52 protein-coding genes and 1 tRNA gene (1 of these 53 running past the window's edge) are annotated in these 57,671 nt (G+C 54.0%); 25 read left to right on the forward strand and 28 right to left on the reverse strand.

Features of this window, described 5'->3' with window-relative positions; genetic code table 11:
• Positions 1-95 precede the first annotated feature (95 nt).
• Both SIB58_RS10355 and SIB58_RS10360 read left to right on the forward strand, forming a co-directional pair.
• Positions 96-335, forward strand: a complete 240-nt coding sequence (locus tag SIB58_RS10355) for a hypothetical protein (protein ID WP_066907124.1) — start codon at positions 96-98, stop codon at positions 333-335.
• A 310-nt stretch (positions 336-645) separates the two neighbouring features.
• Positions 646-1,554, forward strand: coding sequence for a hypothetical protein (locus SIB58_RS10360; protein WP_066907121.1), 909 nt, complete (start codon positions 646-648; stop codon positions 1,552-1,554).
• A 29-nt stretch (positions 1,555-1,583) separates the two neighbouring features.
• Here SIB58_RS10360 and SIB58_RS10365 read toward each other — a convergent pair whose 3' ends face one another.
• The 11 genes from SIB58_RS10365 to SIB58_RS10415 all read right to left on the reverse strand — a co-directional run bounded on the left by SIB58_RS10365 (position 1,584) and on the right by SIB58_RS10415 (position 7,677).
• The gene (locus SIB58_RS10365) at positions 1,584-2,078 is read right to left on the reverse strand and encodes a hypothetical protein (protein WP_156486596.1); all 495 of its coding nucleotides are present in this window, start codon (positions 2,076-2,078) and stop codon (positions 1,584-1,586) included.
• A 38-nt stretch (positions 2,079-2,116) separates the two neighbouring features.
• Entirely contained in the window at positions 2,117-2,731 is a 615-nt protein-coding gene (locus SIB58_RS10370; protein ID WP_066907115.1) for a SprT-like domain-containing protein, read from the reverse strand.
• Positions 2,728-2,994: a hypothetical protein gene (locus SIB58_RS10375; RefSeq protein ID WP_066907112.1), complete on the reverse strand. Its 267-nt coding sequence runs from the start codon at positions 2,992-2,994 to the stop codon at positions 2,728-2,730. The genes SIB58_RS10370 and SIB58_RS10375 overlap by 4 nt, the downstream gene beginning before the upstream one ends.
• Before the next feature lie 57 nt (positions 2,995-3,051).
• The gene (locus tag SIB58_RS10380; RefSeq protein WP_066907109.1) at positions 3,052-3,501 is read right to left on the reverse strand and encodes a hypothetical protein; all 450 of its coding nucleotides are present in this window, start codon (positions 3,499-3,501) and stop codon (positions 3,052-3,054) included.
• A gap of 191 nt (positions 3,502-3,692) precedes the next feature.
• Positions 3,693-5,000 carry a hypothetical protein gene (locus SIB58_RS10385; RefSeq protein ID WP_066907106.1) on the reverse strand — a complete coding sequence of 436 codons (1,308 nt, stop codon included), beginning with the start codon at positions 4,998-5,000 and terminating at the stop codon, positions 3,693-3,695.
• Between the two features lie 150 nt (positions 5,001-5,150).
• Positions 5,151-5,223: transfer RNA gene (locus SIB58_RS10390), tRNA-Ala, on the reverse strand.
• Positions 5,224-5,300: 77 nt separating this feature from the next.
• The gene (gene lexA, locus SIB58_RS10395) at positions 5,301-5,924 is read right to left on the reverse strand and encodes a transcriptional repressor LexA (protein WP_066907103.1); all 624 of its coding nucleotides are present in this window, start codon (positions 5,922-5,924) and stop codon (positions 5,301-5,303) included.
• Positions 5,925-5,977: 53 nt separating this feature from the next.
• Complete coding sequence (locus SIB58_RS10400) at positions 5,978-6,412, reverse strand: hypothetical protein (RefSeq protein ID WP_231857051.1); 435 nt, start codon at positions 6,410-6,412, stop codon at positions 5,978-5,980.
• A gap of 14 nt (positions 6,413-6,426) precedes the next feature.
• Complete coding sequence (locus SIB58_RS10405; RefSeq protein ID WP_067325911.1) at positions 6,427-6,684, reverse strand: hypothetical protein; 258 nt, start codon at positions 6,682-6,684, stop codon at positions 6,427-6,429.
• Positions 6,681-6,827, reverse strand: a complete 147-nt coding sequence (locus SIB58_RS10410; RefSeq protein ID WP_197461110.1) for a hypothetical protein — start codon at positions 6,825-6,827, stop codon at positions 6,681-6,683. Before SIB58_RS10410 ends, SIB58_RS10405 begins: the two co-directional genes overlap by 4 nt.
• Before the next feature lie 25 nt (positions 6,828-6,852).
• Positions 6,853-7,677, reverse strand: coding sequence for an alpha/beta hydrolase (locus SIB58_RS10415; protein ID WP_231857050.1), 825 nt, complete (start codon positions 7,675-7,677; stop codon positions 6,853-6,855).
• A 58-nt stretch (positions 7,678-7,735) separates the two neighbouring features.
• Here SIB58_RS10415 and SIB58_RS10420 point away from each other — a divergent pair, with 58 nt between their 5' ends.
• Together SIB58_RS10420 and SIB58_RS10425 are read left to right on the forward strand one after the other, a co-directional pair.
• Positions 7,736-8,266 carry a septal ring lytic transglycosylase RlpA family protein gene (locus tag SIB58_RS10420; protein WP_082823325.1) on the forward strand — a complete coding sequence of 177 codons (531 nt, stop codon included), beginning with the start codon at positions 7,736-7,738 and terminating at the stop codon, positions 8,264-8,266.
• Positions 8,267-8,408: 142 nt separating this feature from the next.
• Positions 8,409-8,672, forward strand: coding sequence for a hypothetical protein (locus tag SIB58_RS10425; RefSeq protein ID WP_066907097.1), 264 nt, complete (start codon positions 8,409-8,411; stop codon positions 8,670-8,672).
• Between the two features lie 64 nt (positions 8,673-8,736).
• On the opposite strand, the gene SIB58_RS10430 is transcribed toward SIB58_RS10425, so the two are convergent.
• On the reverse strand, positions 8,737-8,967 hold the full coding sequence (locus SIB58_RS10430; RefSeq protein ID WP_066907094.1) for a DUF1651 domain-containing protein: 231 nt from the start codon (positions 8,965-8,967) through the stop codon (positions 8,737-8,739).
• Between the two features lie 1,347 nt (positions 8,968-10,314).
• Here SIB58_RS10430 and SIB58_RS10435 point away from each other — a divergent pair.
• From SIB58_RS10435 to SIB58_RS10445, 3 genes are all read left to right on the forward strand, one after another.
• On the forward strand, positions 10,315-10,941 hold the full coding sequence (locus SIB58_RS10435; protein WP_066907091.1) for a cyclic nucleotide-binding domain-containing protein: 627 nt from the start codon (positions 10,315-10,317) through the stop codon (positions 10,939-10,941).
• Positions 10,942-10,991: 50 nt separating this feature from the next.
• Complete coding sequence (locus tag SIB58_RS10440) at positions 10,992-11,201, forward strand: hypothetical protein (RefSeq protein WP_156486597.1); 210 nt, start codon at positions 10,992-10,994, stop codon at positions 11,199-11,201.
• A gap of 134 nt (positions 11,202-11,335) precedes the next feature.
• Positions 11,336-11,551: a hypothetical protein gene (locus tag SIB58_RS10445; RefSeq protein WP_066907085.1), complete on the forward strand. Its 216-nt coding sequence runs from the start codon at positions 11,336-11,338 to the stop codon at positions 11,549-11,551.
• Between the two features lie 27 nt (positions 11,552-11,578).
• Here the strand turns inward: SIB58_RS10445 and SIB58_RS10450 are convergent, their stop codons facing one another.
• Positions 11,579-11,713 carry a hypothetical protein gene (locus SIB58_RS10450; RefSeq protein ID WP_255355637.1) on the reverse strand — a complete coding sequence of 45 codons (135 nt, stop codon included), beginning with the start codon at positions 11,711-11,713 and terminating at the stop codon, positions 11,579-11,581.
• Positions 11,714-12,101: 388 nt separating this feature from the next.
• Here SIB58_RS10450 and SIB58_RS10455 point away from each other — a divergent pair, with 388 nt between their 5' ends.
• From SIB58_RS10455 to SIB58_RS10465, 3 genes are all read left to right on the forward strand, one after another.
• Positions 12,102-12,302: a hypothetical protein gene (locus tag SIB58_RS10455; protein ID WP_067325914.1), complete on the forward strand. Its 201-nt coding sequence runs from the start codon at positions 12,102-12,104 to the stop codon at positions 12,300-12,302.
• Positions 12,303-12,554: 252 nt separating this feature from the next.
• Complete coding sequence (locus SIB58_RS10460) at positions 12,555-12,830, forward strand: DUF3764 family protein (RefSeq protein ID WP_067325917.1); 276 nt, start codon at positions 12,555-12,557, stop codon at positions 12,828-12,830.
• An 879-nt stretch (positions 12,831-13,709) separates the two neighbouring features.
• Positions 13,710-13,862, forward strand: a complete 153-nt coding sequence (locus SIB58_RS10465; protein ID WP_156486600.1) for a hypothetical protein — start codon at positions 13,710-13,712, stop codon at positions 13,860-13,862.
• A gap of 516 nt (positions 13,863-14,378) precedes the next feature.
• On the opposite strand, the gene argF is transcribed toward SIB58_RS10465, so the two are convergent.
• Positions 14,379-15,335 (reverse strand): ornithine carbamoyltransferase, encoded by a 957-nt coding sequence (gene argF / locus SIB58_RS10470; protein WP_066907073.1) that lies wholly within the window; start codon positions 15,333-15,335, stop codon positions 14,379-14,381.
• Between the two features lie 52 nt (positions 15,336-15,387).
• A complete protein-coding gene (gene ftsH, locus SIB58_RS10475; protein WP_067325920.1) occupies positions 15,388-17,265 on the reverse strand; it encodes an ATP-dependent zinc metalloprotease FtsH in 1,878 nt (625 codons plus the stop codon).
• Between the two features lie 149 nt (positions 17,266-17,414).
• On the opposite strand from ftsH, the gene SIB58_RS10480 reads away from it, so the two are divergent.
• Positions 17,415-18,125, forward strand: a complete 711-nt coding sequence (locus tag SIB58_RS10480; protein ID WP_066907067.1) for a potassium channel family protein — start codon at positions 17,415-17,417, stop codon at positions 18,123-18,125.
• On the opposite strand, the gene ribD is transcribed toward SIB58_RS10480, so the two are convergent.
• The 5 genes from ribD to SIB58_RS10505 form a co-directional block, all read right to left on the reverse strand.
• Positions 18,100-19,236 carry a bifunctional diaminohydroxyphosphoribosylaminopyrimidine deaminase/5-amino-6-(5-phosphoribosylamino)uracil reductase RibD gene (gene ribD / locus SIB58_RS10485; RefSeq protein ID WP_067325923.1) on the reverse strand — a complete coding sequence of 379 codons (1,137 nt, stop codon included), beginning with the start codon at positions 19,234-19,236 and terminating at the stop codon, positions 18,100-18,102. The two genes, SIB58_RS10480 and ribD, sit on opposite strands and share 26 nt — an antisense overlap.
• Entirely contained in the window at positions 19,236-19,733 is a 498-nt protein-coding gene (locus SIB58_RS10490; protein WP_197461113.1) for a DUF3122 domain-containing protein, read from the reverse strand. Before SIB58_RS10490 ends, ribD begins: the two co-directional genes overlap by 1 nt.
• A gap of 39 nt (positions 19,734-19,772) precedes the next feature.
• Positions 19,773-19,934, reverse strand: a complete 162-nt coding sequence (locus tag SIB58_RS10495) for a hypothetical protein (protein WP_197461111.1) — start codon at positions 19,932-19,934, stop codon at positions 19,773-19,775.
• Between the two features lie 359 nt (positions 19,935-20,293).
• The gene (locus tag SIB58_RS10500) at positions 20,294-20,437 is read right to left on the reverse strand and encodes a hypothetical protein (RefSeq protein ID WP_197461112.1); all 144 of its coding nucleotides are present in this window, start codon (positions 20,435-20,437) and stop codon (positions 20,294-20,296) included.
• Positions 20,438-20,703: 266 nt separating this feature from the next.
• The gene (locus tag SIB58_RS10505) at positions 20,704-30,027 is read right to left on the reverse strand and encodes a YadA-like family protein (RefSeq protein ID WP_074159301.1); all 9,324 of its coding nucleotides are present in this window, start codon (positions 30,025-30,027) and stop codon (positions 20,704-20,706) included.
• 378 nt (positions 30,028-30,405) lie between these two features.
• Here SIB58_RS10505 and SIB58_RS10510 point away from each other — a divergent pair, with 378 nt between their 5' ends.
• The 4 genes from SIB58_RS10510 (at position 30,406) to SIB58_RS10525 (ending at position 36,592) form a co-directional block, all read left to right on the forward strand.
• Positions 30,406-33,690, forward strand: a complete 3,285-nt coding sequence (locus SIB58_RS10510; protein ID WP_082823326.1) for a tetratricopeptide repeat protein — start codon at positions 30,406-30,408, stop codon at positions 33,688-33,690.
• The gene (locus SIB58_RS10515; RefSeq protein WP_066907049.1) at positions 33,687-34,565 is read left to right on the forward strand and encodes a sulfotransferase family 2 domain-containing protein; all 879 of its coding nucleotides are present in this window, start codon (positions 33,687-33,689) and stop codon (positions 34,563-34,565) included. The genes SIB58_RS10510 and SIB58_RS10515 overlap by 4 nt, the downstream gene beginning before the upstream one ends.
• 101 nt (positions 34,566-34,666) lie before the next feature.
• Positions 34,667-35,467, forward strand: coding sequence for a hypothetical protein (locus tag SIB58_RS10520; RefSeq protein WP_231857047.1), 801 nt, complete (start codon positions 34,667-34,669; stop codon positions 35,465-35,467).
• Positions 35,468-36,592, forward strand: a complete 1,125-nt coding sequence (locus tag SIB58_RS10525; protein WP_066907046.1) for an FAD-dependent oxidoreductase — start codon at positions 35,468-35,470, stop codon at positions 36,590-36,592. It abuts the gene before it with no gap.
• Between the two features lie 77 nt (positions 36,593-36,669).
• On the opposite strand, the gene SIB58_RS10530 is transcribed toward SIB58_RS10525, so the two are convergent.
• The 3 genes from SIB58_RS10530 to SIB58_RS10540 all read right to left on the reverse strand — a co-directional run bounded on the left by SIB58_RS10530 (position 36,670) and on the right by SIB58_RS10540 (position 39,875).
• Entirely contained in the window at positions 36,670-39,168 is a 2,499-nt protein-coding gene (locus SIB58_RS10530) for a GH116 family glycosyl hydrolase (RefSeq protein ID WP_066907043.1), read from the reverse strand.
• A 175-nt stretch (positions 39,169-39,343) separates the two neighbouring features.
• A complete protein-coding gene (locus tag SIB58_RS10535) occupies positions 39,344-39,637 on the reverse strand; it encodes a hypothetical protein (RefSeq protein ID WP_066907041.1) in 294 nt (97 codons plus the stop codon).
• Entirely contained in the window at positions 39,603-39,875 is a 273-nt protein-coding gene (locus SIB58_RS10540; protein ID WP_197461527.1) for a hypothetical protein, read from the reverse strand. Before SIB58_RS10540 ends, SIB58_RS10535 begins: the two co-directional genes overlap by 35 nt.
• Positions 39,876-39,980: 105 nt before the next feature.
• Here SIB58_RS10540 and SIB58_RS10545 point away from each other — a divergent pair, with 105 nt between their 5' ends.
• Entirely contained in the window at positions 39,981-40,514 is a 534-nt protein-coding gene (locus tag SIB58_RS10545; RefSeq protein ID WP_414494652.1) for a hypothetical protein, read from the forward strand.
• Positions 40,511-41,563: a hypothetical protein gene (locus SIB58_RS10550; RefSeq protein ID WP_066907032.1), complete on the forward strand. Its 1,053-nt coding sequence runs from the start codon at positions 40,511-40,513 to the stop codon at positions 41,561-41,563. Before SIB58_RS10545 ends, SIB58_RS10550 begins: the two co-directional genes overlap by 4 nt.
• A 3-nt stretch (positions 41,564-41,566) precedes the next feature.
• Here SIB58_RS10550 and SIB58_RS10555 read toward each other — a convergent pair whose 3' ends face one another.
• Positions 41,567-42,649, reverse strand: a complete 1,083-nt coding sequence (locus tag SIB58_RS10555; protein WP_066907029.1) for a sulfotransferase family protein — start codon at positions 42,647-42,649, stop codon at positions 41,567-41,569.
• Between the two features lie 146 nt (positions 42,650-42,795).
• Between SIB58_RS10555 and SIB58_RS10560 the strand changes: the two genes are divergently transcribed.
• Entirely contained in the window at positions 42,796-43,746 is a 951-nt protein-coding gene (locus tag SIB58_RS10560; RefSeq protein ID WP_066907026.1) for a helix-turn-helix domain-containing protein, read from the forward strand.
• A gap of 109 nt (positions 43,747-43,855) precedes the next feature.
• Positions 43,856-46,174, forward strand: coding sequence for a sulfatase-like hydrolase/transferase (locus tag SIB58_RS10565; RefSeq protein ID WP_066907023.1), 2,319 nt, complete (start codon positions 43,856-43,858; stop codon positions 46,172-46,174).
• A 54-nt stretch (positions 46,175-46,228) separates the two neighbouring features.
• On the opposite strand, the gene SIB58_RS10570 is transcribed toward SIB58_RS10565, so the two are convergent.
• Positions 46,229-46,588: a DUF1622 domain-containing protein gene (locus SIB58_RS10570; protein WP_066907215.1), complete on the reverse strand. Its 360-nt coding sequence runs from the start codon at positions 46,586-46,588 to the stop codon at positions 46,229-46,231.
• Positions 46,589-46,751: 163 nt separating this feature from the next.
• Between SIB58_RS10570 and SIB58_RS10575 the strand changes: the two genes are divergently transcribed.
• The 4 genes from SIB58_RS10575 (at position 46,752) to SIB58_RS10590 (ending at position 51,247) form a co-directional block, all read left to right on the forward strand.
• Positions 46,752-47,132 (forward strand): YidH family protein, encoded by a 381-nt coding sequence (locus SIB58_RS10575; RefSeq protein ID WP_066907021.1) that lies wholly within the window; start codon positions 46,752-46,754, stop codon positions 47,130-47,132.
• 45 nt (positions 47,133-47,177) lie between these two features.
• Positions 47,178-48,050, forward strand: coding sequence for a bile acid:sodium symporter family protein (locus SIB58_RS10580; RefSeq protein WP_066907019.1), 873 nt, complete (start codon positions 47,178-47,180; stop codon positions 48,048-48,050).
• A 9-nt stretch (positions 48,051-48,059) separates the two neighbouring features.
• On the forward strand, positions 48,060-48,668 hold the full coding sequence (locus SIB58_RS10585) for a hypothetical protein (protein ID WP_066907014.1): 609 nt from the start codon (positions 48,060-48,062) through the stop codon (positions 48,666-48,668).
• Positions 48,669-48,928: 260 nt separating this feature from the next.
• Positions 48,929-51,247 (forward strand): sulfatase-like hydrolase/transferase, encoded by a 2,319-nt coding sequence (locus tag SIB58_RS10590; protein WP_067326056.1) that lies wholly within the window; start codon positions 48,929-48,931, stop codon positions 51,245-51,247.
• 384 nt (positions 51,248-51,631) lie between these two features.
• On the opposite strand, the gene SIB58_RS10595 is transcribed toward SIB58_RS10590, so the two are convergent.
• Positions 51,632-54,037 carry an arylsulfatase gene (locus SIB58_RS10595; RefSeq protein ID WP_231857046.1) on the reverse strand — a complete coding sequence of 802 codons (2,406 nt, stop codon included), beginning with the start codon at positions 54,035-54,037 and terminating at the stop codon, positions 51,632-51,634.
• A 306-nt stretch (positions 54,038-54,343) separates the two neighbouring features.
• On the opposite strand from SIB58_RS10595, the gene SIB58_RS10600 reads away from it, so the two are divergent.
• Complete coding sequence (locus SIB58_RS10600) at positions 54,344-54,730, forward strand: hypothetical protein (protein ID WP_231857045.1); 387 nt, start codon at positions 54,344-54,346, stop codon at positions 54,728-54,730.
• On the opposite strand, the gene SIB58_RS10605 is transcribed toward SIB58_RS10600, so the two are convergent.
• Together SIB58_RS10605 and SIB58_RS10610 are read right to left on the reverse strand one after the other, a co-directional pair.
• Complete coding sequence (locus tag SIB58_RS10605; protein WP_414494653.1) at positions 54,722-55,597, reverse strand: formylglycine-generating enzyme family protein; 876 nt, start codon at positions 55,595-55,597, stop codon at positions 54,722-54,724. The two genes, SIB58_RS10600 and SIB58_RS10605, sit on opposite strands and share 9 nt — an antisense overlap.
• A gap of 164 nt (positions 55,598-55,761) precedes the next feature.
• Positions 55,762-56,775, reverse strand: a complete 1,014-nt coding sequence (locus tag SIB58_RS10610) for a neuromedin U (RefSeq protein WP_067325934.1) — start codon at positions 56,773-56,775, stop codon at positions 55,762-55,764.
• Between the two features lie 204 nt (positions 56,776-56,979).
• On the opposite strand from SIB58_RS10610, the gene SIB58_RS10615 reads away from it, so the two are divergent.
• Positions 56,980-57,671: the 5' portion of a hypothetical protein gene (locus SIB58_RS10615; protein ID WP_231857044.1), read on the forward strand. Its footprint extends 403 nt past the window's final position; 692 of the gene's 1,095 nt are visible here — the first part of the coding sequence; its start codon is at positions 56,980-56,982; its stop codon lies beyond the right edge, outside the window.

A 57,671-nucleotide genomic window follows, 5' to 3' on the forward strand; every position in this document is an offset into this window, starting at 1 on the left:
TGAAAGGATTAACGACTCCACCTGATCTGCGATTGATTCGCGCAGCAGGTGCGTTATCGGGAGTTGCCTTGTACAATTTCTCATGAGTGGCCTAAGTGCTGGCTGCTGTTCTGCTGGTGGTCTGCGGGGTATGGCTGGGGAGCTATGACCGCAGGCTTCCTTTTGGATTAGTGAACGCCGAGTGGCTGCGTGGGGCTAATGCCACGACGTTCCAGATATTCGTGAAGAGCGTGTCTGATCACGACCGAGAGATCTTGCTTGCTTGCTTTGGAGAAATCGCGCAGAGCATGATCAGTCTCGACCTGCAACTTGAAGGTGTTGCTGACGCGGACTAGCGGAGCAAATTGTTTTTCGTGCTGCTTGTATTCAGCAGGAGAGACGCAGTTCATATACGACTGGGGAGCACGTATTACTCATTCAAATTAGGGAGGTAAAAGTGAGTTAAAACCCCTCCGCAGGCGGAATGGAGAAATTGCCAAGTCTTGCTATAGCAAGCAATAACAAATTCCCAGACTTGTGATGAGAGAGTACGCCTGCAATAAGCCCAGCTAATGATGCACCCGTACGGCTACAGCGTGTTTACACGCTAGGAATTGTGTATGCTGCTGAGGAAGGGCAAGCCCTTCACAGTCACCTTGCACCCCCATGGTCCGCAAATCGCCAAAGCTGCTCTCTCGTGATCAGGATGCACTCCTGAGGACAGAGTTACTGCGACTAGCTGCTGAGCTCCAGCCCATCACCGTCCGTGGTCTCTACTACCAGGCGGTGGTCTCCTCATTGCTGGATTACATCAGCAAGGACAGCATGGGCAGCACCGTTAATTACGACCTAGTCCAGCGTCGCGTTCTGGACCTGCGTAAATCAGCCGAGCTGCCTTGGAATTACATCGTTGATGAATCCCGCGCCAGTTATGGCGTCAATCGTTGGAACAACCCTGCTGGCTTCGCTGAGACTGCGCCATGGTTTTACAGGCTTGATTTCTGGCGTGAGCAGAATCAACGGCCACTGGTGTTAGTCGAAAAGGCGGGTCAGATTCCTGTCTATATGCAACATGCTCGCGGGCTTGGTGTTGATGTAGCGGCCTGCAAGGGTTACGGATCGGCCAGTTACTTGCGGTCGGTTGCGCTCAGCGTGAATGAGCACATCTGTGAAGGGCAAGCCATTCACCTGCTGGTCTGTGCTGACTTCGACCCCAGTGGTGATGATTGGCCACGGGCAGCACTGGAGGAGATTCGATCTCATGTGAGCAACCCTGATCTGATCACGATGCAACGGGTGCTGGTGACCCGTGATGACCTTGATGGCTTTGGCGCTCAGGTTGCGTTGAGGGGTGACAACAAGAACGACAGCCGCACTAAGCGATTCTTAGAGCGTCATGGCTTCTCGCCTGATCAAGAGGTCTGCGTGGAGATGGATGCAATGTCTCCTGCAGTGGCTCGTGATCGAATCGAAGCGGCAGTGATGGGGATGTTCAGCGGTGATCTCGAAGCTGAGGTGCAGCTGCAGCAGGAGCATCGCGATCGGATTGTGCAGGTGCTTGAAGGATTGGTGTGAAAAGGGGGGCTGCCCCCCCTGATCATTCATCAACCATCACCCTTGGCCGCAGCCGTTCGGACGTCTTCAGCTGAGGTGTTGGCGTTGTGCTGATCAAGCATCCGCTTGGCGATCTGCAGGCACTTGAATGCCTCGCCCAGATAACGCTTTTGGTTTTCATCAGCGTCAGGGTGAGCATCGGGATGCAGCACTGATGCACGGTGCTTCCACACCTCTTTCAATGCACGCTCCCAGCTGTCGGTCTCTGGTGTCGGGAGATTGGCGCGTGAGGCAGCAGCGCAGAGCTCATCCAGCAAATCAGGCCGTCGTTGCGACACACCAAATAACATCACCACCAGTGCTTCAAGATGGTCCTGTGGTGGGTGATCGAGGCCCGTATGCAGTCGCATCTGACGTCCGAGCTCATCAGTCCAGACGGGCAGCGGCGGTGTCTGTGTTGGCTCGGGATAGTGATCCCTTGATGCTGTGGCTCGGCCCTTGCCACCACCTCCAGAACCGCCAGTGGCTCTGAATTCAGGGATCATCACCACAAGGCGATCAGCTGTTGTGCAGGTGCCGCAGACTAGTTCTGCTGCAGCCCTAGCCCATGCCTTCTGACCGCAGCTGGGGCATTCAAAGCGGACTTTGTCGAGACCCTTCGCACGACCCCTGCCTGATCCATCGCGAGCTCTTGCCACGACATCGCCTCTAATTCAGAGGCATGCGTACGGAAGCATCGAGCAAACAAACCATCGGGGTCGATGGAGTGTGTTGCTGGCCCGCGCCACGTAGCTCCAACCCTGATCGGTGGGAGCCCGAGATTATTCATCACGTTGCGCCATTCAGGACCGTGGCCCCCAGTGGCAGCTTTGTGATTCACCACCTCACAGACGTATTGATGGCACTGCTCATGAACGAGCGTTGACAGCAGTTCGATCAATGGGCGATCGATCGCAGTGGTGGAGTTCAGGGTGATGCAGTCCAACTGGCGGCCATCGGCATCAATGAACTTGTTAGGGCTATAAAACCCGTTGCAGCCCTTCTTGTTCTGCAGCCTGAGCATGGTGCTCGGCAGCTGGTTATTGAAGAGCTCACGGTTAAACAGATCAGCTGCTGCTTGCAGTCGTCTGGCAGTCGCTAACGCTGGTGATTCCTGAAAAGAAACATTTTGAGCGTTCTTTCTCGCGAGGGTTGTCATGCATTGCCCTCCCGCTGGAGCTCACGGATCACCTGATCAGCTCTTGCTTCTTGACGGGCTTTCATCCCCCGTTCATGAAGCATTGATCGGATCGTTTCCACATCCCAGAGGACGGGACTGTTGGCCGTGTCGGTCTTGAAGCGATAGTGCTTGCCACCTTCAAGAAACCCGCCGTTGATGTCGCGTTTGCGCTTCAACGTGCAGGGGGCGATCCCTAATGAACGGGCCGCCTGTGTGGTTTCAAGCCACGATGAATCAGTCATTGGTGCCCTCCAAACGAGAGCTCTACGGATGAAGGATGTCCACCCTGCGTAGGCGTACTAGGTCGGCTCTGGGAAAAGCTCTCCGAGGTTGACCGTTTCGTTTTCAATTGGCTGCCAAGGGACAGCAGTGACGTCGGGGTTTTTGAGTGGTCCCCAGATCCGCTCGAAGTAGGCGCTGGTTTCTGGGGAGTTTTCTGCTGGTGTCGCGGATGCTCGGTAAGCATCACGGGCTTCCTGCTGCAATGCAGCCGAAACCCTTCCTTCAGCTTCTATCAGTCGCTGCTGCAAGGCATAAAGGCGAATTCCAATCTTGTAAGAAAGAAGATCTCCGTTACGAGGTCTGCCTGGGGAGTGCTTATAACGAACCCTCGGGGAGGGTTCATAGATAAGGCCGAGGGCGTAATCGAATCGAACCTTACGGATTGCCGCAGCCTGATCTCCAGTCCCTTTGAAAAGGGGGCGTTGTTGCTTTCCACGAGGAATCGGCTTATTTAGCCAATCCTCCATTTCTGAAGAAAAGCACACTGAAGATGACAGCAGCTGCAATTCAGACAACTGAAGAATTGATGGAAGGTTTATCTCTCGATCACGGCCCAGGAGCTCTGGGGAAGCGCGATGAGGTGCTCAAGAAGAACACTGCAAGTAGTTTAAGCACGCTATGGCTTGCTTATGCAAGACCCATCACACCATTGCTGGTGTCAAGCTATTTCTGCGCGTGGTGGAGCTTTCTGGCGCCCTGATTGATCACTAAGGGGTGCCGTACGGGTGATCTTCTTCACTGCATCACGCAGACCCTGTTGATCAGTCCAGCGTCCGTAATGGCGATGGTGAGTGTTAGGCGTATGGCCCAGCAACGCAGCTGCATCACGGACTGACAGGGGTGTGGCGTATCCCTTGTGAGCTCTCCATGCCCATCCATGCCGCAGGCTGTAGGGCGTCAGATCAGGAGTCGTTGCAACTAACGATTGCCAATACGGGTATCGATCCAACAGCTGTCTGAATGCATCTCCAACCTTCTTAAATTCGCCGCTGTCGATTGCCGTACGGACTGCACGCGGCAGCTTGAGCTGACCCAGCTGATATTGCGCCAATGCCCGAGCTCCGTCATCACGACCGTCGAGCTCCAGTGCAATCACCAATCGCGGCGGCTTCTGTTTTTTCATGCTGCTTTTATTGCGTTTGACGTTGCTGCGCACCATCAGTTCGCCGTCTTCAACATCTAAAGCTGCAAGTTCTGCTGGTCTTAATCCAAAGCATCCGACCAGAGCCACCGCCATCCAGAGCTCATGCTTTTCATCAGCAATCAATGCATCAAGCAATGCCGCCAATTGCTCTGGCTTGATCGGGGGAGTCAGATTGTCGTCAGCTTCATCTGAAGTGCCGATCAGCACGTCTCGATCCTCCCCCTCCAGAGGTTTCCACCGAGCAGGCGCACCACACTTGTCGATCGCGTAATTCAGGAAAGCGGCCACGTCTCCTAAGTGACGCTTGCGGCCTGAACCACCTGGAGCACAACCATCAAAGAAGTTGCGGGCGTACGCCTGCATCAGAGATGAGCCATCTGTCGGGCGTGGGGATGCTTCGAAGAGAGAAACAGCATTTCTGACGCGCTTGCTGGTGTCGGCCATGGTCGTGCCACGGCGATCGCTGCGGGTCTCCAGAAATGCATCGGCAGCAGCACTCCAATCGATGGCACCTGCCACCACACCCTTGCCAGTCACCACACCAGCAACTTGCTGCGATCGGCGGTGCGCTTCACGCAGGCTGATGTCGTGTTCATTCATCCGTGCGGCCAGGACGCCAACGGCATTAGTGATCGCGGTGGCAGAGCTCGGAGCCCATTCAATTTCCAGCATCACGCTGGACTTCTTTCCGTCCTCATATCTACGGGTGAGCTTGGTGCCGCTGCTCTGCGGATAAAGCGTCCAGCCAGTCCCGTGCTCACGTTTTATCTGGCGGCGCAGATCGTGATCCCAGGTGCCTTGCTCAGTGAACGTCTTTGGCATTTGCTCTATCGCCCTGCACTACGCAGGGGGTCATTCATAGAGCAAAAGGTAGAGCAAAAGTGCTCTATTTGGCTACGGCATGCCGTAGCAAGCCTGAACAAAAAGAACGCCCACCAGCTCAAAAGTCAGTAAGCGACTGTGAAATTCCAGTGGAGCCAAGGAGACTCGAACTCCTGACCCCCTGCATGCCATGCAGGTGCTCTACCAGCTGAGCTATGGCCCCAATAACGCAGACAGGGATTAAACCCGGCCTTTGTCGTGTAGCAGCTTACAACGACAGCGGCCCCCGCTAACCATCAATCACATCTGTCGCCATACGGCAGCCAGTTTGCCCTGAACCTGCACCTGATCGGCTGGCAACTCAATCGGCTCGTAGGCAGGATTCGCTGCTTCCAACCGAACCGTGAGGCCATCGCAATGAAAATGCTTCAACGTGGTTCCACTGCCAGGAACCAACGCACTCACGATCGTGCCTTGACGCAGACGAGCCGCATCAACGACCGGTTCCATCAGAACCACATCACCGTCGGCGATATGGGCATCCACCATGGAGTCACCATTCACCGTTAGCGCGAACAGACCACGGGTTTCAAGAACAGGAGCAAGATCCAATCGATCTTGGATGTCGTCAAAAGTCTCAACCAGGCCACCAGCCGCAACAGCACCGAGCACCGGAATTCCGGAGGCAATCCCTCCAAGCAGCTGAAGGGTGCGAGCCTGACCCTCCTGCCAAGTGATCCAGCCTTTCTGCTGTAGGTGCCGTAAACGACTCTGAACAGGAGCAGGTGAACGCAAACCCATGGCCTGCATCATCTGACGAATGGACGGACTGTGATGATGGCAGCCGATGTAATCAGCAAGCCACTCATAAAGCTCTTGCTGAGCAGTCGTTAGCGGCTCGGGAGTTCCAGCAGACACCGGCAATTCATTTGTTCGTCAATACATGTGTACCGGTCATCACCCAAGATGGCAAGGGCTCAGTCGGGCGCTGGCAAAGCACAGATCCAACGAACCTTGTCCGAAGTGTCCTCACGCCCGACGTAATCAAGCCATTGCCCCTGAGCACTGCTGCGCTGCAGCCTTTGCTGATTACAGAGTGCACGCATGCGCAGTTCACGCACCTTCCAAACATCCTGACCCTGACGGCGCATCAACAGCGCAGCATCAAATTCCACACCGCTTGGTGTCCGGGCAGGATTACTGAGATATTCCCCGGCTTTCAGGCTTGGCGAATCCATCGCCTCCATGAACAACCAGGTGCGCTCAGACAACTTGCCCGAAGCCTGAAGGGACTGCCGAGTCTGCGACCAGAACGGCGGTTCCGGAGACGGTGACCAACTTTCCGCATACGCAGCAGCACTGCCAATGGTGAAGGTCAGCGCGAGAGCGCCGAATCGAACCAGGTTGCTCACTACTCAGTCTGCACCTACTGCTCAGTCTGCTCCTGTGGACGCTCAGACCGTTGTTTGATCAGTTTCGCCAATATCTCCAATTTGGCATTTTCAGACTCCGAAGCTCTCGACGCCATCCAGGTACTGGCAACTTTCATTTGCGTGACCTGTTGCAGCAAGGAAAGTGCTGTTTGCCTGAGGGTTTCGATGTCATCGCATTCGCGGATGAGCCGTCCCCATCGTTCGGTTTCAAACGACTGTTCAAGCCCTTGCTGAAGAGGATCGATGCTCAAGATTCAGCCTCCCAAGTCAGCATGGGATCGGGGTCACCATTAGAGATGGCACGAGCACGAACGTAGAAAGCACTTTCAGTGTCGCCGGCAGCTTCAAGGGAGTCGAGAACCTTTTGCCAGTTGTCTCGTTCCTGCTGATCCATGGGTCATATCTGGAATGCAGTGACCCTAAAGGTCTTTCAAAAAAAACAGGGTCTGATCAGCCACTGTTTTCCACTCAGCATCGGCGGTGATCACGTGACCACTGCCCTCCAACCAATGCACCTGCACATGCTCGGAGCCGGTTCGATGCAGGAGTAACTCCACGCCTCGGCGCGTGATCACCTTGTCGCGCGTGCTGGCCATCACCAACAAGGGTTGATGCAGATTGCCGAGATGCCTGCGAGTGGAGGCGATAAGAGCCAGCACACGCACGCAGCAACGACTCGGCCAGCGTGGATACTTCCAGAGACGCTCAGCTGTTGCGGGATCCACGAAATCGTCGGCAGGCCGAGGCACCGAAGGCAGAAGCAGGGACAACAGCGGGGCAATCAGCGCTCGAGGATCGCCACTCACGATCGGTGGTGAGTAAGCAATCACTGCTTCAACGCCCGGACGCCGTATGCCGGCCTGAATCGCAAGGATCGAACCCAACGACAAGCCGGCAACCACCACGCGCTTGCCGTGATCGAGAAGCCGGTCAACGACGCCATCGACCTGCTCCAACCACTGGCTGGGCTGCACAGGCATCAGATCCTCAAGACAAGTTCCATGGCCGGCAAGCAGCGGCGCTTCCACACCAAAACCCTGCTCATGCAGCGCCTCAGCGAGCAGAGAAAGTTCCGCCGGTGCTCCGGTGTAGCCGTGCAACAACACAACAGTGATTGGCCCACCCGGCATCGAGAACGGTTCAGGAGAAGCGGCCATCACCTCAGCGAACAATGCGGTGCCTGGATTCTGGCGAACCCATGAGCCTGCATCAGCGGGGAAGACAATGTTGCGACTGAGGTCCAAGCCGCCATGACAGGAGCCACCACTCTTGCTATCTCCAACAAAGGGTTTTCAGCTGTAGATGCAATCCATGCAACGACTCACCAAGCTCGCATCAATCCTGCTGATCTTCAGCGCCATTGGATGCGGGAAGGAAGCCGTCACCGGCAACGCTGCGACAGAAAAAGGCACCACTGAAAAAAGCGCCACTGAAAAGGCTGTCAGCACCCAGGGAGTCACTGAAAAGAACGTCGCCGACAACCCTCTCACCAGCAAAGCGATCGATTCAGACGATGCGCCGTCAGAAAACAAGCAAGCATCCCAGCCCGTGCAGGGCCAGGCCTCCTGGTATGGCCCTGGTCACTATGGAAACAAGACAGCAAGCGGTGAAATTCTCAAAAAAGGAACGATGACAGCCGCGCACAGCAGCCTGCCGATGGGAACCAAAGTGAGAGTGACACGCCTGGATAACAACAAAAGCGTGACTGTTGTGATCAATGACCGCAAACCGTTCAAACAAGGCACCGTGATTGATCTTGCCCATGGCTCAGCCACAGCCCTCGACGTAGACGACGAAGGCAAGACATCCGTTGAGGTCGAAGTGCTTGATTGAAAGGAAGCAGAAGCCATGAAGGCAAGTTCAATCGATCCATGGATATCGGAATGGTCACTCAGATCGCTCAAGCATCAAACACCAGGACAACCTGCGCGAAAACAAAATACAGAAGCTAAGGTTTAAGAAACTGGAGCTTGCAGTGGCAAATTCTGGACTCAATTACTTACTACAGTTCAGCAAAATACAAACAGGTGAAACCATTGGCAACATTGAAGCAAAAGACTTTTCAGTCATTAAAGACGGGTCTCAGATGGGTCATTTGATTATTAGCTGCCGTTGTACGAAGTACAATAAACAGTTCAATATTGCGGCAAGCAATCTGAACTGGAAAATCAAAAAATTCCTCAAGGGATCGTTACAATCACTTGATTATTCAACTGTTCAGCACCGCCGCAAAGAGTGATACCAGCTCCAGGTTCGTTCATGACGGATCGCAACACCTGGCAGGAATCACTCCAGAAGAGCAATCACCAAACCGCCTCACAATGGGTCCAGCCAATGTGCTGAAGCTCTTTATATAACGAGATGGCGTCTTCGTAGCGCATATTTCTGCGTGACTTCAACATTGCAGGCTGGTCTCGAGACAACCTCCGGCCGTGGTCAACGAGTACCCGCACATCCTTGTGCCCACTCTGTGGCTCCCTGTGAAAGCGCACTGCCCAGTATTTTTGTGGATCCTTCAGCCAACCGTCCGTCATCAGTTGATTATTCAGCAGAAACGGTTTCTAACGAGTACGAAGGGCAACCGCTTGAATTTGTAACTGCAGGAATGACTTCCATTAGCTCTTTACAAATTCTTCCAAAACACCATATCTGGAGAAAACGAGAGCTAACGGCTCGAAAACTCCAGCAATAGCGTCTTTTCACAGCAACCACCAGCCAAAGATGCCACCGCAACTGCCGGAAAACACGCCCGAATAGGACCATTTCACGACGAACTGACACCCGGTTTTTGGCGGCACCGGCATGATCTGTCGAATTGAGAAGACATGGACCTAGCACCATGGCCAAGCGGCAAGGCAAGGGCCTGATCAGCGCCAGGAAGATCAATGGTGAAGCAGCTCAAAACCAGCTGGCTCAATGCATCAACTGTTCACCTGCGGGAGAGCAATGAACAATGTCGACACGGCGAAGACCGAGAGAGGAGACAGCACGGGTTGAGCAACCGAAGAAAGGAAGTGGTCTTGCAGCGGTGAAGCTGAAGGAGCACCTATCACCGCCTATTGCCATTAAGACAACCCGAAGCGGTACATCTTTGGCCAAACCATCAAAAATTCACCCAACCAGAGTGGGCACAACGATCAGAACTAATCAAAAAAAGACTAAACAACAGCAACAAACTGATTCTCAGACCGCAAGAATACAGACACAGACATCAACTCATTAATCCATTTCCCATGAAACCAACACTGTCCACCAGCGCCCATCAAAACAACCATTCATACCTTCACAGACGACAGCACACACCTGATTTTTTTCAGGAGTACAACACTTGAACAGACACTGACTCCAACATTAACCCGAGAAGAAATCAGCAGCGAAAGCATGAATCAAAACCTCGCCCATGCCATTAAGCATCATCAATGGATTCGCCAGAGAAGGATTGACAAGGCAGAGTTGCTCCAACTAGTTGCCCCAACTTCTGACCACCTGTTGAACCAATTCCCTGATTCGTAGAATTAAAGCCAATGAAACATTCCTTCAACTTAGGACGCTGTCATTGAGTCCTATTTGCATTGATTGACTGCGCAACGCAAGCATTATCGACAGACGCGGAATAGGGGATCGGTACTGAAAGGTTGTGAAGGGTAATTTCCTCAGATACATCCACCATCTCTCCACCGACAAAAGACCTCATCACCCAGATCAAGGGCAACTGCACTCCTGCTCACAGGGGTGATCTCCACTTCAATCAGACCGAAGTCCAAGCTCCGCAAGCCCCTAAGCGCATTCAATGAAGGTCCACATCAGAACATGACGCTAAGCAAGGGTGTGATGCCTCTCGCGGCTGGGCAAGTCAGCATGCCTCCAACCGCTAACAGTCGGTGGATGAGCGCAAGATTGGAGAACTCCGCAAGATGCGCGTTCGTTTACCGATGTTGGTGAGCACCCATCTCGATGCGATCAATCACAGAACACTTCGCCCATCCATCGGAGAAGTCGTCATGCAACAAGGCACTCTTGCGGAACGTGTCTTGGTAGTCCGGGCAGGAGAACTCAGCGTTCAGCGAACGGAAGCCGGAGGCCAACCTCGGCTCATCGCCACGGTTGGCCCCGGCGAAATGGCTGGAGAGATGGCCTTGATGGGCGACCAAACTCACAGCGCCACTGTCACTGTGAGCCGTGGGCCTGCTGAGCTATTGGAGGTGAAAGCAGATGACCTGCTGCAAGCAGCTGTCTACGACAGCGACCTGATCATTGAACTCCTCGCTCTGAGCAGTCACCGCTGCAGGGAAACCAGCCGCCATCTTGCCCTGATCCTTGAATCCCTTGATGCACTGAACACACAAGATCATTCAACCTTGAAGCGGTGCTGTGAAGAGCTGGACAAGGACTACGGACAATCCCTTTCAGGCAGTGCAGATCTTCTGCAACAACTGGCAGAAAAGATTCAAGCAGTGCAACCTGAAGTGGTGAGACACACCTCAGATTCCCACCCACCCAATACCTAACGGCTGAGTCGAAAACTGATCGCAAATGGATCAGTGAGAGCCCGCAGGCAGTGGCCAGCGGCAAGAGCCATCCAGAAACCTTTGACGATCAACTTTCCATTGTTCTGGACATTAAGCAATCCAAAACCAGCCGCTTTGAATTCAATTCTCCAGTGATGGCGTTGAAAGTCGTGAGTCCTCGCAAAAAACTTCAAGCGATTAGTGCAATACATTTCATCACGGATTGGAGAATATCGATTTGGCTTAGAGGTTTTCACTGAGGATGAACTTGCAAGTTGTCGAAAGCTGCATCACCCCGATCGGTGCTCAACTCTGCTCTTAACCATGAACCATTGCCATTTTCATCAACAGACACAGCTGAAATCATTGAGGCGTAACGGCTGACCACCATCTCTTGCTTCACAGTGATCCCAGCAATGAAGATGAGATCGACCGTGCGTCACTCACTATGGAATGGATTATCCGCCCTATCCGTGCCGCCTTCTTCGCCGATGAGCAGGCGTTCAACTGGATTCAGAAAAAACTGGGGCTATCGAACTATCAGATGGCAGCACTTGTTTGGCTCAAAGGCCTGATCCTTGGCTTACTGCTTGGATGGTGGTTGCTCTAAGTCGCTACGGATCCTGAACTGGCTTGACTAACAGTCGTAAATCAGCTCCGACTGCTGTTCACGCCTGGTTCCGTCGCTTTCCTTCATTTGAGACTCTTCGTAGTCAATGGCCCTCAAGGAACAAGCCGGTGCTCGATAGGGCTGACGTTTGCCGTCGGTCATTTCTGTGCCGATTGACTGGGCCGAAGCCGTGCAGATCACAGTCAAAGATGTGTCGCGACACTCTGTTGATACCCACGAACGGCGGGCATGTCAGCTCTCATTTGTACGTTCCATCACGCGAGAGCATGAATCGAGAGCAGCGACTCCGACAATCGTGATCACCACTCAGCTACAGCACAAGAAGAGTCGCCTTGAAATCTGATCCTTGACGAGGACGGGCACCTGCCGGCACTCTCCTCGCCTGAGCGATCTCAGCGGCAAGGGCTGAAAGGGCTGAAAGGGCTGAAAGGGCTGAAAGAGCTGAAATATTGGCAAAGCCGGACAATTGCCAAACAGGCGTCAACCGATCGTTACGTTCGTTAATATTTCAAAAGCAACCGGTAGTTCCATGACTTCCTCATCCTCCAACACCCCTGATCCGCAAAAGGTTTTCAGCGAAAAGCTCAACGGGCGAGCTGCCATGCTTGGCCTCATGATTGGCCTGGTCGTTGAAGCCGTTACTGGCAAAGGAATCATTCAACAGGTCTGGGGTTTCAACGAATCAACCAAAGGAATCGATTTCTCTGGTCTTCTCAGCTTCTTCAGCTGACTTGTTCAGCAACGCAGGCCTCAACGCGGCTTCGATCGGCCAATTTCATCGGGCACGACAACTCCAAACTGAACTCACCCTGAGGCTGGAGCAACCAGCCTCTTTTTTATTGAGCTTGGCTCACTGAAACCAATTTTTAGTGCATAGCGTGCGAAAAGTTGGCGGTTCTGATTCGGCAAGTCCTCATGAAGATGTCTTGGGTTTTCCTTCGATCAAGGCAAAAATTGAATCCTGCTAATCCAAAACAATCAAATGATCGAAACCGTCGTCTGCACACTCGACATCAGCAACTCTTTTACGGAGTTTGCCGACAGATTCGATCACGAGGAAGCAGCTGGGCGAGAGGCCAAAGGCATCAAAGTGCTTTATCGCGGGGTCTGCAGAGAAAATCCTTCCAAAGTTGTGATCATCGTCCAAACCGAGACGGGTGTGATTTCAAGACATATGCAAGAAAACACTTCGCGGTTCATGCGTAACGGTGCGCTGATGGACACAGCTGTCGCAACTGCGTATCAGGAAGGCTGCTAGCCATAGAAGACACGAACTAAAAGAGACGGATTGGCTCATTACCAGCGCTCCTCACAAAGCCATTACCTGCAGAAACCAATACCCTCTCTGGCAACGATTTCTTCCGTGACAAAGAAAGCTAAACATTTAATAAGCTGGCTTATTGTTGATTTATGAAGCGTTGCGCAAGATTGAACATTAATTCAGCGCAAATGCTTCTTTTGGTGCGATTAATTTTAACAAGGGGTCTATTCTCTAATGGCTTTTGCTGCCTCCAGAAATCACCAAGGCTTTTATCCAATAAACTGAGAGGACTGCAAATTAATTCCATGGAAAACAAAGTTACCGATAACACTGTTCAAGCGTTAGACAACGAGGCCGCAAACGACGTAAATCCAACAGTTCTGATTGGAATTTTTATTGCTGTAAGCACCTTTTTCATTCTTGCATCGACAATAGGATCTGTCGTAGAGAGTTTTTCATAACGGCAAAGAGAGAAAACAAGGATCTTTATACGAGCCAGTATCTATCGCCGAATCATGATCAGCCGGCTCAAGAGCGGCAGTTTTCATATGTCATTGACCCACACATCTCACCAGTGCCTGCATATGGCAATGGTTGAAAAGCTTGCTCAAAGTTTCTTACCAAGTGATCGAGTCAAATCATCGTGAATATTAAACAAAAGAGTCGGCTGCCATTACTTGGATCAAGTTCTAACACGTGAATTTATATCGCAGCAAACAAAGCCAAGAAGAAAGCATCACGTACATGGTTGTTTTTACAAGGTTTTAAAACCAATATCCAACTCCGACAAGCACTGAGTTTTCTTATACAATCTATATTGATTCTGTGCGACCTGCAGACCGTTGCTATGACCACTAAACACAGCACAGGATCCTAGTGACTGAAGAACAAGCCAATAAGGACAGCAAAAAGCTGTCAAAGGAAGAACTCAGAGGCATAGTTAAGCTGTCTAATGAAGAACTGAAAGGGATCAGTGGCGGTGGTGCCTCAAGAATGATGCAAGTCAAAGAGTCGATTATGAAAAAATAATCGACGAACGCCTCCTAATAAAATCGATGACTTCACCATCACGCAATCACTAATGTCCCTAGAGCAACTCAGGGCTTTCCTCGCCAAAGCAAAGAGAAGCTAAAAGACTCTCAATTACCTCATGAAGTAATAAAAATCGCTAAAGAACATGGTCATGAATTAACTACTGATAAAATAATCTTGCTGAGCGAAAAGAGCTGGAACACCTAGCTGGCGGCGTGGCGGACTGCATAATTGTCATGACTCAAATCAATGAGTGGTGAGCAGAGACCAACTCATGCCGTAATTACTAAGGATCCAATAACTCTGACTTTGGCGGATAAGCCCCTTCCAATAATCGCGATTACTTCTTTATTCAACCAGTCCAAAAGGCCACAAACTAGCTTCTGAAACATGAAACAATTTTGCGATTAATTCATAAGCAAGCAGCAAGCATTAAACACTTAATATAACAATTAGCGGATTCAAGTTCGGGATTTAGCTTTCAGAAAATACCGAAGAATTTTGAATCATTGCCTAAAGTCCACCCAGCAAGGCCGCTAACAAAGCTTGTTGCGCATGCAAGCGATTTTCTGCTTGATCAAAGATCCGACTGGCGGAGTCCTCCATCACCCCCGCACTGATCTCTTCACCGCGATGGGCAGGAAGGCAGTGCAATACGATGGCGCGCGAGTCGGCTTTGGCCAACAGTTCTTCATTCACGCAGAACCCCTGGAAGGCTTTTTCCCGCTCCAGCTGCTCCTGTTCCTGCCCCATCGAGGCCCAGACATCGGTGTAGAGCGCCTGCGCACCCGCAACAGCAGCTGATGGATCACTGCTAACGCTGATCTCAGCACCGCCAATCGCAAGGGAGCGGGCCTGATCAAGCACGCCTGGTAGTGGCTCAAATCCATCAGGACAGGCGATGCGCACATTAACGCCCAACAAAGCGCCACAGAGCATCAAGGAGTGCGCCACGTTATTGCCATCGCCTACGTAAGTCAGCGTCTGACCTTGGAGTTCACCGAAGGCTTCTTGCATGGTGAGAAAGTCGGCCAGAGCCTGGCAGGGATGCTCCAGATCGGTGAGAGCATTGATCACCGGAATCGAGGCCCAGTAGGCGTAATCGGCAAGCTCCTGCTGGGCGAAGGTACGAACTGCCAGCACATCACAGAAACGACTCAACACTCTGGCGGTGTCTTCCAGTGGCTCCCCACGTCCCAACTGGGTGACCTGGGGATTGAGGTCCACGGTCTGTCCGCCCAGCCTGGCCATCGCCACCTGGAAGCTGACGCGGGTACGCGTGGAAGCCTTGGTGAAAATCAGGCCCAGCACGCGGTTGCCGAGATCAATTCGGCGGTCACCACTCTTGAGCTGGCAAGCCAACTCAAGCAGTGCCGCTGTCTGCTCAGCTGTAGTGTCCGCCGAAGAGAGGAAATCTTTGCCGCTCAGTGCCGAGAGGACGGCAGCAACGCTGGTGGTGGCGGACGTCATGGACTGAGTTCAAAGGAGTGTTATGGGGGACAAACAGTGAATCCGTCAAGCCTCAGGCAGCAATTGCCTCAGGCATGACGCTGGCATCAAGCATCTCTTTAAGCTCATCGCCTTCAATCACTTCCTTCTCCAGAATCTTCTGTGAGATGGTTTCCAGCAGAGCCATGTTCTGACGCAGGATCGTGAGGGCCTGGTCATGGGCAGTATCAACAAGAGCACGCACCTCCTTGTCGATGGCCTGAGCCGTGGCATCACTAACGGTGCGGCGAGGATTGTTGCCCCCACCGAGGAAGCGACCTCCGCCCTGTTTATCGTAGGCCAGTGGTCCGAGAGTCTCACTCATACCGTAGGTCCCCACCATCTGCTCAGCAATATCGGTAGCTCGCTGCAGATCGTTGGATGCACCAGTGGTGACCTTACCGAACACCACTTCCTCCGCAGATCGTCCACCCAACAGCGTGGCGATCTGACCCTGCAGTTCTTCCCTGGAGTTGAGGAACCGTTCCTCGGTGGGGAGCTGCAAGGTGTAACCAAGCGCGCTCATGCCCCGGGGCACGATCGAGATCTTGGCCACCTTGCTGCCACCAGGCATCAGGTGACCGACGATGGCGTGGCCCACTTCGTGATAAGCCACCACCTTCTTTTCGTCGTCCTGGAGTAAACGGCTCTTCTTCTCCAAACCAGCGACGACCCGCTCGATCGCTTCACCCAGATCCTGTTGCTCAACTTTGGTGCGCTTGGCACGGGCCGCCAGCAGCGCGGCCTCATTCACGAGGTTGGCCAGGTCCGCACCAGCAAACCCGCTGGTGGCCTGAGCTATGCGGTCGAGGTCGACACCTTCTGCCAGCTTCACCTTTTTGGCGTAAATCTCCAAAATCGTCTTACGACCAGAGAGATCAGGGCGATCCACAAGCACCTGGCGATCGAAGCGACCGGGACGCAGCAGAGCTGCATCCAGCACTTCTGGCTGGTTGGTGGCTGCCAGCACAATCACCGGTTTGTCTTTGGAAGCGAAACCATCCATCTCAGTGAGCAGCTGATTGAGGGTCTGCTCTCGTTCATCGTTGCCGCCGACAACACCCATGGAACCGGAACGACTCTTACCGATGGCATCCAGTTCATCAATGAAGATGATGCAGGGAGCATTCTTCTTGGCCTGCTCAAACAGATCGCGAACGCGCGCGGCGCCAGCGCCAACAAACAGCTCCACGAATTCCGAACCGCTGATGATGAAGAAAGGCACGCCCGCCTCTCCAGCGACAGCTTTGGAGAGGAGTGTTTTACCGGTGCCGGGAGGGCCCACCAGCAACACACCCTTAGGAATGCGGGCACCGATTTCGGTGTAGCGATCCGAAGACTTGAGGAAATCAACAATTTCGGCCAGTTCATCTTTGGCCTCATCAACGCCGGCCACATCCGCAAATGTGACACGCGACTGCTCATCGGGCACGTAGACCTTTGCCTTGCTCTTGGTGAAGTTCAAAGCCCCCTGGGCTCCGCCAGCTCCCATGGAGCGGCGCGCAAAGAACTGAAGCACCAGGATGAAAATCAGCGGGGGAACGACCCAGCTGAGAATGGTGGTGAAAATATTGGGCTTCTTCGGTGGTGCAGCAGCGAACTCAACGCCCTTGGTCTCCAGGCGCTGAGGTAAGTCCATATCGAATATCGGTGTGGTGGCAAGCACCGATGGCGCTCCCTCTTCGGCTTCGGAGAGCTCATAACGAATCTGATCCTGGGTGATGTAGGCGCGCTTAACGGCACCGTCGTTCACCTGATCGATAAATAGGGAGTAAGGCACTCGCGGAACCTGCTGCATGCCTTGATTGGGTATGAAGCTACTGATCAAGAGCAACACACCAAATCCGATCAGCACCAGGTTGAGGATTCCAAAGCGGCGGTTGGGGCGGTTGTCGTCCTCGCGGATCGGCATAAATCACGTCCTGTGCTGGTGGAAGGCTAGGGCCGGGATTCCAAGCCTGGTCAGAGCGCGATGGCGGAGAACCGAACGACACATCATGTTCTTGATGCTCGCCAGCACTGGCAAACCTGGCCATTCTCAAACTGAGCGTGGCGAACACGATGCAATTGGAATCAGGGCTCACCCCTTGGAAGGGCAAGATCTACGAGCTGCTGTTGGGGCTCTGCCTGCTGGTGATGGCGAGCTTTGCCTTCCCTCGCATCAGCTGGTTGGGCCACTTTGGTTATGCCTTGATTGCCCTGCTGCTCACCCAGCTTGTGATGCTGCGCAGGGCAAAGCTGAGCTTGCACGACCGGATGTATCAGGTTCTGGGGATTGTTGCCCTTCTGACCCAGCTTTTATGGTTGTGCACGCCCGTGAAGTGGTACTTCAGCGCCGTCCCTCTGGTTCTGAGCTGGAGCCTGCTGGTGGGCTGGAGCCAGGTGCGCCTGGTGACGCGACTTGCCAGCGAACATCGCGTGAACTCCAAGGTGCTGATGGGAGCCGCCGCTGGCTACCTCCTGCTGGGGCTGACCTCCGGCTTGGTGATGATCGGCATCGAAACAATCCAGCCTGGCAGCTTTGAACCGGTCCCCCTGCCAGGGGTCGAGGTAGTGGGCAACTCCAGTGTGCTGGAGTTCACTCCCTTGTTTGCACAGATCAACTATTTCGCGTTCATCTGCCTCACCACCGTGGGCTTTGGTGACATTACGCCGGTGCATCCGATGGCACGCATGCTGTCGGTGGGCACTGGCCTGGCCGGTCAGTTGTATCTGGCAGTGGTGATGGGGATCCTGATCGGCCGTTTCAGTTCGGGGCTGAGAAAGGGCTGACCTGCCCCTGCATCAACAGGTCCTGACCAAGGCTCAGGCCTGGCTCACAGTTCAAGCCCAGCGCCTGATCCATCGCCGTTAAGCCCAGATCACCGAGTGGCGTTCGAGCCAGCTCCCCTCCGAGGAGCTTCGGCGCAATCACAGCAGTGATCTCCTGAACACAACCCTGCTGCAAAGCCGCTGAGGCCAGACCCGGGCCGCATTCCCACAGCACCCGATTACAACCACGGCGAGCAAGTTCCCGCAGTAAGTGTACAGGCTCACAGGGATCGAGCTTCTGAAGTTCAACCCCCTTGGCCTGCAAAGCAGCCAGATTGTTGACCTGGGTCTCCATTTCCCTGTCTTCAGGGGCTGCATGGGCCACCAGGGTGGGAGCTATGGCCTGCTGCCAAAGCTGGGCTGACAGGGGCAGGTCAAGGCTGCGGCTGAGCACGACTCTCAGCGGTTCTGGCGAGCGATGACCACGGCTAGTGAGCAGCGGATCATCGGCCCGAACGGTGCCACCACCCACGATCACTGCATCACATCGAGCCCTGAGTTGATGCACCCAGGCACGCGCAGACGGACCACTGATCCACTGGCTGGCGCCATTTGGCAGCGCCGTGCGGCCATCCAGGCTCATCGCCCACTTGAGCACCCCCCAGGAACGACCAGTGCGCACGCGATGCACAAAGGCCCGGTTCTGATAGGCGGCCTCTGACGCCAGGATTCCGCTGATCACCTCCAAACCGGCATCGCGCAGACGCTGCAAACCACCACCGGCAACGCGCGGATCAGGATCAGTCAGGGCGACCACGACCCGCTCGATACCAGCAGCAAGAATCGCTTCGGTGCAGGGAGGTGTCCTGCCCTGATGGCAGCAGGGCTCCAGGGTGACCACGATCGTACCGCCACGTGCGGCTTTGCCAGCTTGCTTGAGGGCCCCAGGTTCGGCATGGGGCAGTCCCGCTCGGGCGTGGAAGCCCTCTCCCACCAAGCAGCCCTCTGAATCGAGCACAACCGCTCCAACCAACGGGTTGGGACTGGTGCGTCCTTCCGCCAGGGCAGCCAGCTGCAGCGCACGGCGCATCCAGGGAATCCAGCGCTGCTCCGGTGTGGCCTGACCCGCCATCAGCTCAGCGGCTCGGTCTGCACATCACGCCATTCAGCCACCACGTAGGGAGGCACGGGCATTTCATTGAAAACACCGGGCAGGAAGAGGCGCAACGGACGCTTGTTGGAGAGATCATTGAGTAGCGGATCGAGGGCAAATTCAGCTGCAGCTTCACGGCCGTCGGTGGCCAGCAATGCGTTGTCGAGGGTGATGTCTTCGAGCTGCCATTCCTTCACACCAGCCTGCACCAAGAGGGAAGTGGGGTGCTCAAGACGCATCTTGCCGGGGTAGCCAACGATGCGCAGAACCACCGGATTCCCGGGCTCGCCAACGCGATAGGCCACCGCCTGCCAGCTCTGGTAATCGAGATCGCGCAAGCTCTCCAGGCTGCGCAACATCGGCGCACCGTTTTCATCCTGATGCTCATGCACCTGGGCGCTTGCCGCTGCTGGGGTGAGCAGCAGCAACACAACAGCAACCAGCAATGTGCAGAACAAACGACGCAGCGCGAGCATGAACAGAGCGTGGAAGGTGTGACCATGATTAGTCATGAATCACTGAAAGCGGCGTCCTTGCTGGATCCACGTCTCGACTCCTGCAGCACTGGAATGCGTGAAGTCGACGAGATGACACCAGTTGGGAGCCATGATGCCGAGCTGTGATTCGGCCCAGACCAGTTGCGCTACGACGTGAAGCGCATCCAGAATCGACCGCAACCGATCACAGCGATGACACGCCATCTGCAGGCGACCCAATGGCTGAGCTCTGTCGAAGGCCGACCCTTCTGGACGCTGTTGGCAGCGCGGGAGACCCAGGGCCCGAAGCTGGATGCTTCAGCCGCATAGCTGCTGAAGCTGAACCCCGGTGAAGGCATCAAGTTGCATCTGGGAACCTGGCACGCAGGGCCACTGCTTGAAGCAGCGTCGGCATCGTTTTTCAACCTTGAGCTTCCTGACACCAACGAGCGCGATGACGAAACACAGCCGCTCAGTTGCTCAGTCGCTCAGTCAATGTGGAGCTGGATTGAGAACAGCCATGAAAGCCGCTCTCAAGAAAAGCCCGCTCACGCGATTGATCAGAATCGAGCCACACATTTTTTCGCCTCTGGCTGCATCATCAAATTGACCAGTGCGGGGCCGCCCTGTCCGGAAGCATTGGCAATTTGAGAGATTGCCGACAACGTTTTGCCGTCGTAACGGCTGTTGTAACTGCTCACCATGCAGTTGCAGTAACCCCGCTGATTAGAAACACCTTCTGTCTTCCCTGAGACGCATCCTTTCAGAAAGCCATCATTGAATTGACGCGTGAGCTGAGCATTCGAAGGCTGCCGCTGAGAGGTTTGCGCTTCAGCGATTTGCGGCATCAAGGCTGTCACTGCCAGACAAACAGCCAGGGAATTGAGTCGCATGAGCCAAGCCAGAATTGTAGCCACTATAAAGAGAAATTGCCCAAGCACAGACTTTCAAAAATTATGTTTATTGACATCTAGAGACTGGCATTACCGCTTTTTTTCATTCCAAGCTTCTCCATGATCGCATCAAATTGACGCTTCAGCTTGCCGAACCGCTTGTCGCTCTCATCGAGTTTCTGTTCGAGGGCCTCGATCTGCTCCTGGCTCTGAGAATCACGCTCCGTAAGCTTCTCGATCACCAGATTTTGCCGCTGGTCCTCGGCAAGAGACTGGCGCTTCTCGTCTTCGAGCTGTTCAATCCGCTGCCGCAACAATGCCACCAGCTCACGGGTTGATTCGGATCCTGGAGCATTCATGCTTTCACGATCATTTTGCTGCTCCAGCAAAGCCTCAAGCTTGGCTTTCAAGGCATCAATCTGCTGATCACGGGACTTGAGATCATCCTTGAGCTTCACGAAGCTGGCATTCATCTCAGTGCGGTATTCAGAGATCTCAGAAGAGCTCAGCTTGCTTGACTCTTTCTTTTTACCAAGTGGGAAGGAGAAACCCAGCCGACCGGCAACGGATGGCGTTGACCCGTACTCGTAATCAACTGAAGGGGTGTAAGAAAGTGCACCATTGAGATGCAAACGATCTCCCACTCTCACTGCGCAACCTGCAGAAATGGCGTATTGGGAACCAAAAGCACCCGTGCCCACACCGCAACGCGCCGGTTCATCTTCCTGCAAGGTCACTTCCGGAATCGCCGACATCGCAGAAGCAATCGCACCACTGGATTGAACGGCCTGACCAAGCCCTCTTGCTGCAGACTCCAGCTTGGGAATGTGCTTATTCACAGCATCATCCAATTGATCGAACGACACCGACGTGCGCTTGAGCGTGCCGTCTTCATTCGCCGCGATCAGTTCAGTGCCTTCACCGGCAAGATTGGGTGCGGTGACATCTGTCTTAGAAGTTCCCAACACAATCTGGTTGTTGCGCGTGGTGGAGGCACCAGCTCCAACAGCACTTGAACCGTCATGCGTCGCGGTAGCCCTGGCACCAACCGCTAGAGCATTGACTCCATCGGCATAGGCATAGGCGCCTACTGCCGTGGTGTTGGTGCCGAGAGCTGTTGCCTTGGTGCCGATCGCGACAAGGTCTGTGTTGAAACCTTCAGCGCGGGCACCTGCACCAATGGCCAGCGCTTGGCGGCCATTGGCAATTGCGTCGGCACCGATGGCATAGGAGTTGGTGCCATTGGCAAAAGCAGAGCTGCCGATTGCCAGAGTGTTGTCGTTTGTGGCGATGGCGTTAGAGCCATACGCCAAGGCACCTTCGCCGGTCGCAGTCGCCTTCTGACCCGTTGCGATTGCCCCTTCACCAGTGGCACTCGCTGAACTGCCAACGGCCATCGCTTCCGATGAGGCACTGGCATCTGATCCCACGGCAAGTGCATTCGTGCCCGAGGCGCGGGCTGCAAAGCCTGATGCAATGGCACCTCGTCCAGAAGCAGAAGAACGCTGGCCTGTGGCAAGAGCTCCTTCACCACTCGCCGTGGCAGAACCACCGATGGCTGTTGATTCGGCCGAAGCACTGGAATCAGCACCGACGGCTATGGCATTGATTCCCGTGGCACTCGCCGAGAGACCAGAAGCTAGAGCTCCTTGTCCGGATGCAGATGCCCCTATGCCTGTTGCCATCGCGCCCACACCACTGGCACTTGCGCCAGCGCCAAACGCCATGGCTTCAGCGGTAGCACTGGCTCCAGCACCCACGGCTATTGCATTAGTTCCGGCAGCACGCGCGGAGAGACCCGACGCTAAGGCTCCTTGCCCTGATGCAGATGCGTCCTTTCCCATTGCCGTTGCGCCCTGGCCAGTAGCTCGAGCAAAGGCACCCAGTGCAGTGGCGTCTTCTTGGTCGGCAGTCGCTCCGGCACCAATCGCAGTTGAATTGTCGCCGGAAGCACTGGCATTAGGCCCCCAACAAACAGCATTGGTGCCAGTGGCATCACAAGTAAGAGCGGGTATCGCACCGAAACCAACCTCAAAACTGTTCAGTGTGCCATCGGCGTTGGCAACAACAATTGCATCCACAACACGACTTGAGTTGGCAAGGTTGGAGACGGTCACTGAGGTGGATTCAGTTCCAAGCATGATCTGGTCATCGCGTGTCGTGGATGCGCGACTTCCCAAAGCCGTGGAATTCGTGCCGCTGGCCGTGGAGCCAGCACCGAAAGCAGTGGCATTATCTCCACTCGCCACTGCACCGGCGCCGATGGCGCTCACGTTGGTGCCAGTAGCGCGAGCAGAACCAACCGCCACTGAATTAACACCGGTCGCTTCGGAATAGCCGCCAAGCGCCGTGGAGTTGGTGCCGACAGCTCTTGATTGGCCGCCATAAGACGATGTGGCTGTTCCATCAGAAAGAGCGGCCGTACCAAAGGCAATGGGATCGGTGTTGAAGCCAAGAGCCTGGGCGCCAGCACCAAACGCCATGGCCCGGCGTCCATTGGCTACCGCACCAGCGCCGATGGCCACAGAGTTAGCTCCATTGGCACTGGCAAAACCACCCATGGCTAGGGTGTTTTCAGCAGTGGCGTTAGCGCCGAAGCCATAGGCCAGAGAACCGCGGCCTGTCGCCGAAGAATTCATACCGGAGGAGATGGATCCCTCACCGGAGGCATCGGCCCCTGCGCCGAGAGCTGTTGAACCTGCACCAGTGGCTTCGGTTCTGGCACCTAATGCTGTGGCTGCAACGACGTCTCCAACTCCGTCACCACTATCAGCAACACTGTTGGCGCCAAGAGCCGTAGTGCCCGCTCCGAAGGACACGGCGTTTTCGCCGTAACAGGTTGATTCCTTGCCACTCCCAATGCAGAAGGTGGTGTCATTGGGTAGCGAACCCAGATTCACAACCCGAAGCACGCCCTTTCGATCAGTGGCCACAAGCGAGAAAGGTGTTCCACTGCTTGATGTCAATCCTGGAGTCTGATAACTCGCTGTTTCAGCCCCGAGGGTGATTCGCCCATCAGCTGATGAGGAGGCACCTGCACCGATTGCAGTGGAACCGGGATGGGTGGCCTGGCTACCGACGCCAAGAGCCGTTGCATTGGTCTGGGTTGCTGTGGCTCCATTGCCCAATGTGGTGGCACCAGGAGCGCTGGAGATGGCTCCGGAACCAATCGCCGTTGAAGCTGCTCCTGTTGCGGAAGCGCCGTTGCCATAGCACTCGGCACCATCGCCATCGCCATCGCAATTGATGGCATTGAAGCCACGGTCGGAGATATTCAGACCCACTGAATAATCAGTGGTGTAGTTGTTCGCCTCGTCAAATCCTCCCGTTTCTGAAACAGTCACTTTGGAGTCTGCTGCTGAGACCGTTGTCTTCAGAGCACTGAGCGAGCCGTTGGGATTAACAATGATGTTGTTTCCACCGGTATTGATTTCAATCTCTCCATCGCTGTTGATTGTGAGGCCATCACCCGTCGCCGCAGTCACGCCATAGCTGGTGGTTTGACTATCTGAATCATATTTCGATGTCACCGTCACACCGTTGCTGGTGTTTGTCGTATCAGCACCTGCAATTACGCCTGCTTGAGTGACTGCGTTATATCCGCTGACGCTGTAAGTCGTAACCCGGCCATCGTTGCTGGACGCAACCTCGATGTTGTCGCCTGCGGCGACAACCGCTTCGTTGGCCTGAATTGCACCATTTGGAAGAATACTGATGCCATTACCGGCATTCACATTGACTTCAACTTGGCCTTGATTATTAATCGTGATTCCATTTCCAGTGTTCACCGCCAAGTTGAGATCGCCCGTGGATTGATCAATCTCAACCTGCAGACCATCCCCCACGCCAGAACGCATCAGTGTGCCATCTCCATTGGCCATCACAGCCCCAAAGCTGGCAGGGTCCTGACCATCAACTGAAGCTTGATCAGCGAGATTGGCCACGGTGACCTCGGCAGCAGCACTGCCTAAGGCAATCTGACCCGAACGGGTTGTTTCGACGTTCTGGCCCAAAGCAGCAGAGCCGGAGTAATTCGCAGTAGCTCCACTACCCAAAGCAAGCGTGTCATCCTGCAACGCTTTGGATTGATAACCAAAGGCAAAAGAGCGAGCGCCCGATGCTGTGGCTTCTTCTCCAATGGCGAGCGAGCTAGTTCCCGTTGCATTGGCAAGACCACCAATCGCGATGGAGTTGTCACCCGATGCCTTAGCAAATGCACCCACTGCAGTGGCTCGATCACCAGCTGTTGCATTTGAACCAACAGCCGTTGCACCTAAGCCTGTCGCATTCGAAGTAGCACCAAAGGCGGAGGTTAGATCTCCAATCGCTTTTGCCTCTTCACCGAAACAAGTTGCTCCTCTACCTGATGCAGTACAATTAAAATCTGGGGCAATAATAATTACATTAGGAGAAATTTCAGCCAATCCAACGATAACCTTACCATCTGCATCAACAGTCAAATACTGAGTTCCATTGATCTGTTCCGATTCTCCGGGCTTATTAGCAAGACCAGGCAAGAAATAATCGGTTGTTCCATTACCTGCAGCCCCCAACGTAATGGATGATTCTGAGCCGCCAAGTGCCTGCTTTGCTTCTGAGCCCGCACCAATCGCCGTTGCATTGGCAATTCGCGAAGAAGCATCTGAACCAATCGCCAAAGCATTATCTTGAGTAGCAATAGCATTCACACCAAAAGCAGCACTATTAGAACCTGATGCTTCAACTTCATAACCAACAGCTGTTGATCGACGCGCAGTAGCTTTCGCTGTTACACCAACTGAGGTTGAGAAATTCGCTGTTGCTTCAGCACTGCGACCCAGGGCTGTTGAGGACTCTCCAGAGGAGATGGCTTCAAGGCCCATGGCGATGGCATCTGTGCCTGATGCCTTTGAGCTGCGACCTATCGCTATTGAGTTATTCCCAGAAGCGTTGGCGAGGCGACCCTGCGCAATCGCGTAATTCGCAGTTGCTTGTGCTCTAGAACCGATACTTTGTGAACCAAGCGCAGTTGCGTCGGACTTGAAACCAATCGCAAGAGCACGATTTTCGGTGGCGCTAGCTTGATTACCAAGAGCGATCGCGTTGGAGCTATTGGCTAGAGAGCTATTACCAATTGCAATGGCTGAATTGCTTGAAGCCGTCGCCGTATAGCCCATGGCAGTCGCATAGTCAGCAGTTGCTGCAGCTCCAAAGCCCAAAGCGCTCGCAAAATTTGTAGCGGTGGCAAGACCGCCAACAGCCGTGGCTTCAAACACAGCAATGGTTTCAGCCCCGATGGCAACCCCGTAATTTGAAGCATTGGCGAAGATGCCAGACGCCAGCGCTCTTTCACCGGTTGCGGTTGCTTTGAAGCCAAGAGCCATGTTCAAGTTCCCATTGGCATTCGCTCCAGCACCGAAAGCAGAAGCTCCCAGTTGATTAGCAATCGCACCAGCACCAATAGCCGTGGTGTCGGTACCTGTTGCATTGGCTCTAGGTCCATAGCAAACGGCATTGTCTCCATTGCCAAGGCAGTTGAGTGCCTCGATAATGCCGTCGCCGATTTCTTCCCTAAAAATCGTGCCATCAGCGTTGGCAACAACAAGAGCATTACGTTGTTGAGAGTCATTGGCCAGGTTGGGCACCGTGACTTGAGTGGTTGTTCGACCAAGCTTGAGTTGATCAGCTCTTGTTGTTTCTGAATTAATGCCGATGGCCACTGAATTCTTATAAGCGGCAGTGGCGTTATCTCCTAATGCGATTGTTCCTGATTTCGTAGCCTTGGAGTCTGCTCCAACTGCAATAGAGTTGCTATCACTCGCAACTGATGATTTACCAAAGGCAACTGCATCGATTCCAGCAGCTTGCGCTTGGTATCCAAGAGCAATTGAATTGTTCTGAGTTGCCTGAGCATCTGCCCCGATAGCAGTTGTATTATCTGATTCAGCAGAAGATCTGGCGCCAATTGCAACTGATCCATCTGCGCGAGCACCTGATAACAGACCAATAGCAATCGATTCATTTCCTGTTGGTTGTTCATTCGCATCATCAAAACTGCCAGCACTGGCTTTATAGCCAATAGCAATGGTATTGGTTGTTGATCTGGTCTCTCTTATGGGATCTACTGGATTACCATCTTCATCATCAGGTTGGGGAATTTCGACAATACGACTGACACCTGATGAGGATTGAGAACCAATTGAAATACTGCCTGCACCATTAGCAGAGGAGAAATCACCAACAGCTTGCGAACTATCCCCAAAAGCAGAAGCAGAAGCACCAAGAGAAAGTGATTCAGCTCCTGAAGATGTTGAGTTGAATCCAAATGCAGAACTTCTATCGCCTGACGCCTTAGAAGATGAACCTGCAGAAATGGAATTAACTGCTGTAGCTTTACTAAGAGCACCAAACGCAGCTGAACCAACTTGAAGCGCTTCGGAGGCAGCTCCTACTGCAACGGAATTCGTTCCTTTAGCCAAGGATTCAAATCCCAAAGCAGAGGCATTACCTCCGGAGGCTCGGGAAACACTGCCTAGGGCCGTAGAACCTGAGGCTTCTGCACTGGAATCTCTGCCGAATGAAGATGCATCGGTGCTGTTGGCCAACGCGTTTGCCCCTACAGCTGCTGAAGAGGCTGCTGTCGCATTGGCATCCGCACCAACAGCAATAGCTCTTGTGCTCGTGGCATTAGCGCTAGCACCAACCGCAACAGCTCGTTCAAAGGTCGCGTTCGCATCATTTCCAACAGCAATGGTGGATTGATCTGATGACACGGCATTTCGGCCAATTGCCACTGATGATTGACCTTGACCTCGAGAAATTTGACCAATGGCGATAGCTGATGCACCATTGCTCATTGCATTTAAACCAACTGCAACTGACGCACGTTCAATGGCTTGCGAATCATTACCGATCGCAATTGCCGCACGATCAATGGCTTGTGAATTATTGCCGATCGCAATTGCTTCAACGCCTTCAGCGAAAGCACGCTGACCGTAAGCCGTTGAATTGTTTCCGATTGCCGTAGCTGAAGTACCTACAGCCTGAGCACCATTCCCAGAAGCATTACTGTTCGCTCCAATACTGATCGTAAATTCGCCACTCGCTTTAGCATCACGTCCAACAGCTAGAGCAGTATCATTGCTTGCAGTAGCTTCAGCACCAATAGCCATCGAATAATCTTCGGACGCATTGCTAAAGGCACCAAGAGCAATTGCTCCCTTATTTGTTGCTTCAGAACTTTGCCCATAGGCAGCAGAATTTACACCACTAGCAACAGATGCATTCCCTAAGCAAATAGACGAATCCTCAGTAGCAGTACAGTTAGTGCCTTGATATTCAATAATAATGGGATTCAAAATCTCAGGGTCATCGACATACAGCTGGCCTGCACTATCAATGGTAATTGCACTTTTTCCAGACGTTGGCAAATTCGCAAATCCAGGCAAGAAATAATCTGTTCCACCTTTGCTTTGATTGGCTCCGATCGTCACTGAGGTACGAATGCCGCTTGTTTCTGCCTGCGTTGCTTGGGCGTCTACGCCAATCGCTGTGGAATTTTCATAATTAGCCTGACTGCCTGAGCCGATTGCCAATGCATTGACATTAGTAGCACTGGACCCAGAACCTACAGCTATTGAACTTACATTAACTGCTGTTGAATCAAAGCCAATGGCAATTGATCGACGACTGAGAGCCTCTGACTGCTGACCAAGAGCAATTGATGCAATACTGCTTGCGCGTGCTGAAGAACCTATTGCGACCGCATCTGATCCTGAAGCTCGTGCTTCAAAGCCAACCGCGGTACTTCTTGTACCTAAAGCCTTAGAAGATGCACCTGTTGAAACTGCATTGGATCCATTTGAAAAAGAATTGAATCCAACGGCCGTCGAAAAAGTTTTAGCAGCATTCGATCCAAAGCCCAGAGCAGATGCGCCATTTAATAAGGCGCTACTGCTAGCACCAAATGCTGAAGTATTTGAATCATTTGCCAAAGCCTCATCGCCCAAACATACGGCTGAATTCGTAGTCGAAACGCAGTTGATAGCCTTGAAATAACTATTTGACACTCCAGCCCGGACAAATGTTCCAGTGCTGTCAAGTACTGCCAATCCATATTCAGAACCAGACAGCGAAATGCTGGGTGATCCCGCCTTAAGTTGGGGAGCTGTTAAAACTGTGTTGTCACCAAGTTTGACTTGATTAGGACGGTCTGTTGAAACATTTCTCCCCAACGCAATTGAATTCTCAAATGTAGCCGAAGAATTGGCCCCAATCGCTAACGCACTAAGTGCTGTTGTTGTTGCATTTTGACCGATAGCGACCGAACGGTTACCTGCAGCAACACTGCCAGTGCCAATAGCAGAAGAATTACTTGCATTAACCATTGAACCATATCCAATAGCGATAGAATTATTATCTGTTGCTCGTGCATAGGAACCAACAGCAGTTGCCCCGAGATTTATTGAACTATTACTCGTTGCTGCTGTGGCACCAGAACCAATCGCTGTCGTATTACCTCCAGTAGCTTTTGCGTCTGGGCCATAACAAACCGCATCTTCACCATCGCCCTGACAAGACAAAGATTCAAGGACACCTCCCCCAACCTCCGTTCTTGAAAGCTTTCCATCAGCAGCTGCCGTAACAATGGCATTGGCGTTTTGATTTGACTTCGCAAGCGAGCCGACAGTCAGCGTACTTTTCAGATCAGTAGCTCCAGTCGCCGTGAGCGTATTCAACTGGCTGTCACCTGTTGCAGTCAGCTTGTTCAGGCTCGTATCCCCAGAGACGGCTAGGTTTTGGTCGATCGTCTGATCACCACGAATCGTTGAATTACCACTAACTTCCTGATTTCCACCAATCGTTAAATTATTTTCAATCAGCAAAGAGTTATTATCAACATTCAGACCAACAGCACGCTTCAGCGTTCCATCTTCATTAGAGAAGACTAATTGAGTATCGTCACCTGCAATACTTTCGACTGTCACATCCGTTGAGCCAGCACCTAACATCAACTGATCATCTCGTTTAGCAGCAGCACCAGCACCAAACGCGCTTGCGTTTACTCCATTAGCAGTGGCCTTAGATCCAATCGCCATGGAGCCACGACCCTCGGCAGTTGCCTCCCTACCTATGGCGAAAGCACCTAGCCCTGATGCTGTGGTTTGCGGAACGTTTGGACCAAGGCCGTATGCACCAGGGATGTCGTTGATATCGGCTTTCGCAAGTTGCGGCTCCAATGCTTCGCCAACGAGCACACCAATTGCTCCGAGTTGCCCAAGAACGGCCCAACTGGCAAAGAGGGTTTGAGCCGAACGGCTCCAGCATTTGCTGCGACTGCTTCGGCGTTTGGAAGTGCTGCGCCGATAACCCGCAACTCTCAGCAGCAGGCTGAGCGTTAAAGAATCCCTAGAGGGAACCATGCAACGCGATGCAAGTTTTAAAAATCTGCTGAGTTACGAATCAATACGCACGAATTTGTAATGATCTCCAGATCAACGCAGCCCAATCCCGATCAGCAAACCATCGGCAACTTGAATGAACCCAGATGCCGCAGGGATTGTTGGGTGACTGGTAACATCTTTGACCATCACAGAATGCTCACTTCGATCGGTTAGCAAGAAATCGAAAATCTGCAACAACATTGAAACAAAATCCGCTCAAACAGGCTCGTTGTTGCATTGGTATCAATTGCCCATATGTGATGTCGTTGGAAGCTCAACACAGTTGCTTCACAAACAACCTGTCAACAGAACAATTCTCTTAGTCTCATTTTTCTCAAGTCACTCTTTACTTTTCCCATGGCAGTCGCTTCGCAAACTGCTTCCAACACGTTGTTGGTGGGAGATGCCCGTTGGATGCTTCTGCCCATCCCCAAGGTGGCTTCGACACTCCTCAAACGCCTGGCTGTACTTGCCGACGGCAGGGAGCCTTATGCCGGTGCTGCTCTGGGTGAAACCAAACCAGCGCTGGCCATACACCAACCTCAACTTCACGGGCTACCCATACTCGCTCAGTTGCCTGAAACAGAGCAGCAGCGTTTGTGCAACGACCCTCACATTCTGCGTCTGGTGGTCACCCGCCACCCGGGTGAACGCTTGCTGTCGTTCTGGCACGACAAACTGCATCTTGCTGATCCGGCCTATGAGCCCCTAAACAGTTCTGTCCAGGCGGCCCGGGGTAAAGAAAGCTCAGATCCCTGCCGTTTTTCAGACTTCCTGAGTTACCTCAGCAATCACTGGAAACTGCTGCAAAGCGACGGCCACCTGATGCCGCAGCATCACTTCATCGGCCAAAGCGACCTGTTCAATCTGCGTTTGGATCGCAATCAGCTGGTCAAGGAGATACCAAGGAGGATGAAAACCTTGTTTCCAGCTGAGCGGATGCAGCGGCTAAAGCAGGAACTAAAGAGCTATGACACCAACTTTCGGCAAAGACTAAGTCATCGCTGGGAGGAGGCCTACGGCAAGGAAGGCTTTGAACTGCTTGAAACCATCTACGGCGAAGATCTGGAGAGATTCGAATACTCCTTGCCACGCCGTCGCAGGGAGAAAGTGAAACCGTTGGCGGCTGTTGATCACGACGCCCTGGTGGATCCGCTGCAGCAACTGCGCGAACGGCATCAACAGATCGCTGGGCTGCAACACCAGCTTCTGGAGTTGCGTCAGCAACTGGCCAGAGCCCAACAGGATCTCGCTGAACCTCCGCTACCGGCGATCAGCAATCCCAGCGGACGCTGGCCTGATCACAACACCCCTGAAGCGGGACTAGCCCATCTCTATGAGGCGATCAGCCAGAAACGTTCCCAGGAAGTCGTCGAACAAGCAGCCTCACTGCAAGGCCACCCGCATGCGGGTGAAGTGGCTTATCTCGAAGGAATTAGCCATGCATCCCTAGGCAACCACGAACAAGCTCTGCGTTGCTTTGAGAAAGCGCAAAGCAACGGGTTCCTCACGCCCTATGTGCTGTTCAACGGCGGAAACTCCTGCCGCTCTCTCGGCAACAGCAATGAAGGCCTGCGCCTTTACCGTGAAGCCCTTGAAATGCATCCTGGCTTCAGCGAATGTCGCCACAATCTGGCGCTCTGCTTGGTTGAAGCTGGCCAACCAGCAGAGGCTGAACGCGAACTGCGCCTGCTGCTGCGCGATCAACCCGGGTATTTCTCTGCGGCGTTCTGTCTCGCCAATCTGCTGCGGGATCACAAACGTGATCCTGAAGCCATTGAAGCCTTCCGTCTTTGCATTCAGCATGCTCCAAGTTTTCCTGATGCCTGGAATAACCTCGGATTGGCCCAGGGCAGCATCGGCGACATCGATGCCGCGATCTCCAGTTACCGACAGGCACTCTCGATCAACGCTGAATTCAGACCCTCACGCCAGAACCTTGCGCAGGCCCTGATTCAAAAGAAACTGCATGATAAGGCACTCGGAGAATTTGAACGCTTCTGCCAATGCCCGGACCTCTCACCGATGGAAGCAGTGGTGGGCATTCAAGGCCGTATTGCCTGCCTGATGGAGCTGAACCGTTACGACGACAGCCTCAATGTTGCCGATAGCTGCAGTGACGACCGGCGGGTTCAGCTGATGACAAGGCTGCATGTCGTTCCAGTGTTGTATTCCACGGATCAAGAAGTCACCAAAGTGCGAAAGCGCTGGAAAAAAGATGCCAAGGAGCTTTACAAACTCCTGAAAGGCATCACCCAAGAAGATCCGGCCTGGGAGCAGCTCTACGCGCATGCGTGGTCGCTCACCAACTTCTATCTCGCCTATCAGATGGAAGACGATCGACCATTGCAGGAGCTTTATGCCGGCATTCTCGATCGCATCCTGCGCCCCAAGCTCGGCGCGTTCATGCAGCCCCTGCCCCAACGCGATCCGGCCGACACCACGCCCTTACGCGTGGGTGTGATCTCACCGCATCTGGTGAACCACAACGGATCGATCTGGGCCCTGGGATGGCTCGAGGGTATTGCCGGCAATCCCGGATACGAGATCTTCAGCTACAACATCGCTGACAGCGAAGACAGTGGCAGCCAGCGCTTCGCGGACCTAGGCACCTACCGCCATCTGCCGCTGCGTGCAGACAATCCAGAGACGATGTTGCAGCAGATCCTCGACGATCAGCTGGATCTGCTGATCTATACCGATATCGGCATGCATCCGGCCAGCAAGACCACATCCGTGCTGCAACTGGCCCCGGTGCAGGCACAGGGATGGGGACACCCGATCAGCAGCGGATCCAAAACCATGCACTACTACCTTTCCGGTGAAGGGATGGAACCTGAGGGCAATGAAGCTCACTACAGCGAAACGCTCTACCGCCTGCCCAAAACAGGCCTGAACTACGAGAAGCCTGCTGCCATTCACGATGGTCAGCTGCTGTTCGACAAGTTCGATCTTCCCAGCGACAGACCGATCCTCAATTCGCTGCAGAGCACTTTCAAATACCTGCCGCGTAATGACTGGACCTTCGCCGAGATTGCCCAGCGCCATCCCGAAGCCTTCATTGTGTTGGTCGGGCATATGGGCAACGGCAGCATCGCCGAACGGCTTTACGAGCGCCTGCGCCCACACTTTGAACACCGCGGCCTGCAGATCGAGAACCACCTGCGCATTCTGCCCCGACTGGATTACGGAGACTTCATGGGTCTGTTCGCCATCAGTCATCACACCATCGACACGATCGATTGGAACGGTGGCAACAGCTCAATGCAGTCCTTCTCGCTGGATTGCCCTGTGGTCACCCTGCCAACAACCTTCATGCGCGGCCGGCATACCGTCTCGATGCTCAACGTTCTTGAGCTCCCCGAGTTGATTGCCAAGGATGTCGATGATTACGTGGCCATCTCGAGCCGGCTGCTTGAAGACGAGAGCTTCTACCAACAAATGCGCACATTGATTACCGAACGCAAAGCTCGGCTTTTCCAGGACAGAAGTGTGGCGCAAGCTTTCCAAGTGGCCGTGGAAACCATCTGCCGCAAGCAGCCGGAGGTGGGCCAGAAGCCATCTGCCATTCGCCCACTTCCCTTGAGCACGATCAACCCAAGCGTCAGCCCTGAAGACACCGATCAAGCAATGGCGGCATGAATCAGACCGTGCAAGCCGATGGGCTGATGCCTGGAAGACGGGTGAACAAACCTGGTGACTGGGCTTCAACTCAACAGCATCTTCAAGAAGGAGGAACACTCACCCCCCTTCTGCCCCTTGGCAACGACGCAGCCATCGTCTGGGTTCCCAAAAACGGTTGCAGCACGATCAAACGTGTATGGCTGCAATTGCAGGGATACCGTGAACAACAACTGGTCGGTGATCCCCACAGTTCAGCACTCCATCACACCTACTGGCTGACTCCAGAAGAATTAAAAATCGTCGCTCAACACCGAGCCCTGATCGCCATCTGGCGAGACCCAGTTGACCGATTCGTATCGGCCTGCAGAAGCCACCTTGTAGAACTGACAAGGTCAAAAATCAAGCAGAAAATACGCACAAACGCTGAAAACGAGGCCTCCTATCAAAAAGCCCTGGAGTATCAACGAAACCTTTTTGTGCGGCATGGAGTCGCAAGCTTTGCTGATGACTCTGACCCCGTCTACGTCATGAATGCTGTCGCACTGCAACTGAGCCAGTGGATCCCCTGCCATATGGACTGGAGTCATCACACGATTCCTCAGGTGGCCTATCTGGGCGGTGACCCCAGCTGTTATTACTCATTGCATGGGATGGAAAATATTAATGAACTGATGCAGCACTGGCAAACAGTCAGCGGAATGGAGATCGATACATCATCTCAACATATGTCCAGAGATCTTGAACATGAGAATACCTGGCGACGTTTGAAGCGTGAACATCTCACTCCTGATGCTCTCAGAGCGCTGCATCAGTTTTATGCGGCCGACTGGGCATTTCTTGAACTCGCTCAAACAGTTCTGAGAACAGAGAGATTTGATCAGCGGGCAGCGTGAAGAACGTTTTACCAGAGCTACTGCGTAATCGATCAGAGGCTGAACGTCACTGCTGGGCACGCTGGGTTTTGGGGAGTCACAGCGATCAGTTCCTGCCAGAGATGGCGGCAGCTGTGGAGCAACTCAACCAGCAAGATCCAATCGAATTAGGCGATCCAGTGATTGCACCAGGGGCCTACAGTGATGATCTGGTTGTCATCACCTGCAAGCAAGGTCAACACGGTGTGATTGTGGATCAGCCTCTTGGCTGCCGCGTTGTGCTATTCGACTGGACAGGCCAAGGCATTGCCCAATCGGACAATCCACAAAACTGGCAAGTGATCAGTGAAAAGACGGAGTGCAAAGGTGAGTTAATGGAGTCCGCATGGCGTCAGCTCGACATGCCCGCAGAGGATCACTATGTTGCATTTTTAGATGATGATCTTTGCTTGCGGACAAGCGATATCAATACAGTGTTGGCATTATCTCGAATCCATCACCTATTGGCAGCGCAGCCTGCCTTGAGCCTCAACAGCCCTAGCAGCCGCGAATATCCCTGGTTAAGGCAGCGTGCTTGCACATCCCTGCACAGATTGCCGATTGTCGAAAACCAAGCACCTTTCATTCGCCGCGATCTTTTAGACCTATCAATGCCATTTCTTGTTTCCACAAAATCCGCCTACGGCTATGACCGCTTCGCACTTCCGTTGTGCGCTGCTGAGTTGGGCGATTGGCGTTTTGCTGCCATTGATTGTGCTCCGATGAGTCATCTGCGGCCTTTGGGCTCGGTGGAGCAACGATTCAGCAACGGACTGAAGAGCAAGGAAGAAGAATTGTTAGTGCGACAGAGATTGACGCTGGCCATGGGATTTGCTGTCAACGAGCAAGATCACGAACAACTGGAACGGGCGGTTGCTAGCTAAATGACAGTTTTAGTCGTCGGCGCCGGCTTTGCAGGCGCGACAATTGCACGAACTCTTGCAGAGAATGGAATACCTGTTCATTTAATCGACAAACGTGACCACATCGGGGGCAACGCTTTCGATGAACTGAATGAGCAGAGTGAGCGCATTCATCGTTATGGCCCGCATCTTCTTCATGGCAATAAAAACTCAGAAGCTGTTGCCTTCCTAAGCCGTTTCTGCTGTTGGACCCCCTATGAACATCGAGTTCGTGCCTTACTTCCCAGCGGAGAAACAACACCTCTGCCGGTCAACCGCACAACTCTAGAAGACATCTTTAAGATTCAATTATCCAACGAAAACGAAACGCAAATTTTTCTTGATTCATTACGCCAGACGGCTATCAAGCCCACCAATTCCGATCAACTATTTCTGGCAAACGTTGGAGAACAATTGGCAAATTTATTCTTTCGCCCTTATACGCGCAAAATGTGGGGCGTTAACGCAAGCGAGCTCGCCATCGGAATCGGCGCTCGACTGCCTGTTCGTACAACTCGCGATGATCGTTATTTCACAGATACGTTTCAATCACTACCAAGCCAAGGCTATACGTCATTGTTCGAACAGCTACTGAATCACCCTTTAATCCAAGTGGAGCTGAAGCGTACATTCTGCAAAACAATCGAACAAAACTATGAGCATTGTTTCCTTTCAGTTCCAATCGATCAATATTTTGACCATTGCTTTGGCCGCTTACCCTATCGGTCAATCCTGTTTCATCAAAGCAATACCAAAAGCCAGCAATCAGCCCCTGTCATCAATTTCACAGATCATGGTCGATTCACGCGTGTGACGCAATGGTCATTACTCCCGAACTCACCAGGCAAAAATCCCGGCCCTCATCAAATCACGTTTGAAGAACCCTGCAGCATTGAAATGAATCCAGGCGAATACTATTACCCGGTCAAGACTAAAGATTCTGAACAATTGCTCAAACGTTATCAAGCGCTTGCAAGCAAAAAGCCTGACATCACTTTTTGCGGGCGCACAGGACTCTTTCGTTATATCGACATGCTGCCGGCAGTATCTCTGCACTTAACGATGGCACGCAATTACATTACCCAGATAACTTCACAAGCCGCTTAAAAAAAGCCAACAACCGACGCATTCATTGCTCTGATCCATCAATTTCTGCAAGCAATATTTTGATGCTGTTCAAACACTCAACCGCGCTGAGCCCCTGGAATCACCTGCCAGTCCGTCTGCGTTGCCCATAGCCCCCAGATCGCCATGGCTCTAAGATAATGGCAGGCACGGAAGGTGTTCACTGCTGTGATCGCTTCCGGTGTGCGGAACTGCAGTCCGCCTGAATACACCTGATTCACCACCGCTGAGCAAATCGCTTCCGCTGTTGGCCCTTCGCCCATCAGCTGGAAATAGCTGGCGATGCCGAAGTTAATGCCGGTCCATACCTCCAGAGGATGGGTGCCCTTCGGATCCAGTGGCGTGCCATCACGGCGCAGGCCATTGGCCACACCCAGCGTTCCGCCTTCGAACTTGTCAAAACAGGCTTCTTTCACCGCCTTGAGCGTGCTGCGGCTGTTGGCTTCACTCACCACAGGCTCCAGACCAAGCAGGCGGGCATAGAAATCACCGCAAAGCTGATCGGCCATCACCACCGGCGTGCCACTTTCGGCATCGATGTCATAAAACTCGCCGTTCCAGAGCAGCTTGTCGAAATTGCTGCGCGATTGCTCAAGCCAGCAGCCGAACTCATGCTGCTCAGCGGAGGTCTCCAGTCCGGTTTTGAGCTGCAGCGTCTGGGCGATCGCCAACGCCGCCTCCAGAGCAGCGATCCAGAGGGCACCGCAGTAGGCACTCACACCTTTCAGGGGCCAGTCGTCGAAGGTCTGATCCGGCGCTCCGCCGTTATCCGGAAGGCCGTCGTCATTCCCATCAAAGGTTTTCAAATAGCGGAGCGCTTCAACGGCAGCTGGCCAGCACTCCGCCAGAAAACTCAGATCCTCACCGCTGGGGGCCAGCTTGTAGGTGCGCCACACCTGCAGCACGAAATCGCTGCCGAGATCCTTCCAAAGGTTGCAGTCTTGATAGGCGGTGTAGTTGGTGGCATCCCAGGGCTGCTCGTTGGGCGCACCGAGATCATGCGGGGTTGCGCCCTTCACCTTGCGATCAGCTTCCACCCGGCCCTTGCCCTGGGTGAAATACCAACCGATCGGTCGTTGGGTGGCATCCGCCGCAGGGATGGCCCGCGCGAAGCTGCGCAACACCGACTTATCCAGCTCCGGCCAAAGCTGCAGCAAGGCAAGGGATCCGTACAGACGTACATCCAGGCTTTCGTACCAGGCGTAGTCGAGGCACTCAAGTACGCCGAAACGACCGTGGGGATCCTCAGGCGATGCCGCACTCCAGAGACTGCCACCACTGCAAAGGTCGTAGAGCTCATTGAACAGCGCCATGCGCAACGGCTCCGGCAGCTGATTGCGCTGCAGCACCGGCTGCTGCCAGGCGTCGATCTGAGCCCTCCACTGCTTCCAGTCGCGCAGTGCTTCGGTGGCAATCGCCGCGGCCTGGTTGCCACCAGGGCCAAAGAAATCGGTGTAACGACGCAGGGCTTTACTGCCGGTAGCAAAGGCCGTGATCGGTAAATCCCAGCTGATCACCACAGGGATCTCGATACTCTCCCCGGGAGCCAGCTGACAGCGCACTGCCAGGGCGGCACTGAGTGGATCATCGCTGCCACTATGCCGATCATTGTTGCTGTTGGGGATCGAGCCGTCATCGCTGAAGCTGTTCCACAGCTCACTGCCATCACCCGCAGGGTTCCAGCGGCTGCAGCGTTGAATGCTCACGCCTGGTTGCTCAGCTGTTGCAATGCACCATTGCCCTTCGCCTTCAGCAATCGGTGCGGAGACGTTGCTCTCAAGCAGCACTCCCCGCAGCTTGCCTTCATCCACATAACGGTTGCGTTGCCCCTCGGTTCGACCGATCGCCGGGGCGTAGTTGTGCTCCGGGCTTCCGTCATCGCGGAAATGCACTTCAGCAGAGGCGTCGGTGTTGGTGAACCAACCACCGGTGTTGCGCCAGCTCAGCAACAGCGAGAGATCAAGAGGATTCTTGGTGGGGTTGCTCAGAGTCCAAACAAACACCGCGACCGGATAACTGGTGCGCTGATAGTCGCCAGGGAGAATCGGGCTGAAGGCCTCACAATGCACATCGGCGTCATAAACGCCGTCGTAGTTCATCCAGCTGAGCGGATAGCGGGCCGCGTAGGTTCCGGTGCTGCACTCCTGCGTGCTGGCGGGATACCAATCCCATGACTGAAGGAAATCGGACGCGTCAGGTCGGGAGGCATCCGCCTGCGGCTTCACCGCCAGGGCATGGGAGCGTTTGTTAGTGCCGTTGTCTTCAAACAAAGCGAACTGACAGTCGGGCAGCACGCCGAACCAGTGCTCACCGCCATCGAGATGCCAGAGATTGAAATTGCCATCGGGAGCACGGCCGATGCAGCCAGCCCCAAAGCCACCCAGGGGCGTTCCGTGATTGGGGCCGTCATCAAGGTTGCTGGCATAACGAACCGTATAGGGCTTATCCCAGTTCAATCCGAAGGGCCTGCTCCAGCTGGCTTGTGGTGCACTCCAGGATTTAGGACGGGACCTGCGGCGCAGCAGCGAACGCAAAGCAGTCAGTCCAAGCGGAGCCATGGAAAGGCGGAAAGTCGCCCCAGCCTGCCAGACCTGAACGGTCTGTGCTCAATGCCAGAAAAAACATCCCGGTATGGCAATGGTGAATGCGGTTGGATCAACGCTCATCCCAGCCGTTGCCACCCCGCATCCTTGTCAGCAGATGGCACTGTTCTAATGGGTCTGCGCAGATGGCTCAGATCTCCCTGGAGGGCAGAACCTGCTCGGCGTCCAACAGGGCATCCAACGTCACTGCCGTGCGCACCAGTGATTGATAGTGCTGCAACACCCGCCGGTTGCGGTCCAACCAGCGTGCTGCTTCCGCTGGGCCTTCACCAGCGCCTGAACTGGCGAATCCGGAGGGGCCGTCGGCATCCATCAACTCAAAGTCGTCCTGGCGAGCGATCAGTGCAAGCAGAAGCTCATGCAGGCGCTGACGGCGCTCGGCCTGTGCATCATTCCCAGTCACGAGCACACCGGTTGCGTTCATAATCCTCCCTCAAATCCCTGTAGTTGCGGGTCTGACGCGAAAGCAATTCACTCGCTTGCTCGGCCTGGGCCTTGTTTTCTCCGGTCTGTTGCGAGGCCGCGATCAACATCCGATTGCGGGCCATTGAGGCACCGAGTGTGTTCATCAGCCTCTTGATCAGACTGCAGTCCTCCAAGGCATGAACAGAACCGGCACACGACAGCGACAGCACCAACGCAACAACGACGGGGCGAGGCACAACAGAAGGAAGAATCATTAGCGCCAAGGTACCTCTGAAAAGCCGAGCTGATCCCGATCAGGCAGAACCACGGTCTGGTGAGCCATTCATGGTCATGGTGTCGAAATGGAGGATTGCAATCCTCCGCGACCCCCTACACCCATGCACAGCTTCTTTCGCTGCAGGGTGCTGACGGGCCTGACGGTCTTGCTCGGCAGCCTCAGCGCATCCGCAGCGGTGGCCCAGGAGCTTTACACCCTGGAAACCACCTGCAGAAGCGCAGGTCAAACCTACTCCTGCAATGTCGTGGCATCCAATGTCGACGACACCACTGAATACGTTCACCAATTTGGATCCAAGACCGTGAGTTATCGCGTGATCGACGATCCGTACGTGCGTATTGAAGGCCGAGCCAGCGACACGACACCTTGGAGATCGGTGAAGAACGCCACAATCGATTTCAGAACTGAGGAGCTCTGTTTCAACAACAACGCCTTCTGTGTCAAAAATCCCAAATATCTCGCCGACGTACTGGTCGGCAGCGGTGATGCCATGCAGGGCCGCACCAAGGTGGGAATGGTCTTCGCTGCCAATGGCCGCGTGGATGTGGCTTGTTTCGACAACGGCTGTGATCGACTGAAGGATGCCATCAGACAATGACAATTAACACTCGCCGATCCTCTAGGCGTCGTCTCGCCGGCCTGCTGGGTCTGGTTCTGGCACTCCAACCAGCAGCTGGACTAGCAGCCATCGGCACTGATTCAGCAGCCACCACAGGTACAAGTGAAAATATCCAGCTGGCCCAGCGCCGCGGCGGTGGCGGTGGCTCACGGGGCGGATCACGCGGCGGATCACGGGGCGGATCACGGGGAGGCTCTCGAAGCAGCTCCAGAAGCAGTTCACGCGGCTCACGCAGCAGCTCCAGAAGTGGAGGCCGCACTGGATTCAGCAACTACAGCGGCAGTCGCTCAGGCAGCAGATCTGGCAACCGTTCGAGCAGTCGTCAGGGCACCAGACAAACCACGCGGAGCAATCGCCAAGGTCAGGCACGCACCAACAGCGCGAACCGCCAGGGCAATCGCCAGAGCACCAGGGGCAACCGCCAGAACCAGGTGCGCAACAACAGCTCCAACCGCCAAAGCAACAGGCAGAACACCAGGAGCAACCGCCAGAACCAGGTACGCAACAACAGCTCCAACCGCCAGAACAATCGCAACGACCGCTTCAACACACGTCAGAACAATCGCAACGATCGGTTCAACACACGATCAGACAATCGGCGCAAGGCGATCAACAATTGGGATCGCTACGGCAACGGTTGGTACAGCGGCAACAACTGGTACAACAACCGCCCCTGGAACAGCGGTTGGTACGGCGGTTCCTACTACAACAACTGGGGCTGGTACCCAGGCCGGGCAGCGGCCTGGGGCGTGGCAAGCATGGCCACCTTCGGTGTGATCAACAGCCTGGTCAACACTGCCCAGAGCAACGAGGTGAGTTACATCGTTGTACCCGACTCGGAGTACTCCCTCTACTACCCCAGCGTCACCGCCACGGGCGACACCGTGACGTTCGAGGCCGATGACGGCGACTCCACAGCGAGGTTCTATGCCGATTGCCGGCAAGGAACCATCAACGGTGGAACGCCTAACAACGGCAACGAAGCCCAGCTGCTCAATGCCGCCTGTCAGGTGGCCTTTGGCCAGTAAGGGCTAGTCGGTGGTTAAAGCGTTTGTAGGTGCCATCAGCTCCTGCAGACGCTTCTCCGCCTTGGGCTCCAATAGAACCTGAGAAGGGTTGTAGGTCTGTGCACGTTCGACCCTGGCTTGCACAGCATCACAAGCCTGATCCCAGCCCTCGATGGAAAGCTCGCGGTAGATCCTTTCAACAGTGTTCATCGGCGAGTCCACCAATTCGTCGTAATTCACCTCCACCAGCTGACCAGCGGGAATCTGTGGACGGGCGGCTTCAAAGGCTTCCAGCAACAAACGATGAGCCATCGCCGTTTCCTCGACCTGCCGCTGCTGATCCGGTGCCGGCTGCAGACCGATCAGATCGGCAAGTTTCTGCTTCACCAACGTCAAAGACCGGACTGCATCCACAGGCTCTCGTTTCATCAAAACAAAACGTGCTTTCGGGAACAAATCCAACAACAAGGTCACCCGCGCTGTGTGGGTTGGATTTTTAATCAATAAATGTCGCTTACCCTCCCCATCATGGGCCCAGGTAAGACGAACAAAGTGCAAAAGCTGTCGCTGAAAGTCTCGGGTGGTTGAGAGGACACAGCGATGAAAATGCCTGAGGTAATCCTGAGGAAATGCCACTCCAGCCATGTTGGTGTCAAGAGTGAGACGAGCCAGTCCGATTTCGTCCTCCTGAGGATCCAGAGCACTCCAGGGCACAGCATCGATCGGACGTGTTGCCGTCATCAGGCGATTGAGAACAGTGATGATCCACGGCTTCAGCAGCAAAGACACCTGCGGAGCCACCGTGAGAGCGTTCCTGGCAGTGGCTGCACCAGAATCTGCAGCCATCAGCTGATGGAGATAAGTGGTACCGCTGCGCCAGTGACCGATCACGATGACCGGATCATCAGGTAATTCAAGACGCTTCAGGGCACGGCCCCAAAACACAGACTGCAACCAGGCGAACGGCTGCAACAGCAATCCGCCCAGGCCGAGCTGCAGACCTAGAAACAATCGATTTGGCGCAGGTCGGGTCATTGCCAGAGCTGCAGCCAACGTGCGGGGCGTGATAAAGCCTCCGGCCACTTGTCGATCAACGCCGCGACGCATCGGTCATACACGAACGTTCACTAATTTCAGTTTAACCATTGAAAAAGGTATAAATTGTTGTTGTCTTGTGCAAATCCGTGTTTACAAGCGTTGCCAGCACTGGAGGCAAAAGCCAACAGCCTGGAGGCTCTCAGCCTCAGCAGAGCATGGATTTGCCCTTTCACTCCGCCAGCGAGCTCAAACAGCTGTTCAAGCTGATTGGCAAAAGTTTTGACGCGGTTCAACTCAGCCAGGGTCGGCTGCAGGGGCGCTTCAGGCTCGCCAACCTAGGCAGCATTGTTTTGATCGAGCTGCAAACCAATCAGCACTTGCTGCTGAATGGAGAGAGGGGCCCTGACTGCATGAGCTTCTGCCTTGAAGCCACAGGCTTGGTCGAAGAATGTCGACTTTTCAATATTCCGCTCGCACGATATTCACTTAATGGCTTTCGCCAAGGGCAAATCGAATCGCATTTTCAACTTTCAGCCAATACCACAATTTATCTGGCAATTCTGTCAACCAGTCGCTTCAACGCATTTCTAAGCCATCACGACTCCGAAGATATTATCGAACAATTGGAAACAAATAATGCATTACAAATTGATCCCATACTACATGCCCAGTTCCGTAAAAAGTTTCAACATTTTCTTGAACACCAGCCACTCACACCTCAGCAGCGCAGGCATACAACAAATCATCTTTACAATTCATTTTTAGAAGCAATTTCCAGCAAAACAAACGCTAAATTTCTATCCTATGCGCCGTCACCAAGACAACGGCTAGTCAGAGAATTTGTTTCCTGGGGCTTCAGGAACACAGATCAAGACTACAACCTTGACCAGATCAGCGACTCTCTCTTCGCATCAAGGCGTACATTAATCCAAGGTACTAAAGAATCACTCGGCATGGGTCCGATGGAGATGATGAAACGGGTGCGACTCGAGCAAGTGAACTGGATTCTGCGTTCACCAGATGCACGCGCAGATCAAAAATTTCGAACGATCTCAGAGATTGCTCAGCACTACGGTTTTCAAAGTCGAGGTCATTTCGCCAAGGCATACCAACAAGTTTTTGCCGAAAGCCCAAGTGAAACCTGGCTTAAATCCTCGAGCCGGTAGCAATTGTTTCAGATCCCGTTCGTGCACACCTGGCAACGCAGTTAGCGGCAGCACCAGGCAAGGCGGCTAACAACGGAGGGATGGTATTGACACCACCGCCCTCTCATTCATGACAACAAGCCAAAAAGTCGACGGGTCGATTCTGCCCTTCCCCGCCAAACCGTCGGGAAGCAAAGCTGGCACGACGATGCAGGACTCGACGTACAGCCCACTCCCCGATCCCAGGTACCTTCCAGACGATGCACCCAACATTCTTGTGGTGCTGATCGACGACGCCGGTCCAGCAATGCCGGAATGCCTTGGCGGCGAGATCCACACGCCCACGCTTCAGGCGGTCAAAGACGGTGGCGTTGGCTTCAATCGCTTCCACACCACAGCGATGTGTTCTCCGACACGCTCTTCGTTGATGACCGGTCGCAACCACACCTTCGTGGGTAACGGCCAGATCTGTGAATTAGCCAACGACTGGGATGGTTACTCAGGCCGGATTCCTGAAAGCTGTGCTCTACAGGCCGACGTTCTGCGCAACTATGGCTACGCAACCGGAGCATGGGGCAAGTGGCACAACACACCTTCGACGGAAACCACGGCTGCAGGTCCTTTCGAAAACTGGCCAACCGGACTCGGCTTTGAATACTTCTACGGCTTCCTCGCCGGCGAATGCTCCCAGTACGAGCCCCATCTGGTGCGCAACACCACAGTCGTATTGCCTCCGAAACAAGAGGGCAAGCAATACCACGTCAGTGAAGACCTGGCCGATGACGCCATCACCTGGCTGCAGACCCACAAAGCTCTCCGCCCGGACGCACCCTTCTACATGTACTGGGCATCCGGCGCCCTGCATGGTCCTCACCATGTGAACAAGGAGTGGGCTGATAAGTACAAGGGCAAGTTCGACGAGGGTTGGGATGCCTATCGCGAGAAGGCTTTCAAAAATGCCAAAGCCAAAGGCTGGATTCCCGAGAACGCCCAGCTCACGCCACGCCACCCCCGCTTAGCAGCTTGGGACTCCATCCCCGATCATCAGAAACCCTTCCAGTCGCGTTTGATGGAAGTGCTGGCTGGCTTTGCCGAACACACGGATCATCAGGTTGGTCGGATCCTTTCCGAGATTGAACGACTCGGATATGAGGAGAACACCCTGGTTGTCTACATCTGGGGAGACAACGGCTCCTCCGGAGAAGGTCAGGATGGCACCATCTCAGAGCTGCTTGCGCAGAACTCCGTGGCCACGGAGATCGATGAGCACATCAAGGTGCTCGACGACCTGGGAGGTCTCGATGCCCTTGGCTCCGATCTGGTCGACAACATGTACCACGCAGGCTGGGCCTGGGCGGGCAGCACGCCTTATCAAGGCATGAAATTGATGGGGTCTTACTTCGGTGGCACCCGTAATCCCATGATGGTCAAGTGGCCCAAGGGCATCAAGCCGGATCCCAAGCCTCGTGCTCAGTTCCACCACTGCAACGATCTGGTGCCAACGATCTACGAGCTGGTGGGAATCACGCCACCCAAAATGGTGAACGGTGTCACGCAGGATCCCATTCACGGCACCAGCTTTGCCTACGCCTTCAATGCACCAGATGCACCGGGTGAACTGAAGACCCAGTTCTTCGACATCTTTGGATCACGGTCCATCTATCACGAAGGCTGGATGGCTGGCGCCGTTGGTCCTCGCCTGCCCTGGGTGAAAGGCGTCGACCCCGACATCCTCACCTGGTCGCCGAATACTGACGAGTGGGAGCTTTACAACCTCGAGGAGGACTGGAGCCAGGCCAATAACCTCGCCGATCAGCATCCCGAGAAGCTGCAGGCGATGAAGAATCAGTTCCTGGTGGAATCGGCCAAATACAAGAATCTTCCCATCGGCGGAGGACTCTGGACCGTCATCTTCCACCCGGAACTGAAGGTTGCACCCGATGCCAAGTCCTGGGAACTTCCAGGCAACATCACCAGAATTCCAGAACCCTGTGCACCTCGGCTTGGTTGCCTCAACAACAAGGTCGTCCTCGATCTTGAGATTGTAGAAAACGCCACTGGTGTGCTCTACGAATTCGGTGCCAATTCAGGTGGTCTCACCCTTTACATGGATCAGGGAGTGCTCATCTATGAGTACAACCTGTTCATCATTGAACGCACCAAGCTGCGTTCTGCTCAGCCGCTGCCAACCGGTCGCCACAAACTGGAGATCATCACCCAGCACACCGACGACAATCCAAGGGGCGCCATTTCCATCAAGGCATCCCTCAATGGCACACAGGTGATCGACGGCATTGTGCCCCGAGTGGCTGCGTTGCTGTTTACCGCCAACGACTGTCTTGATGTGGGCCAATCACTGGGCTCGGCGGTTTCCATGGACTACCGCAAGCGTGCTCCGTTCAAGTTCAACGGCACCATCCATCAGATGAACGTGGACTACACCGACTAAGACAGCCAGTCACGATCGATCAAACTGGTCAACAATGGCAGGGAGCAGACTTCATCACGGAGTCTGCTCTTTTTCTTTGAGCTCCAGGCTCAAAAAGTAATTCAAAAATGTACGCACCAGTGCCACTGCACCCAGCTGAATCAATGCCGATGCTTCACGGCTGATGGTGGTCTGCACCACATCGGCGCCAAGCTGAAACTCCAGAGCCAGAGCCACCCATCCACCGAAGGTCAGGCGCGCTGCGGTCAGCGGTCCCCGCTGCATGAGATGCGGTGGAATCGCCCGCAGACGTAATGGCCCACCGCGACTGAATACCGCAATCAAGCCAACCGCAACAGAAAGCACCGAAAGGCACTCAAGAATCAAGCGCAATGCTTCGGCTGAATGCGTCAGCAGATGTTCAGCCCACTCCATCAATGATTGCTCGTAGTTTGCGGTGATTGTGAATGGCAAAGACAACGATCACCAGTTGGTGAATAGCAAAACGCTGCAATCCAGCACAATCGGGAGCAGTTCAGGATGACGTCAATCACGGCGATTTCTACCCTGTCGACAGCGGTCAGCCCTTCCCACACGGATGAGCAATACCAATACGGAGCTGGCCAAAACCCGAAATCGCGCCGCGGCTGAGCGCACAACGCTGGCCTGGATCCGAACAGCTCTGGCTCTGATCAGTTTTGGATTCGGTCTCGACAAAATCATCAGCGCCATCCGCGATACAGGAGGCGAAACCAACACCGGTAACGACGTCGGCGTGCAGCTGATGTCGATGGGATTCATCGGGGTTGGCATTTTCACGTTGCTGATTGCCATGAGGCAACACAAACGTGAACTGGTGCGCTTGCGCAATGACCCGTACCTCTACCGGGACGAGCCATCGCTTTCGATTGCCACAGCAACAGCTGTACTGGTGATCGGGGTAATTGCATTTCTCTTACTGCTGTCCGGATTTATCTGATCCCATGACCTCTCCCGCATCACTGTCAAATCTCTCTCTCTTGCCATGTCACTGCTGATCTCACTGGCCCTGTTTTTCATCATGGTGTCTCTGGGTCTGAATCTGCCCAGCCTGCAGTTCGACTTGCTGAAACACAGGCCAGCACTGATCGCGCGCGTGTTACTGGCAACCTGCGTGGTCCTGCCACTGGCGGCTTTGCTGCTGCTGCGGACCCCACTCGGACAAGGTCTATCTCCTGCCATCACAACAGCGGTGATGCTGATGACAATCTGTCCCAGCGCGCCAATGATCGCTCTGAAAAGCAGGAAGCTGGCGGAAAACCCTCAACTGGCCACAAGATTGCAGTTCTGGTCAGCCTGTGCCGCCATTGTCACTGTACCGCTGTGGGTGACTCAGCTGCCATTGGAAGCGGGGGAGACCATCTGGAGCGTCTCCGCCAAGGACGTCGCCTTCCAGGTCTTCACCGTGCAACTGATTCCGCTGCTTGTGGGCGTGTCATTGCGGCGCTGGTGTGCGGAATGGTCTGAACGCTGGAATCCGGTGATTCAGAAAGGAGCAAGCATCCTCTTGCTGGTGCTGCTGGCCCTGATCCTGATCGTGGCATTGCCGAAGGTGACGCCGATGTTGATCGGCAACCTCAGAGGAGCCTTGCTGATGTTCATCCTCACCTGGGTCGGCATCGGGCTGGGATATGTCGTTGCAGGCGACGACCACGACGAACGCAGCACACTTCCTTTGGTGGTTTCTATGCGTAATCCAGGTCTTGCCCTGCTCATCATTCAAGGCATGGCTCCTAACGCGATTGACCTCAAAGCGGCCGTGGTGGGGTACGTCGTCGTAACGGCAGTTGGTACAGCACCGTTCATGAAATGGCGCCAGGCCAATGCAAGCCAGGAACAGATCACAGGAGACGCTTAGAGCGAATCCATGAAAACCCCATCAGATCCGAAGCTGCTGCTGAAACAGAACCCTCGCAAGGGAGCAGATATGGCTGCATTGCTGCTCGGCGCCGGGATTGGCTACGCCATTAATCTGAGTCTGCCGCTGCTCGCAGATGTCACGATCAGCTGCATCTTCTTGATCCTGCTGAGCAGGCTGCGCAATCGCCTGAAAACACCAGCGCAGTGGTGGGGCAGCATCGGGCTTTGCTCCGGCAGCTTCCTCGGAACAGCATCCTCGATGGTGTATGTGATGCAGCGGGCCGGTGAAGCTGGATCTGCCTACTCACCCTGGGAGCGACTGGCTCTGATCGTCATTCTGGGCATCACAGGTGTTCTGGCCGGTCGCTATGTCGGCATCGACCCTGATGCTGTTGAGGGCCGCTCGATCGGCGACCTGCTCAGGTCCCTCAGTGGAACGTTCACAGGAGTCTTCGGAGTTCTGGTCGCCATTGCGTTCGTGTTCAACGGACTGGAAGAAGCAAGAACTCTCTCCAGTCGTCTCACCACAACACTCACCATCATCATTCTCGGCCTGGTTGGGCCTGGCTGGATCAGCCATCGCTTGAAAAATTACCAACGCAATCAACCGCATTGATACCACCACCAGCCATCAAGACCATGATGCTGCCGGGATCTTTGAGACATACTTGATGAAGAACTGGATGTTGTTAAAAGCCTTTCGATACAGACAGCGTCGTTCTATGCCCCTGCACAGCGAAACCATGAAATGCCAAGGGAACCGATCGCTGAAACATTGCATCAGCAAAAGGAAGCAGCTGATCAGCAACACTTGGCTTGACCAGAGCAGACGGCTACCAAAAGAGGGATGGCACTGACACCACAGCCCTCTCATTCATGACAACAAGCCAACAAGTCGACGGGTCGATCCTGCCCTTCCCCGCCAAACCGTCGGGAAGCAAAGCTAGTACAACGATGCAGGACTCGACGTACAGCCCGCTGCCCGATCCAAAATATCTTCCAGATGATGCACCCAACATTCTTGTGGTGCTGATCGACGACGCCGGTCCAGCGCTACCGGATTGTCTGGGAGGGGATATTCACACACCCAACCTGCAGGCGGTCAAAGACGGCGGCGTTGGCTTCAACCGCTTCCACACCACAGCGATGTGTTCTCCGACACGTGCTTCGCTGCTTTGCGGTCGCAACCACACCTTTGTGGGCAATGGACAGATCTGTGAATTCGCCAACGACTGGGACGGTTACTCAGGCCGGATTCCCGAAAGCTGCGCCCTGCAGGCCGACGTTCTGCGCAACTATGGCTACGCCACCGCTGCATGGGGCAAATGGCACAACACTCCAGCCACAGAGACCTCTGCCGCCGGTCCCTTTGAAAACTGGCCGACCGGACTCGGCTTTGAATACTTCTACGGCTTCCTCGCCGGCGAATGCTCCCAGTACGAGCCCCATCTGGTGCGCAACACCACGGTGGTGATGCCACCGAAATCACCGGAGGAGGGATATCACATCAGTGAAGACCTGGCCGATGACGCCATCAACTGGCTGCAGACCCATAACGCTCTGCGTCCCGAGAAGCCCTTTTACATGTACTGGGCATCCGGAGCCCTGCATGGTCCTCACCATGTGAACAATGAATGGGCCGATAAGTACAAAGGCAAATTCGACGATGGCTGGGATGCCTATCGCGAACGCGCCTTCAAGAACGCCAAGGCCAAGGGCTGGATTCCCGAGAACGCCCAGCTCACACCCCGTCACCCCCGCCTGGCGGGGTGGGACTCCATCCCCGATCACCAGAAGCCTTTCCAGTCGCGTTTGATGGAAGTGCTGGCTGGCTTTGCCGAACACACAGATCATCAGGTTGGTCGCATCCTTTCCGAGATTGAACGGCTCGGATACGAAGAAAACACACTGGTTGTCTACATCTGGGGTGACAACGGCTCCTCCGGAGAAGGCCAGGAAGGAACCATCTCAGAGCTGCTTGCTCAAAATGGCATTGCCACGGAGGTCGATGAGCACATCAAGGTGCTCGACGAGCTGGGAGGTCTCGATGCCCTTGGCTCCGCGTTGGTCGACAACATGTACCACGCAGGCTGGGCCTGGGCGGGCAGCACGCCCTATCAAGGGCTGAAGCTGATGGGGTCTTACCTGGGCGGCACCCGCAATCCCATGATGCTCAAGTGGCCCAAGGGCATCAAGCCGGATCCCAAACCTCGTGCCCAGTTCCACCATGTCTGCGATCTGGTGCCAACGATCTACGAGCTGGTGGGAATCACGCCACCCAAGATGGTGAATGGCGTCACGCAGGATCCCATTCACGGCACCAGCTTTGCCTACGCCCTCAATGCCCCTGATGCACCGGGTCAACTGACAACCCAGTTCTTCGACATCTTTGGATCACGGTCCATCTATCACGAAGGCTGGATGGCAGGCGCCGTTGGACCTCGCCTGCCCTGGGTGAAGGGCTTTGACCCCGACATCTTCACCTGGTCCCCCGACACCGACGAGTGGGAGCTATACAACATTGAGGAGGATTGGAGCCAGGCCAATAACCTCGCCGATCAGCATCCAGAGAAACTGCAGGCGATGAAGAATCAGTTCCTAGTGGAATCGGCCAAATACAAGAACCTGCCAGTCGGCGGCGGCCTCTGGACCCTCGTGTTCCATCCGGAATTGAAGGTTGCACCCGATGCAACATCCTGGAAGTTCCCAGGCACGATCACCAGAATTCCAGAACCCTGCGCACCACGACTCGGCTCCCTCGACAACAGGGTCGCCCTCGACATCGAAATTCCTGAGAATGCCAGTGGTGTGCTTTACAAACTCGGTGCCAATTCAGGTGGTCTCACCTTGTATATGGATCAAGGGGTGCTCATCTATGAGTACAACCTGTTCATCATTGAACGCACCAAGCTGCGTTCTGCTCAGCCGCTGCCAGCCGGTCAACACACACTGGAAATCATCACCCAGCACACCGACGACAATCCAAGGGGTCCGCTGTCAATCAAGTGCTCCCTTAATGGCACGCAAGTGATCGATGGCATGGTGCCGAGACCGGCAGCTCTGATTTTGACGGCGAATGACTGCCTTGACGTTGGTCAGGCTCTCGGCTCTCCGGTTTCCATGGACTATCGAGAGCGTGCACCGTTCAAGTTCAACGGCACGATCCACACTATGAAGGTGGACTATCTCAAATAAGTAAGGTCCGGTCTACATGATCAAAACGAAAAATCTCAAGACAACCTGATCGAGAACTCATTAGCTCAATTTCATCAACCGGGGCAGATCTCTTCAAGAGGTCTGCTCTTTTTTATAAGTCCCAGACTCAACAAAGGATTCAAACTCATGCAGGCTTCTATCCTCACTGTTCACCAAATCAAACAGAGAGGGATGCAGTAGTCTCGACAGCTCCAACCCTACGCTGAGCCGTCATCGGAGATCTTCTCCTCTCCAGGAGGAGTTGCATCTAGGCTTCAACAAGGCAACACTGCAAATCACAATTCATCCACTCGCAACGCATAAAAAATGGTGATATTGCTCCCCTGAGCAACATCACCATCCAACAGCTGATGATCGACTCAATCAGCTCTTCTTGGCATCAGTCTCCTTGGGATAGATCTCAAGGGTGACCTTGTCAATCTGTCCGCCATAGGCGCTGTAACGCTGGGGACCAATATTCTTGACCGTGACAGCCGAGCCGCGGTCAAGACCAACATCAGCACCTTCATCAATGGAGAATCGAGAGGCGATGGTCTGATCAAGGCGACCAAGGGCAACAACTTTATCGTTGATCTTCATCCGCACATCGGCACCTTTGCCAACACCACCACCGTCGTAGTCGATCTCAAAGCGAAGTTCAGACTGACCAACTGGCAATGGCTCATTACTAGTGAAGGTGTAAAGCTTACCCATGTAGTTGTAGGTGTAAGCAGGCACGTTGTTCTCTACATAGAGAGACCAGCCGCCAAAGCGACCGCCCTGGGAGAAGATCACGCCACTCTCCTTCTGGCCAGGCTTCACATCCAACTGAGCCGTAATGCTGCTGGAGGTGTTCTTCACATTGAGGATCGAATCCTCGACCATGTTCCAGGCATAGGGATACAAATCCATCGACGTCCGATCACCCAAAAGTGTCGGACGACCAGCAACAGAGGGCACGAGACGCTCGAGCAGACGATCGTCTAGCGGCAACACCTGATTTGCGATGGCCTCTTCCATGAACTTCTTCTTCATGGCAATAAGGCGTTCAGGCTCCTGATCGGCGAGATCATTCGAGAGGCTGAAATCCTTGGTGGTGTCATAAAGCTGCCAACCAGAATCGTCTGCAACCGGATTCATTCTTTCCGGCGCCATCCATGGATACATCACTGTTGTCCGCGCCATCCAGCCGTTGTGATAGATGCCTCGATTACCAATAATCTCAAAATACTGCGTATCATGCTTTTCTTTGGCATCTGGAGCATCAAAGGTATACATCAGACTGGTTCCTTGCATGGGAATCTGAGTAACGCCATTGATTGTCTTAGGCATCGGCAGATTGGCCGCCTCAAGGATTGTTGGAGCCACATCATTTACATGCGAGAACTGTGTGCGTAGACCACCACCCTGTTGGATGCGTTTCGGCCAATGAATCACCGTGCCGTTACGTGTTCCACCGAAATCACCTGCGACTTGCTTGGAGAGAGCAAAGGGTGAATTGAAGGCGATCGCCCAGCCCATGTGATACATGGGATAGGTGGTAGGACCACCCCACTCCTCAAGCTTGGCCTCCTGTTCGTCAGGCGTTTCTGCAACGCCATTGAGGTAGTGATTCCAATTCCACTGACCAGTTCTATCCCCTTCGGGACTGGCGCCATTATCACCAGTGATGTAAATCACCAAGGTGTTATCAAGCTCGCCAAGATCATCGATCGCCTGGATCAAACGGCCAGCTTCATAATCTGAATACTCAGTAAAGGCAGCAAAAACTTCAGCCTGACGTGCATAGATTTTCTGCTGTTGTGGCGTGAGGCTGTCCCATTTAGGAATACTGTCTGGCGCCTTGGCCATCTGAGTGCCTTCAGGAACAATCCCTGCCTTGATCTGATTCTGAAGATTGCGCTTGCGCAAAACATCCCAGCCTTCGTCGAACTTACCTTTGTATTTGGCAATCCATTCCTTGCTCACATGGTGAGGGGAGTGAGAACCGGCGGATGAGTAATAGATGAAAAATGGTTTATCCGGTTTGATCGATTTCTGCTGACGCATCCAACCGATCGCCTGATCGGTCATGTCTGCAGTGAAGTGATACCCCTCTTTCTTAGGTGCATCCACAACGGTGACACCATCGTGGATCGTTGGATCCCACATGTTGTCTTCCGCCCCAACAAAGCCGTAGAACTTCTCGAATCCCTGCCGCGTTGGCCAACGGGTCTGGGGGCCGGCTGCCGTGGTCTCCCGACCCGGCGTTTCATGCCACTTGCCGAAGGCACCGGTGTTGTAGCCGTTCAATCGGAGAATCTCAGCAACCGGCTGGGCATAATCCGGCACCACAGTGGAATTACCCGCGTAACCAGTTGCGATCTCTGGGATCGAACCCATATTGACCTTGTGGTGATTGCGTCCGGATTTCAAAGCTGCCCGGGTCGGCGCACAGAGAGCTGTGGTGTGAAATTTGTTGTAGCGCAGGCCATTATCAGCCAGCTTTTCCGCCGTCGGCATGTTCACCGCACCGCCAAAGGCGGAGGGTGCGGCAAAACCCACATCATCGAGAAGGATGATCACCACATTGGGGGCATCCTTTGGTGCCGTCACCTCAAACTGTGGAGGCAATGGAACCTCAGAAGGGAGAGCCTTTGTGACCTTTTCAGGCTTTGGCTCGGCAATCGGCAAATTGGTCCGATCTAGGTTTCCACCCAAGGCCTGCTTCTGATCCGTACAGGAGGTGGAAAGGCTTGAGAGCAACAGCAATCCACTACCCACAGCTAGGTGGCGGATCAGCTTGGACACTTTGACTTGATCAAGCATGCTGAAAAAGCGAATGAAGAAGTGAACAGGCGTACAGCCCAATAAATGACTCGCATTCAACTCAGCGGGCTCTGACGCCTTGAGGAGCCTCTACAGAGGCGTGATTCACAACAAGAACATGGCAACAGCCTCAACACCCTCTGTTAGCTGCGGGTATGGGATCGAGAATCAGCAGCAGCACAGATCTGCACAATTGGGACCATCAGACCGAGCGAAATCGCTGATGCCACAGACTTTCAGCCATCTGCGGCTGGCAGAACGATGCTTGCCTAGCTTTCCTGCAGATCATTGGCTGAGGAAGACGCCTTGCCCTTTCGCTCCACGCTCTACCGCCTGGCCAGTGCGATTGAATTGTTCACGGGAGTCACTCTCCTGTTGCTGCCAGCGATAGTGATGCAACAGCTGTTCAGCTCGCCAGCAAGCGACGCTGGCGAACAACTGACACGTTTGTACGGCCTGGCACTGATCGGGCTGGGCGTGGCCTGCTGGGGATCCCCCTGTCCGATACCAGCAAGACGCGGACTGCTGGTTTACAACTGCAGCGCCGCAGTGCTTCTCATCATCCTGGGCTCACAGGCCCTCTCGGGTGGAGCAGCGGTGTGGGCAGGTGCCCTTATTCACGTGGTTCTGGGAGTAATGATGATTCGCGACCAGCTGGCCAATTCCTCAGGCTAAATCGGTTGCACATCGGAAACCCATATGACAAGTGGCCGTATCGGTGGTCTGCCCCATCAATGCCGCCGGCCTAAAGCGATGGCAATAGTTCTCGGCACAGAGAAAGGACCCACCTTTGATGATTCGCCTCTCCTGTTCACCCTTGGGTACTGGGAACAGTGTGGAAGTCCATTCCCATACATTGCCGCACATGTCGACCAGTCCGTAGCCGTTGGGGGGGAATGAGCCCACAGGCGACGTCCAGAACCATCCATCAGTCTGTTCATTCGTCCAGGGGAACGGACCCTGCCAGACATTGGCCAGCCACTGACCATCCGGCATCATCTCTTCACCCCAGGAGTAGTTCTGCTGCACCAGACCACCTCTGGCAGCAACCTCCCACTCTTCAGCAGTGGGCAACCGTTTGCCAGCCCACTGGGCATAGGCCAGCGCATCAACGTAGGCGAGATGCACCACAGGGTGATCCATCAGGTCGTCAATACCTGTGTCAGGGCCCTGGGGATGGCGCCAATCGGCTCCTTCAATCAAGGCCCACCACGACATCGGTTGATTGCGATCCACCGATGCTGGGGGCGGAATGAACACTGCCGATTCCGGATTCTGCTGATCCGGCGGAAGATTCGGATACAGCACCGGATCGGGTGGCTTTTCCGAGACGGTAACGTAACCGGTGTCCGACACGAAACGCGCAAACTCGGCGTTGGTCACAGGAGCTGCATCGATCAAGAATGAACGGATCTCGATTGAACGAACTGGGGCCTCTTCTGGATAAAAAGAATCAGATCCAATCGCATATTCACCTGCAGGAATCGTAATCATCTGATCGCGCTGGTCAGTCATGTCAGTCATGTCAGTCATGTCAGTCATGTCAGTCAATCAATGAAATCAGGGTATTGAGACAAAGAACAGAGAGCAGCAAAGATCACAATTTGTGAGCAGACTTGAATCCTATTCAAAAAAAGCATCTTGATTGAGTCGGACTGACTCCAACAAGATGCCAAGTGCTAAAACAATCAAATGTTCAGAATAATTCAACCGCCAGTTGGGAATAGGAATTGCGCCTGAAGCCGGAATGTCCAGTCTCCGGCGAGAGTTTCACCAGCAATCTCAGGTTTGACAAGATTATAATAAGCACTGAGCGAAGTATTGATAGGCTGAGTTCCAAGCTTAAAAACACGTCCAACGCCAGCACCAATAGGAACCATCCAGCCTTTGTTATCTTCATTCATCCAATTGGCGGTAATAATTGGTGAACTGGTGAGATACCAGCCCTTCGGCAAGTTGTAATTCAGAAAAGGCTGAATCAACATCTTATTGACATCGTTTTTACCTCCTCCCGCAAATGACCAAACATTATTGATCAAACCGCCCGCAACAACTTTCCCTTTGCTGTAAACCAAGACACCTGTAGGACCTGCACTCCAACGCCCCGATGCCAACCTGGAGTCGGTCGCCGAGGGGATAATCAGCGTTGGACCCACCCCGACAGTGAAATTACCTTTCAGAGTCGGCACAAAAAAGACCGAAGGATTGATATCACCCATGGCCTGGATATTGGTTCCGCGTGCCCAGGGCTGAGAGATGAAAGGAACAATCGTTCGAGTCACCAATGTCAGACCATCGCTCACCTTGAAGGGAACGACGGGCTGCACATTCACAACATTCTGAGTCTGATTGTGCTTGGCACGCGGATCAAGCACATTGGGAGCCCATTGGCTATTAGGGGTGCTGTTCCATTGAATGGGCAGGCTGATCAAACTGGCAATCGGATTCTGTGCCGCCTTGGCCAATGAGGCATCCTCAGCAGAAGCGGATTCCCCAGGAGTCACCGTGACCGGCTGATTATCCGTGCCGGGTTCTTGTGAGTCGGATGGGGCCTGTGCGACTTCAAGCTCACCCAACACCAGCGGGGTGAAATCAAATTCAACCGTCTCATCAATCAGGAACCGAGGCTGTTCCTGAGCTTCAGCAGCTGAAGGGACCAGAAGGGCCGCGAAGCTCAACAACCCGATGAAGCGAAGACTTCGACGAAAAAGCGGTCCCATCAAAAGTAATGAAAAACAAGAGTTCTTTAATACCAATCAGCAATTAGGCCAAGGCTGCCGCAAAAAACTTCGCACGATTGGGATCAGATCCAGCTGCACGACTTCAATCCCGCTCCTACGGTTCGCCCAATCTCCATTTTCCTTGTGGTCCGCTATCTGCCCCTCGCACTCCTCACACCACTGAGCGCCCTTTGCGTCGAGGCCGTGGCACAACCTCAGAATGATTCTCGCGAGATTCACTCCAGCGACTCCAATGTCGCCTCGTTGATTGAAACCAGCCATCAATCCAAAGATGGCAGCGAAAGTGATTCAACCAATCAAGCTGATGAACAACCTCTGAACAATGAGATCAGCGAAGGGAATGATTCCGACGCTACGGGCGTAATGGAACCCTTGGTCTTGAGCCAATCCAACGAAAGTGCTTCGGCAAGCGAAGAGGAAGAAGACGAAGAAGACAGCTGGCGCGTTTATCTCGACCTTTACGCTTTCTTACCTCCGATAACACGCAGCACATCAACAATTGATGGCAACACCACAAAAGTAGACCTTCCCCTATCGGATGTAATCAAGTCAATCGATGAGGCATTGACTTTAAAAGCACAATTTGAATACGGTCGATTAGGTGTTTTAGCTGCAATCAATTATGCAACCATATCTTCATCCACCTCAAGATCATCCTTTTTAGAAACGCAAAACCCGTTACGAGACAAGCTAGGCATTGCTTCACCACTTCGAAAACGCACTATTCGCGTTCAAGGTGATTTAGACGTTGATGTTGATGCCAGTCAAACAATTTTTGATCTTGCGATGCGATACCGAGCTGGTGCAATTCAAAAACCACGCATGAAAAAAGGTAGCACAAGCTTCCTCGGCTTAGTGGGTGCAAGATTCATTGA

The organism is Synechococcus sp. MIT S9504 (assembly GCF_047497135.1).
In the GTDB taxonomy this organism is placed as follows: Bacteria; Cyanobacteriota; Cyanobacteriia; order PCC-6307; family Cyanobiaceae; genus Synechococcus_C.

Excerpts from the sequence above, each read along its gene's own strand:
- SIB58_RS10525 (WP_066907046.1), top strand. The coding sequence starts at position 35,468 with ATGACAGTTTTAGTCGTCGGCGCCGGCTTTGCAGGCGCGACAATTGCA.
- SIB58_RS10555 (WP_066907029.1), bottom strand. The coding sequence starts at position 42,649 with ATGCGTCGCGGCGTTGATCGACAAGTGGCCGGAGGCTTTATCACGCCC.
- SIB58_RS10535 (WP_066907041.1), bottom strand. The coding sequence starts at position 39,637 with ATGAACGCAACCGGTGTGCTCGTGACTGGGAATGATGCACAGGCCGAG.
- SIB58_RS10490 (WP_197461113.1), bottom strand. The coding sequence starts at position 19,733 with ATGCTCGCGCTGCGTCGTTTGTTCTGCACATTGCTGGTTGCTGTTGTG.
- SIB58_RS10455 (WP_067325914.1), top strand. The coding sequence starts at position 12,102 with ATGACTTCCTCATCCTCCAACACCCCTGATCCGCAAAAGGTTTTCAGC.
- SIB58_RS10530 (WP_066907043.1), bottom strand. The coding sequence starts at position 39,168 with ATGGCTCCGCTTGGACTGACTGCTTTGCGTTCGCTGCTGCGCCGCAGG.
- SIB58_RS10365 (WP_156486596.1), bottom strand. The coding sequence starts at position 2,078 with ATGATCCCTGAATTCAGAGCCACTGGCGGTTCTGGAGGTGGTGGCAAG.
- SIB58_RS10480 (WP_066907067.1), top strand. The coding sequence starts at position 17,415 with ATGCAATTGGAATCAGGGCTCACCCCTTGGAAGGGCAAGATCTACGAG.
- SIB58_RS10500 (WP_197461112.1), bottom strand. The coding sequence starts at position 20,437 with ATGGTGAGCAGTTACAACAGCCGTTACGACGGCAAAACGTTGTCGGCA.
- SIB58_RS10410 (WP_197461110.1), bottom strand. The coding sequence starts at position 6,827 with ATGGATCAGCAGGAACGAGACAACTGGCAAAAGGTTCTCGACTCCCTT.
- SIB58_RS10430 (WP_066907094.1), bottom strand. The coding sequence starts at position 8,967 with ATGACGGACGGTTGGCTGAAGGATCCACAAAAATACTGGGCAGTGCGC.
- SIB58_RS10545 (WP_414494652.1), top strand. The coding sequence starts at position 39,981 with ATGGAGGATTGCAATCCTCCGCGACCCCCTACACCCATGCACAGCTTC.
- SIB58_RS10560 (WP_066907026.1), top strand. The coding sequence starts at position 42,796 with ATGGATTTGCCCTTTCACTCCGCCAGCGAGCTCAAACAGCTGTTCAAG.
- ribD (WP_067325923.1), bottom strand. The coding sequence starts at position 19,236 with ATGGCGGGTCAGGCCACACCGGAGCAGCGCTGGATTCCCTGGATGCGC.
- SIB58_RS10385 (WP_066907106.1), bottom strand. The coding sequence starts at position 5,000 with ATGCCAAAGACGTTCACTGAGCAAGGCACCTGGGATCACGATCTGCGC.
- SIB58_RS10550 (WP_066907032.1), top strand. The coding sequence starts at position 40,511 with ATGACAATTAACACTCGCCGATCCTCTAGGCGTCGTCTCGCCGGCCTG.
- SIB58_RS10580 (WP_066907019.1), top strand. The coding sequence starts at position 47,178 with ATGTCACTGCTGATCTCACTGGCCCTGTTTTTCATCATGGTGTCTCTG.
- SIB58_RS10505 (WP_074159301.1), bottom strand. The coding sequence starts at position 30,027 with ATGGTTCCCTCTAGGGATTCTTTAACGCTCAGCCTGCTGCTGAGAGTT.
- SIB58_RS10460 (WP_067325917.1), top strand. The coding sequence starts at position 12,555 with ATGATCGAAACCGTCGTCTGCACACTCGACATCAGCAACTCTTTTACG.
- SIB58_RS10610 (WP_067325934.1), bottom strand. The coding sequence starts at position 56,775 with ATGGGACCGCTTTTTCGTCGAAGTCTTCGCTTCATCGGGTTGTTGAGC.
- SIB58_RS10420 (WP_082823325.1), top strand. The coding sequence starts at position 7,736 with ATGCAATCCATGCAACGACTCACCAAGCTCGCATCAATCCTGCTGATC.
- SIB58_RS10520 (WP_231857047.1), top strand. The coding sequence starts at position 34,667 with ATGGCGGCAGCTGTGGAGCAACTCAACCAGCAAGATCCAATCGAATTA.
- SIB58_RS10570 (WP_066907215.1), bottom strand. The coding sequence starts at position 46,588 with ATGGAGTGGGCTGAACATCTGCTGACGCATTCAGCCGAAGCATTGCGC.
- SIB58_RS10565 (WP_066907023.1), top strand. The coding sequence starts at position 43,856 with ATGACAACAAGCCAAAAAGTCGACGGGTCGATTCTGCCCTTCCCCGCC.
- SIB58_RS10605 (WP_414494653.1), bottom strand. The coding sequence starts at position 55,597 with ATGACTGACATGACTGACATGACTGACATGACTGACCAGCGCGATCAG.
- SIB58_RS10575 (WP_066907021.1), top strand. The coding sequence starts at position 46,752 with ATGAGCAATACCAATACGGAGCTGGCCAAAACCCGAAATCGCGCCGCG.
- SIB58_RS10510 (WP_082823326.1), top strand. The coding sequence starts at position 30,406 with ATGGCAGTCGCTTCGCAAACTGCTTCCAACACGTTGTTGGTGGGAGAT.
- SIB58_RS10515 (WP_066907049.1), top strand. The coding sequence starts at position 33,687 with ATGAATCAGACCGTGCAAGCCGATGGGCTGATGCCTGGAAGACGGGTG.
- SIB58_RS10590 (WP_067326056.1), top strand. The coding sequence starts at position 48,929 with ATGACAACAAGCCAACAAGTCGACGGGTCGATCCTGCCCTTCCCCGCC.
- SIB58_RS10375 (WP_066907112.1), bottom strand. The coding sequence starts at position 2,994 with ATGACTGATTCATCGTGGCTTGAAACCACACAGGCGGCCCGTTCATTA.
- SIB58_RS10360 (WP_066907121.1), top strand. The coding sequence starts at position 646 with ATGGTCCGCAAATCGCCAAAGCTGCTCTCTCGTGATCAGGATGCACTC.
- SIB58_RS10450 (WP_255355637.1), bottom strand. The coding sequence starts at position 11,713 with ATGACCGACGGCAAACGTCAGCCCTATCGAGCACCGGCTTGTTCCTTG.
- ftsH (WP_067325920.1), bottom strand. The coding sequence starts at position 17,265 with ATGCCGATCCGCGAGGACGACAACCGCCCCAACCGCCGCTTTGGAATC.
- SIB58_RS10380 (WP_066907109.1), bottom strand. The coding sequence starts at position 3,501 with ATGGAGGATTGGCTAAATAAGCCGATTCCTCGTGGAAAGCAACAACGC.
- SIB58_RS10370 (WP_066907115.1), bottom strand. The coding sequence starts at position 2,731 with ATGACAACCCTCGCGAGAAAGAACGCTCAAAATGTTTCTTTTCAGGAA.
- SIB58_RS10585 (WP_066907014.1), top strand. The coding sequence starts at position 48,060 with ATGAAAACCCCATCAGATCCGAAGCTGCTGCTGAAACAGAACCCTCGC.
- argF (WP_066907073.1), bottom strand. The coding sequence starts at position 15,335 with ATGACGTCCGCCACCACCAGCGTTGCTGCCGTCCTCTCGGCACTGAGC.